Source organism: Mesorhizobium sp. CNPSo 4670 (assembly GCF_057784235.1).
Map to the genome: position 1 here is coordinate 278319 of NZ_JBWJFQ010000005.1, position 53386 is coordinate 331704.

The window sequence follows — 53386 nt, forward strand, 5'->3', positions numbered from 1 at the left end:
CCGATCGACAGCATCTGCTGCTCGCCGCCCGACAGCGTGCCGCCGCGCTGGGCGATACGCTCCTTGAGTCGCGGGAACAGCGTGAACACCTTCTCGACGTCCTCGTCATAGTGCTTGAGGTTGTCGAGGCTGGCGCCCATCTGCAGGTTTTCCATCACCGTCATGCGCGGGAAGATGCGACGGCCTTCGGGCGATTGGGCGATGCGCATGCGCGCGATCTCATGCGTCGGCATCTGGGTGATGTCGGTGCCGGCAAAGGTGATGGTGCCAGCCCGCGCACGAGGCGCGCCGAAGATGGTCATCATCAGCGTCGACTTGCCGGCGCCGTTGGCGCCGATCAGCGCCACGATCTCACCCTGGTTGACGGTGACATCGACACCGTTCAGCGCCCGGATATTGCCGTAGTAGGTCTGCACGCCCTTGATATCGAGCAGCGTTGTCCCGGCCATCACTTGCCCCCTCCGCGCTTGCCCGCCACAGGCTTGGCAGCGGCAGTCTTGCCGGAAGCCGCACTTGCGGCTTTCCCGGAAGCCGCACTTGCGGTCTTCCCAGCAGAATGGCTGGTCGCCACCTTGCCCGCGTCGACGCGGCGCGAGAATTCCGTGTCCTTGCCCTGGCCGAGCAGCTTGGCCTGCTTGACCCATTCCTCACGCGCGATGCGCCCGTCGAAGGCAAGATAGGCCTCGGCAGCCTCGACGTCGGCCTTCTTCCAGGCGCCGATCTGGTCGAAATGGAAGATGCCGTGCTCGTTGAGTTTCTTCTCGTTGACCGTGCCGATGCCCTTGATGCGGGTCAGATTGTCGGCCTTGCCGCCGCGCGGTGCTGCCAGCCGGTTGGAGATTTCCCCAGCCTTCGCCGCCGGAGCCTTCGCCGCTGGAGCCTTGGCTGCCGGCTTTGCCGGCGCGGTCGACTTCACTGCCGTTCCAGTTGCCGCCTTTGACGCCTCTTTCGGAGCAGGCTTAGCCTTTGCCACTGGAGCGGGCTTCGCCGCCGGTACGGTAGCCAGCGAGGCCGCTTTGTTTGCCGCTGCGAGCGATCTTGCGTCGACCTGCGCCGACTTGGAGGCGCCCTTCGACACGGTGACCCGCTCGCCCTCGCTATGGCCGACCGTGTCGGACACCGGCCCGGCGAGATACGACGACGATGTCCCCGGACCGTGCGCGGCATCAGGCCCCGTATCGAGCTGTTCGATGACGTCTTCGTCGCCGACTTCCGTGAGGACCGCCTCGACTTCCTCGTCGTCGACACCGAGATAGGCGGCGATGACGCGCGGATCGGTACGCACCGATTGCGGACTGCCGTCCGAGATCTTGCGGCCATATTCCAGCACCACGACGTGGTCCGATATCTGCATGACCACCGACATGTCGTGCTCGATCAACAGGATCGAGGTGCCTGATGTGTTCTTGATGTCGATCAGCAGTTCGTTGAGCGACGCCGATTCCTTGGGATTGAGGCCGGCCGCCGGCTCGTCCAGGCACAGAAGCTCCGGACCCGTGCACATGGCGCGGGCGATCTCGAGGCGCCGCTGGGCACCGTATGGCAGGTCGCCGGCCGGATCGTCGGCACGGTCGACGAGATCGGCCTTCTCCAGCCAGTGCCTGGCCAGTTCGACCGATTCGGCCGAGGCCTTGCGATAGCCGCTGAAGCCGAACAGGCCAAGCACCGTATAGCCCGAGGCCTTCATCAGCTTGTTGTGCTGGGCAACCAAAAGGTTCTCCAGCAGCGTCATGCCCGAGAACAGACGGATGTTCTGGAAGGTGCGCGCCACCTTGGCGCGCGCCGGGATCTCGTGGTTGGGCAGACGTTCGAGCAAATAGCTCGAGCCATCGATGCGGTTGAGCGTGATCATGCCCTCCGACGGCTTGTAGAAGCCGGTGATGCAGTTGAACACGGTGGTCTTGCCGGCACCGTTGGGTCCGATCAGCGCGGTGATCTCGCCACGCTTGGCGGTGAAGGACAGGTCGCCGATGGCGACCAGGCCACCGAACTTCATCGACAGGTGCTCGACCTGCAGGATGGCCTCGTTCATGGGTGTGCTCGCATTCATCAGCCGTGGCCCTCCTTGGTGAAGGAACTGGAGACAGCCCTTCGCTCCTTGAGGAAGGCGGTCGGCTCGCGACTGCCGACGAAGCCGCGCGGCTTCCACAGCATGACGATGACCATGGCCATGCCGAAAAGAAGCATGCGGTAGAGTTCGGGGGTGAAGTCCGGCCCGAAGATCTGCTTGAGGAAGTCGAGTTCGCGCAGCGCCTCGGTGCCGCCGATCATCACCATTGCGGCAACCGCTATGCCGACCAGCGAGCCCATGCCGCCGAGCACGACGATGGCCAGGATGATCGCCGATTCCAGGAAAACGAAGGATTCTGGGCTGACGAAGCCTTGCCGCGCGGCGAAGAACGAGCCGGCGAAGCCGCCGAACATGGCGCCAGTGGCAAAGGCCGTAAGCTTGGTCGTCGTCGTGTTGATGCCCAGGGATCGGCAGGCGATCTCGTCCTCGCGCAGCGCTTCCCACGCACGGCCAACCGGTAGGCGGCGCAGCCTGATGGTGACGAAGGCGGTGAGCAGGCACAGGCCCAGGATCAGATAGTAAAGGAAGATCTTATAGTAGGCACCTGACTGAGCGATGTGCAGCACCTTGGCTATATAGTTTGAGTCCGACACGTTGAACGACATCAGGCCGAAGAAGCTGACCTTGGGAATGCCGGAAATGCCGGCCGACCCGTTGGTGACCTCGCGCCAGTTGATCAGCACCAGGCGGATGATCTCGCCGAAGGCCAGCGTCACGATAGCCAGATAGTCGCCACGCAGGCGCAGCACAGGGAAGCCGAGCAGCACGCCCCAGAGGGCGGCCATGGCGCCAGCGGCTGGCAGCAGGATCCAGAACGACAGGCCGTATTCGGTGGCGAGCAGCGCATACGCATAGGCGCCAAGTGCATAAAAGGCGACGTAGCCGAGGTCGAGCAGGCCGGCGAGGCCAACAACAATGTTCAGGCCCCAGGCCAGCATCACATAGATCAGGATCTGGATGCCGAAATTGTCGACCCATTTCAGCGAGCCCTGCAGCCCTCCGACAATCGACCAGGCGTTCAGCGACAAAACCGTGACCACGAGGATGGGGTACAGCACAAGCGCGGCAATGCCGAGCTTGGTGAAGTTGGCGTGGATGAAGGCCCTGAAATAGTAGATCACGCTGGCCAGCACATAGATGATCGCCAGGGCGCGCAGGAATTGCAGATAGCCGGCCGGTTCTGCTCCGACCCATCCGGCGAGCGAGTTGTTAAAAACGAACAGCAACACCGCCGCGATGGCGGCCGCGATGAACCACGGCATCTGGAAGAAGCGCGACGCCACGCTGCCCGGCAACAGGCCAGTGGCGACGTCGGCGATCTTCTGGTTGGCCATGAAGGGCTGGCCATAGGCGACATAGAGGAAGCGTCCGACAGCCGTGGCGACCACCACGCCGGCAAGCAAGCCCCAGCGCGTGGTGACGACCAGTTCATTGGAGATGTTCTGGCCGGTCTTCAGGCCAATGAACAGCACGAACAGGCCGAGCGAAATGGCGCCGGCATAGAAGCCTTCCTTAAGGCCGCGTTGGACAGGGCTGGCGACGACGTCGCTTTCCGGAGATACGGTAACCGCCATGATCTCAGACCTTTTCGACTTCTGGCCGGCCCAGAATGCCGGAAGGCAGGAAGATCAGCACGATCGCCAGGATCGAGAACGCTGCGACGTCCTTGTAGTCGATCGAGAAATACGCCGACCACATGCTTTCGATGAAGCCGATCATCAGCCCGCCGAGCACCGCGCCCGGCAGCGAACCGATGCCGCCCAGCACCGCCGCCGTGAACGCTTTGACACCCGGCGTGAAGCCGTCCGAGAAGGCTATGACGCCGTAATACATCAGGAACAAGGTGCCGGCGACGGCGGCGAGCGCCGCACCCATGATGAAGGTGATCGAGATCGTGCGGTCGACGTCGATGCCGAGCAGTGCGGCCATCTTGCGGTCCTGCTCGCACGCTCTTTGCGCTCGACCCAGCGATGTCCTGTTGACCAGGTACCAGAACAGCGCCAGGAGCGCCGCCGTGACGAGAACGATGATAATCTGCTTCAGCGACACGCTGATGCCGTTGATGTTGTAGACCTGGCTGACCATCGGCGGGATCGGCTTGTTGCGCGGCCCTTGCGTCACCTGGACGAAGTTCGACAGCGCGATCGACATGCCGATCGCGGTGATCAGCGGCGCCAGCCGGAACGAACCGCGCAGCGGCCGGTAGGCCACCTTCTCGATCGTCCAGTTGTAGAGGCTGGTGAGCAGCATCGCCACGATCATCATGACCAGCAGCGCGATGACGACGGGCACCGAATAGAACAGTGCACCGAGGACGAGGAAGACGATCAGCGCCGTGAAGGCGCCCACCATGAAGATGTCGCCATGGGCGAAGTTGATCATGCCGATGATGCCGTAGACCATCGTGTAGCCGATCGCGATCAGCCCATAGATCGATCCCAGCGTCAGCCCGTTGATAAGCTGCTGGACAAAGTACTGCATGTGTACGTGGCTCCCCTGGAATGTCGCCCATGCAGACGCATTCCTTTTCGTATTTCCCCTAGTCGTAAAGTTTCGAGCCCGGATTGCAACGTCATTTTTCAACCGTCATGCGTGTTTTGCCGGCACGCCGTTCGATTGCCCGTTTTTCCCATCCGGCCCCTTGGACTATCGCGGACCCTACCATTGGCATAACGCAATGTCTTTGACGATTCGACCGCATCATGCGCCCCATTTCGAAGAAATCACCGTCAAAACTAGGTGATGAGAAGAATCGTTGCGTTCCTGAGACGATCCGTTTTTCGTTCCTTTGCTTTCCCCTGGGTCAGGATTCCCCTTAGCTGACCACAAAACCCTGCGCGAACGAATCGTGGTCGTCGATGAAGCTGGTGTTCATCGGGTCATCGGCGACCGGCCGCCGATCGAGCCAACGATGGGCGCGTCGGGACTCAGTAGGCGGATCCGCCATTCTCGGTCAGGACATGCCGCTCGGTGCCATCAAGGGGAGGATTGAAGACGCTGACCAGGATCATGTCGCCGGCGGCATCCGCACGCAGATAATGATCGTCATGTTCATCGAGCACATAGATCGTGCCTGGCTCGATACGGTGCACTCCACCGGACATGTCTTCGACCTCCCCGGCGCCGGCGATGCAGTAGCAGGCCTCGAAATGCCGCCGATAGTGGAGGCGCGATTCGCTGCCTGCACGCACAACGGTATGGCAGACTGTGAACCCCATGCCGTCCTTTTGTGTCAGCAGGCGGTGGCTGGTGCCATTGCCCCAGTCTACGAAGAAGTCAGATTTTTCTACATCAGCCAATTGTCTGGTGAACATGGTCGTTTTCCCTGCATATCGTCAAAAGCTCGGAATCTTCGTTGCTGAGCTTGCTCCGAAGTCCGATTGCAGAAATGCCACAAGACATGCGCGCCTTCAAATGATTGCTTCTCACCCGATATGTTAGTAAATTTTACATATGGACTACATCCCGCTGAACGCCGTCCGTGCTTTCGAGGCCGCTGCGCGCCATCTCAGCTTCTCCGCTGCCGGCGAAGAGCTGCGCGTCACTCACCCAGCCATCAGTCACCAGATAAAGCGGCTGGAGGAGTGGTTGGGCGTGCCGCTCTTCCACCGGGATGCGCGCAAGGTACGGCTGACGGATGCCGGGGTTATCCTGCAGGCCTCGGCGAGCGGGGCACTTGCCGAACTCGGCGCCACATGCCGGCGTATCAGGCGCAATGCGGCCGTTGCGACCGTATCCGTAGGCTGCATCCCTTCCATTGCCAGCCGTTGGCTTGTACCCCGCCTGCCGGACTTCACCGCCAGCCATCCCGACATCGGTATGCGGGTGGCTTATGCCCGGGCCGAGGAAAGGCTCGGCGATGGTGAGAACGACGTGCTGATCACGCTTGGGGCTGATCCCACTCCCGGCGTCACCAGCCTCAAGCTGTTTTCACGCCTGAACCGGCCGGTGTGCAGCCCCTATTACTTCGCCGGCAGGGACCATCTGCGAACAGCCGCGGGAATAGCGGGCGCGGACCTGCTGCATGACGAGAACCGCCACGGCTGGCGCGAGTGGTTCTCCGAGGCCGGGCTGCTCAATGTCGACGTCGGCAACGGACCCGTCTTCGCCGACTTCAACATTCTGGCAACGGCGGTTATCGCCGGCCACGGCGTGGCGCTTTGTCCCGTCGACGTTTTTCGGGACGAGCTGAAGCGGGGCGATCTGATTGTTTTGTCACCGATCGCAACCAACCGCGACAAGGGCTATTTCCTGACGATGTCGGTGGACGCCTCGCCCGCCGCGTTTACCTTCGCGGACTGGTTTCGCCGGGAGGTTTCGGTCGATGCCGAGCCGGATCGGCTTTAGGTCCTAGCACTGTCGTTCGCCCAAACCGGGACCCCTTTTGAGCGACATGCAAGGCCTGTCGATATCACTTGACGACGAAGCCATGCGCGAACGGATCTCGGTCGTCGATAAAGATCGTGTTCAAGCCGGTCATCCGCGCCCAGCCGCCGATCGAGGGAATGATGGCCGGTTTGCCCGCCACGATGACGTCCTGTTCGACCTTGCCCTTGAACAGCGAACCGATGATCGATTCATGGACGAAGCTGTCGCCGGCCTTGAGTTTGCCCTTGGCATGAAGCTGCGCCATGCGCGCCGAGGTGCCGGTGCCGCACGGTGAGCGGTCGATCGCCTTGTCGCCGTAGAAGACGGCATTGCGGGCGTCCGCGCCCTCCACGGTCGGCTTGCCGGTCCACAGCATGTGCGACAGCCGGTTGATGCCCGGGTTCTCCGGATGCACGAAGGAATATTTTTCATTGAGCCGCTGCCGCACCACCGGGCTCCAGGCGATGAAGTCGCCGGCCGAATAATCGGCCATGTCGCGATAGTTCTTCTGCGGTTCGACGATGGCGTAGAAATTGCCGCCATAAGCGACATCGACGGTGATTTCGCCGAGCTGCGGACACTCGACCGTCAAACCTTCGGCATGGAGGAAGGACGGCACGTTGGTGATGCGCACCTCCTCGATATAGTCGCCGACCTGTTTGTACTCGGCGATGACCAGGCCGGCCGGCGTGTCGAGCCTCAGCACGCCAGGCGTCTTCGGCTTGATCAGCCCGTGCTCGATCGCCATCGTCACCGTGCCGATGGTGCCATGGCCGCACATCGGCAGGCAGCCCGAGGTTTCGATGAACAGGATGGCGATATCGCAATCCTCGCGCGTCGGCGGATAGAGGATCGAGCCGGACATCACGTCATGCCCGCGCGGCTCGAACATCAGCCCGGTGCGGATCCAGTCATATTCGGCGAGGAAGTGCGCGCGCCGCTCCATCATCGTCGCCCCCTGCAGCAGCGGGCCGCCGCCGGCGACCAGCCGCACCGGATTGCCGCAGGTGTGGCCGTCTATGCAGAAGAAGGATTTCTTGGCCATGATGCTCCTCGAAAAAATCAAAACCCGAAAAATCAGAATCGTTGTGGACTGAAGGGGCCCAGATCGATCGGCGGAGTCTGCCCCAGGACGAGATCGCGGATCAACCGTCCGGTGGCTGCCGCCTGGGTCAGGCCGAGATGGCCGTGGCCGAAGGCATAGACCACCGGCCGGCCTCCCGACACACGACCTATGACGGGCACCGAATCCGGCAGCGAGGGACGGAACCCCATCCATTCGCGCCCGCCGGCCGGATCGAGCCCAGGCAGGAATTTCTGCGCCTTCTGCAGAAGCGCCTTCGATCGCGCATAGTTGGGCGGCCTCTCGATGCCGCCGAGTTCGACCGCGCCGCCGACGCGCAAGCCCGTTTCGAGCGGCGTGATGACGAAGCCGTGGCCGGAGAAAATCAGCTGCCGCTTCACGTCGAAGGCAGCCTTCGGCAGCGTCGTGTTATAGCCGCGCTCGGTCTCCAGCGGAATGCGATCGCCGAATTGCCTTGCCAGCAGATGCGACCAGGCGCCGGCGGCAATGATGAGATGCCTGGCTTGCCTGGTCGTGCCGTCGGCCAGCGTCAATGTCGCGCCATCCTGATCCGCCCCGACGCGCTCGATCCGGGCCATTTCAAAGCGCGCACCCTTGGACTGCGCGTAAGCCCATACCGCCTTGCCGAGCAATTTTGGATCGGCGACCGTCTTCCATCCCGGCACGAACGTGCCCTTGACGAAGCGCGGCGAGAGCCCAGGCTGCAGGGCTGCAAGTTCATTGCCCTCGACATGGCGAAAACCAATGTCGAAGCGCTCCCGCGCGGCCCAGCCGGACAGCGAGGCGCGGAACTCGGCCTCGCTTTCGTAGAGTTCGAGCGAGCCGTCCTCGCGCAGCATGCCACGCGTGCCGGAGCGATCGAGCAGGCCCATCCATTCGGCTTCGGCAAGCTTCATCATGCCCGCCTGGGCGGCGAGGCTCGTTTCATATTTTGCCGGCGCGCCGGCACGCCAGAAGCGGATCAGCCAGGGCAGAAGCTTCGGCAGATAGGCGGGTGGAATGCTGAGCGGACCGAGCGGGTCGGCCAGCCATTTCGGCAGCTGCCGGATCATGCCCTTGTGCGCCATCGGCAGCACGTCGGAAAAGGCAAAGGCGGCGGCGTTGCCGGAACTCGTTTCCTCGCAAATGCCGGTGCGATCGAAGACGGTGACCTTGCGCCCCGCCTCGGCAAGACAGGCGGCGGTGCAGATGCCGATGATGCCGCCACCGATGATGGCTATGTCTTCCCCTTCTCCCTGTTCAAGGGGAGAAAGGGGCCGAAGGGCGGATGAGGGGCGGCGCCCCTCCTCTGTCGACTTGGAATTTGCTTGCACGTAAGCGCTGCCCTCATCCGGCTGCCGGCATCTTCTCCTCTTGAAGGAGAGAAGAAAGTCTCAGAACTGCGGCAGTGTCGGCCGTACCGCCAGCGCGTCCTTGACGATCTTTTCGACTGCCTTGCGGCGTTCACCCGACAGCGGCTGGCGCGGCATGCGCACGCGGTCATTGGTTTGAATGGCGAACACTTCCGCAAGCTTGATGTTCTGCACCAGATAGGTCGAGACGTCGAGATCGAGCAACGGCCGGAACCAGCGGTAGATGGCGAGCGCCTCTTCGCGGCGGCCCTGCTTCATCAGCTGGTAGATGGCGACAGTCTCGCGCGGAAACGCGGTGACCAGTCCGGCGACCCAGCCGATGGCGCCGACCGACAGCGCCTCGAAAGCGAGATTGTCGACGCCGGTGAACAGGTCGTAGCGAGTGCCCAAGCGATTGATGATCTCGGTCGAGCGGCGGATGTCGTCGGAGGATTCCTTGATGGCGACGAAGCGCTTGTCCGATGCCAGCTCCTCCATCTGGTCGACGGTGACGTCGACGCGGTAGGCGAGCCGGTTGGAGTAGATCATGACCGGCAGGTCGCCAGCCTCCGCGACAGCGCGCAGCGCCGCGACCGTTTCCTCCGCGTTGGTGTGATAGATCGGGCTCGGCACCACCATCAGTCCGTTGGCGCCTTCCTTGGCGGCGCGGCGCGCAATGCTGGCTGCCTCGCGGGTGCCGGCCTCGTTGACCGTCAGCAGCACCGGCTTCTTGCCAGCGACCTTCTGAGCGGTCTTCAGCACCTCGATCTTCTCGTCAGGCGACAGCATCGGCCCTTCGCCGAGCGATCCGCAGACGATGATGCCGTCGCAGCCGGCCTCCATCTGCAGGCCAAAGCAACGCTCCATCTCGGCATGGTCGAGGCGGTCGTCGGCAGTGAATTTGGTCGTGACGGCGGGGAAAACTCCGGTCCACATGGTCATGTCTCCATCTGATATATCAGTGGTATATCTGTTAGAAAATCGCCTGTCAATGCGGAATCTCTTATGATATATCCTGGATATATCAGGAGGCCGCCTTTGATATCCATGGACTCAAGCATTGCATTCGAGCCGGCGGCGGCCAAGGCCTACCGCGTGCTCGAGCACATGATCGTCACGCTCGAACTGGCACCCGCGAGCTTCGTCACCGAGGGCGCCTTGATCGAAAGGCTGGCGCTTGGCCGCACGCCGGTGCGCGAGGCAATCCAGCGGCTGGCCTGGGAAGGTCTGCTCGACGTGCGGCCGCGCGCCGGCATCGCGATCGCTCCACTGCATCCCGGCGACTGGCTGCGCGTGCTCGATGCGCGCCGCGGCGTCGAGGTGGTGCTGGCCCGGTCGGCCGCCCGCTTCGTCACCCGCGAAGCCGCCGACATGTTTCACGAAGCAGCCCTGGCCATGCAGAAGGCGGTGATCTCCGGCAACGTGCTTGCCTTCATCCAGGCCGACAAGGCGCTCGATGAAGCGCTGGCGCTGGCCGCGGACAATCCCTTCGCCGCCCGCCTGGCCGCCCCTCTGCAGACCCACAGCCGCCGCTTCTGGTTCCGCTACAAGGCCGACACCGGGCTTGCCGAATCGGCCGAGCATCATGTCGCGCTGATCCGCTCGATCCTCGACGGCGACGAGGAGGCCGCGGCCAAGGATGCCAAGCGGCTGATAACCCTGCTGCGCGGCCACGCCGAGGTGGCCGCTACCCGTCGCTGATCGGGCGGTTCAGATCCCTTGCGCCGTCGCGGTGACGGGGACGGTATTCTCCCATCCATCACCAGTCGCGAAGATGCAGCTTCGGCCCTGCACGTCGGTCACCAGCATGGTCCATGTCCCACTTGCCGAGACATAGATCTCGACAATGGCAGCTTGCCCGACCACACCGTAGCCGATCTGCTTTTGCTGGAAGGCCTGCGCCAGTCCCGCGACAAGGTCGCTGTGGCCGCCGCAGATGAATTGCGCCTGTGCCGACAGCGTCGACAGCGCCAGCGCGTTGCCGATCACGGCCATCCTGATCCATCGAAACGAAAATTTGTGTGCCATTTGGCACCTCCTTCGCCTTCACGATCCGGCAAAGGGAGGCACATGGGCAGCCTCGTTATGCCGGAGCGTTCCAGGCCGGGTCCGACGTCTTCATCACGTCACTCCTTCTGGTTTCCGGTCTGTCGTCAGGGAATTCTTATCGCATTCCCTGGATTCGATATGGTGAGGTCCGGATCCGAAAGCAAGCAGCATCCCAGCCCTGGCGGCGCGCGGCATGGCTTCGATCCGCGTCAGGTTTCCGCGGCGTCGCGAAGCGCCGCCCATTTCAGCAGAGCGTCGAGAGCCGGACATAGCGCCTGCCCCCAGTCGGTCAGGCGGTACTCGACTTTCGGCGGCACCTGATGATGCACGATGCGGCGCACGATCCCGTCGGCTTCCATCTGCCTCAGTTGTTGAATCAGCATCTTCTGCGAGATCGCCGGGATCGCCCGTTCGAGATCGGAAAAGCGCAGCACCTTGCCGCCGAACAGGTGAAACAGGATCACCAGCTTCCAGCGGCCTTCTAGAATGCGCAGCACATTTTCCACGCCGCTCGCTGCCGACACCGGCGTCAGCGGCTCAACCTTGCTTTCGGGTCCAGCCTTACTTTCGGGCTCTGCCGTACTTTCGGGTAAGTACCTTACTTTTTCGTCAGTTCTTGTCATTTTTTCAGCATATCTCATTTTAGGAGCCGGACAAGGCCGCGGACCTTCGCGTCTACGGCAGGATCTGAAACCGGAGACGAAACCATGACCGCAAAACTTCCGCAGCCGCTGACAGACTATTTTGCCGCCAAGAACAGGCACGACATCGACGCGATGCTCGTGCCCTTCTCTTCGGACGCCACGGTCAGGGACGAAGGTGAAACCCATCGGGGTTCGGCCGCCATCCGCGACTGGATGGAAGCAACGACAAGAAAATACCGGGTGACGGTCGAGGTCGCCGACGCGACGGTCAAAGGCGACGCGTGGCGGATCGCCGGCATCGTGTCGGGCAACTTCCCCGGCAGCCCGGCAACGCTGCATTACAATTTCACACTGCATGACGGCCGGATCGCAAGGCTGGAGATCGGCGCATGACCATTCTGCGGAGCCTCAGAAACGAAGAAGGCGGGATAAACCCGCCTTCTCCATAGTCCAAAGTTTTCCGGTCTCAGTTCATCGTCGGGATGACGAACTCGGCGCCGTCCTTGATGCCTGCCCGCGCGCCCGCAGCCGAAGGCGAGGACGCGCAAGCAGGAACCGTCCGGCTAGTTCATCGTCGGGATGACGAACTCGGCGCCGTCCTTGATGCCGGACGGCCAGCGCGAGGTGACCGTCTTGGTCTTGGTGTAGAAGCGGAACGCGTCCGGGCCATGCTGGTTGAGGTCGCCGAAGGAGGACGCCTTCCAGCCGCCGAAGGTGTAATAGGCGATCGGCACCGGGATCGGCACGTTGACACCGACCATGCCGACCTGGACCCGCGAGGCGAAGTCGCGCGCCGCGTCACCGTCACGGGTGAAGATGGCGACGCCATTGCCCATTTCGTGGTCGTTGGCGAGCTTGATCGCGCTCTCATAGGTCGGCGCCCGCACTACCGAGAGCACTGGCCCAAAGATCTCTTCCTTGTAGATGCGCATGTCCGCGGTGACATTGTCGAACAGGCAGCCGCCCATGTAGTAGCCATCCTCGTAGCCCTGCATCGAGAAGCCGCGGCCGTCGACGACCAGCTTGGCGCCTTCCTTGACGCCGGTGTCGACGTAGCCCTTGACGCGCTCCAGCGCCTGCGCCGTCACCAGCGGGCCGAAATCGGCCGAAGAGTCGGTCGAAGGTCCGACCTTCAGGCTTTCGACACGCGGAACGAGCTTTTCCATCAGCCGGTTGGCGGTGTCGTTGCCGACCGGGACAGCCACCGAGATCGCCATACAGCGCTCGCCGGCCGAGCCGTAGCCCGCGCCGATCAGCGCGTCGACGGTCTGGTCCATGTCGGCATCGGGCATGATGATCATGTGGTTTTTGGCGCCACCGAAGCACTGCACGCGCTTGCCGGCGGCGGTGCCGCGCGAATAGATGTAGTGGGCGATCGGCGTCGAGCCGACAAAGCCGATGGCCTTGATGTCGGGATCATCGAGGATGGCATCGACCACATCCTTGTCGCCGTTGACGACATTGAGGATGCCTGCCGGCAGGCCGGCTTCGATGAACAGTTCGGCGATGCGCATCGGCACGCCCGGGTCGCGCTCCGACGGCTTCAGGATGAAGGCGTTGCCGCAGGCGATGGCCGGCGCAATCTTCCACAGTGGGATCATCGCCGGGAAGTTGAAAGGCGTGATGCCGGCGACGACGCCGAGCGGCTGGCGCATCGAATAGACGTCGATGCCGGGGCCGGCGCCGTCGGTGAATTCGCCCTTCATCATATGCGGTGCGCCGATGCAGACCTCGACCACTTCGAGGCCGCGCTGGATGTCGCCCTTGGCGTCGGCGATGGTCTTGCCGTGCTCGCGCGCCAGGATATCGGCCAGTTCGTCATAGTCGCGGGCGACGAGTTCGAGGAACTTCATCAGCACGCGCACGCGGCGCTGCGGGTTGGTTGCCGCCCATTTTGGCTGTGCTGCCTTGGCATTCTCGACCGCCGCGCGCAGTTCCGCCTGCGAAGCCAGCGCCACCGTGCCACGCACGGAACCGTCCATCGGCTGCATGACATCCTGCTTGCGGCCGCTGGTCCCGGCGACATGCTTGCCGCCGATGAAATGACCGTAGTCGATCATGATTTCTCTCCCTGGGTTTGTGATGGCGCATTGTCCGCCTTTGCCCGGCGGATGGCAACGCGAGCCAGAACGCAACCGTTGTGCATGAAATAGACAACGGAGGCCGACTGTGCATTAATTGCCGCAAATATCCGGTACTTCGATCGTTCCAAGGATTGAAAGATTGCATTCCTTCCCACCCCCCTCTGTCCTACCGGACATCTCCCCCGCAAGGGGGGAGATCGGATGTTGCTTTCGTCTTCGGAAACCTTCGACGCCGCAAAGATGCCGCCGGCGGAGCTGCCACTCTCCCTCCTTGCAAGGGAGATGTCCGGCAGGACAGAGGGGGGTGGGCGGGAACGCGGCGTTCACGATTAGATCGGACCATCCCGATGAACTGGGATGACGTCCGCATCTTCCTTGCCGTGGCGCGGGCCGGCCAGATACTCGGCGCCGCCAGGCGGCTGGAGCTCAACCATGCCACCGTCTCGCGCCGCATCGCCGCACTCGAGGATGCGCTGCGGACAAAGCTGTTTCGCCGGCTGACCACCGGCAGCGAACTGACGCCGGCCGGCGAGCGTTTTCTCGACATTGCCGAGCGCATGGAAGGCGACATTATCGCTGCGCGTTCGACCGTCGCCGGCGAGGGCGACGACGTCTCCGGCACGGTGCGCATCGGCGCGCCGGACGGGTTTGGCGTCGCCTTCCTGGCCAAGCGTCTCGGCGCACTGACGGGCCTACACCGCGAACTGACGATCCAGCTTGTGCCGGTGCCGCGCTCCTTCTCGCTATCGCGACGCGAGGCGGACATCGCCATCACCGTCGAGCGGCCGACGGAAGGGCGGCTGGTGGCAGGAAAGCTGGTCGACTATTCGCTCGGCCTGTTTGCCTCGCGCGCCTATGCCGAGGCGCATGGCTTGCCCAACACAGCCGCCGAGCTTGGACAGCACACGCTCATCGGCTATGTGCCGGACCTGATCGTCAGCCCCTCGCTCGACTACGCGGCAGAATTCAGCCCGGATTGGCGCACCAGCTTCGCCATCTCATCGGCACTCGGCCAGGCCGAAGCGGTGCGCTCAGGCGCCGGCATCGGCATCCTGCACACCTTCGTCGCCCGCTCGATGCCGGAACTGCTATCCGTCGACGTGGTCGCACCAATCCGCCGCGCCTATTGGCTGGTCTATCACGAGTCGGTCCGGCCGCTGCGCCGCGTCCAGATCGTCGCCAGCTTCATCACCAAGTCGGTGGAGCGGGAGAGAAGCCTGTTCGTTTAGACACGCCGCCTTTTCCTTGCCACAAAACCGGCCAGTGTGGCATCAGGCGCGCAGTCGCCGCCACGGGCAGACCGCCTGGTGGGAAATCTCTCAGAAAGCTGGCGCGGATAGACATGCGAGCCGTTCTTGCCATCTTGCCGCTGCTCTTCCTTTCCGCATGCGCCAACCCATGGACCAAAGTGCCGGAGGCCGACCTGCCCAAGCCGATCCGCTACGCCATGGCCCGCCCTTCGCCTTTCGTCTTCGGCAATTATTGCGGCCCCGGCACCCGCACCGGCGATCTGTCGGCGCGGCCGGTCGATCGCCTCGACGCAGCCTGCCGGATCCATGATGCCTGCTACATCGCCCGCCACAATCATTGCGATTGCGATGGGGCCCTTGTCGCCTCGGCGAAAACGATACGCGACGACAAGACAGCACCCCGCAAGATGCGCGGCGAGGCGGAGCTGCTGATCGCCACTTTCGCCATCCCCGTCTGCAAGGTGTTCCCGCAGGGCTTCATGCCGCCGCGCGACCCGGCACAACTGAGCGTCCTGAAGGCCGGGGCGACCGGGTGAACTGCCGCGCAGCCATTATCGTGGCCCTGTCCGGGCTGACGCTCGTTGTCCTTGCCGGCTGTGCCGGCTCGCCTGGCCGCAACGCGTGTGACCTGCTGCAGGGCCAAGAGGCCTGCGCTCGCCCCTCGCTATCGGCCAGCACGCCCGGGCCGCAGGTCGCCGCCGCTCAATTTTTGGGCGACGCCGGCAAAAGCGACTATGAAAAGCGGTTCCTGGCACTGCTCGCCGACCACCAGCTCGGCGCCATGGACCGGGCCAACGGCACCGGCCCTTTCGGCCACGACCGCCATGAAATCCGCAACAGCGATTTCCAGGCGACCTACCGGACCCTGCAGCATCTGGCCGAACCGGTTGCCGAAACGCATCTGCCGGCGGCCGGCGGTGGCAGCGGCGACGGTCATTTCGACGGACGCTGGCGGATGTCGCGCCAGACGCTTTACATCGACGCCGCGGCACGGCCTTCGGCGCCAAAGACATTCGATTTTTCCGGCCTGCAGGCGCGCAGCGTCGAAATCGTGCTGCGCCAGGCAGGCAAACAACCGGCCGAGATCGACGGCTCATGCGATGGCGCGTTGGCACTGCGCGACGGCGCCGGTTCGCGAACCATTGCCGCGGGCATGGCATTCCGCTTTCGCCTGTCTGGCGAGGACGACACGGTCAGCCTGTTCCCAAGTGACAGCCTGAACCACTGCACTGCAAGAATTCGCTCAAGCCTTGTGCCGGCCGGCACGCCGCTCACCATCCGGCGCGAGGAAACCGCCGACCCGGCGCTCGCCGCCTTCGACAGCCGCTACCAGCGTTGCCCGACGCCCGATCCCGCCGGCCTCGACACGCTCAGCCGCGCCTTCTACGCCAGCCGCTGGCTGTCGCAGACCTGTGCCTTGCCGCTCGGTGAGCCGCGCCTGCTGCGCAAGTCGCGCGAAGGCTTCAACGCCAAGGTCGAGGCGCTGATGGGAGCGCCGCTGCCCGACAGCGCCATCGACAGGGGCGATCCGGAACTGCCGCTCGATTTCTCGAAGGCGCCAAGGCTGAAGCTGATCTATCTGTCGTCGCTCGAGTTCAAGGCGGATTTTTCCGGCCGCATCATCGAACGGCTGATCCGCCACCATGCCGAGCTCGGCACCAAGGTGCGCATCCTGGTCACCGACGTGCTGGAGCGCGACAAGGACGATGCGCTGCTGCACCGGCTGGCGGCTGAATTCCCCAATGTCGAGCTGCAGGAATACCGCTGGCGGGCCGATCGGGGCGCGCCGATCGACGAGCAGATCTCACAATTGCACAAGACCCACCACATCAAGATGCTGGCAACGCTGGCTGAGGATCCCGGGCGCTCGCGCGTCATCATCGGCGGCCGCAACATCCATGACGGCTTCCTATTCCACCAGCCGATCGATCTGTCGCGCTATCCGGATCTGCAGCAATATGGCAGGACCGACGGCTTTTCGCTGAACTACTATTCGAACTGGAGCGACTTCGACATCGAGTTCACCGACCGGACCACGGTCGAGACACTCGCGGCGCATCTCTCGACAGTGTGGCTGCGCGACGCCGACACCAACATCGCTCGGCCCTTCTCCATTCCGGTCCGGTCCGATGGCCGCCGCCCGTCAGGCACGGCGCGGCACTTCATCTCCGTGCCCTACGCAGATGGCCATGCACTGGAGGATTATTTCGTCGAGCTGATCGACGCCGCCCAGCAACGTATCCAGATCGTCAATCCCTACCTCAATTTGACGCCGAAGCTTAGCCACGCGTTCGATCGGGCGCTCGCTCGCGGCGTCAGGATCGACATTGTCGGCCGTATCGATCTCAAGGGCGATATTGGCGGCAGGTTCCTCACCGCGCTCAACAAGCTGTTCGTCGAGAAATATGGCGACCGCATCGACATTCGCGAGTTCAAGGCGCCCGATGTCGTGCTGCACTCCAAGATCATGATGATCGATGAAAGGCTGGTCGCCATCTCCTCGGTCAATCTCAACAACCGCAGCTTCTTTCATGATTCGGAGAACGGCATGATGGTGCTGGACCCGGCCTTCTACACCAGGATGAAGGCGATCTATGACGACTATCTCGCCCACTCCAACCCGGTTCCCACCAACGTAACGATCCCGTGGGCCTATCGGCTGCTGTTCGACGAAGACTGGGTCAGGCAGGCGTTTTGACGAATTTGGGCGACGTCGCCGCCCCCTATCGCAGATAGCGCTCCTGCGCGAGGTCGCGGACATCGATGTCCGGCACCCGACTCGAGATGATGTCGGACAGCACCTTGGCCGAGCCGCACGCCATGGTCCAGCCGAGCGTGCCGTGGCCGGTGTTGAGATAGAGATTGGAAAGCTCGGTGCGGCCGATCAGCGGCGGACCGTCCGGCGTCATCGGCCGCAGACCGCACCAGAACGTCGCGTCCCGCATGGCGCCGGCGCCCGGAAAGAGATCGCCGACCGAGTGTTCCAGCGTGCGCCGCCGTGATTCGTGCAGCCTCAGGTCGAAGCCGGAAATCTCGGCCGTACCGCCGACCCGGATGCGGTTCCCCAGCCGGGTGATCGCCACCTTGTAGGTCTCGTCCATCACCGTCGACACCGGCGCCACGGCGGCATCCTGGATCGGCACGGTGATCGAATAGCCCTTGACCGGATAGACCGGGATCGGCCGCTTCACCCGACGCATGAAATCCGCCGAATAGCTGCCCATGGCCATGACATAGGCGTCGGCGGTCATCCAGCCCTTGCTGGTGCTGAGATTGGCGATGCGGTTGCGGCTGCGGATGACGCGCCAAACCGTGAAGTCATATTCGAATTTGACGCCGCGGGCCACGCACAGCTCGGCCAGCCGGTCGGTGAACATCTTGCAGTCGCCGGTCTCGTCGCGCGGCAGCCTGAGGCCGCCGACGAACTTTTCGCGCACTCCGGCCAGGCCTGGCTCCGCCGCGATGCAGCCGTCCTGGTCGAGGATCTCATAGGGTACGCCATATTTCTTCAGCACCTCGACATCGCCACCGGTGCCGTCGAGCTGCTTCTGCGTGCGAAATAGCTGCAGCGTGCCCTGGGCACGCTCGTCATAAGCGATGCCGGTCGCCTCGCGCAGCGCCTTCAGCGTGTCGCGGCTGTATTCAGCCAGCGGCACCATGCGCGCCTTGTTGATCGCATAGCGCTCGGCCGTGCAATTGCGCAGCATCTTGACCAGCCATGTCCACATATGCGGGTCGAAGGCCGGCCGCACGACCAGCGGGCCATGCTTCATCAGCAGCCACTTGATCGCCTTCAACGGAATGCCGGGCCCGGCCCAGGGCGAGGCATAGCCGGGCGAAATCTCGCCGGCATTGGCGAAGCTGGTTTCCAGCGCCGGGCCTTTCTGGCGATCGACCACCGTCACCTCGTGGCCGGCCTCGGCGAGATAGTACGCCGTGGTCACCCCGATGACGCCACCGCCCAGCACCATGATTTTCATCGTTCACTCCTTGCCGTGCCGCGTCCTTCCGGACGCCCATAGACGCGGCCGCATTTTCGATTTGCGCATGATCCTTTCCGAAAATCGATTCCGATTTTCGTGACCATGCACTGTTGCCCGTTCACGCCGCCGAGGGACCGGGGTCGTCGTCTTCTGTCTGCCGCATTCCAGCCGTCTCGCCAAGAGGCCGCCTGTCGGCCGCGGCGCTATAGACCAGGGTGAGCCCATGTGGTCGCCTCACCTCGGCTAGGGATTTCTCCTTGACTGCGCGCCGCGCAGCCTCTGGCTGGTAAAGCACGGCCTTGATCAGGATCGACTCGTGCCTGCCGTCGGCCTGTTCGATGATGGCCGACTGGCCTTGCGCCATGCCAAGTATGCAAAGCCCGCGCCTCGTTGCGATCGTCAGGCTGGAGCCGACCGGTCCGCGCACCTCGTTTTGCACCAGGGTTCGTGTCTCGGCAGGGCCGGCATCGATGCAAAACATCACTCTGCTGTTCAGCGTCACGATATCGGGTTCGACCACATCGATCGAGACGAGATCGGCGTTTGCAAGCTTGTGTTCAAGCATATCCACCATCGGGTCTGCGAATGCCCGCCGACGCTCCAGCATGACTTCGAGGACGGCAAAGTCCTTGGTCGTCAAGCAACAGTTCGTGCCTGTCATCATCATCTCCACGATCAGGGCCGCTGCGGGCCGGAGGCGGGCGTGTCGACGGCTTCGACGGTCACCGACAGTTCCCTGCCCCCACGGCTGCTCCAGCACACCGGCTGCCCGACGGTTGCGCCGATGAGCGCCGTCCCCATCGGTGTCAGCACCGAGATTCTGTTTTCAGTGATATCGGCATCGCCCGGGTAGACGAGCGTGATGCGCTGGGTGTCCCCGCTTTCGCCACGGATTGTCACTGTCGAGCCCATTTGCACCACGCCGGCCGGCATCGCCGCCGCTTCCGTGACGACGGCCCGGTCCATTTCCGAAAGCAGCTCTTCGGCCGTCTCAGGCGTGCGGTCGAGCGACGCTCTTGCCAGGCCTATCAGTCTGTCATGGTCGGCATCGCTGACCGTGAGTTGGTTCTGTGGGCGCAGTCCTGCTGCATGTTGCATGGCAAACCTCTTGGATTGGCGCATCGAATAGATGCGCGCTTGCCGCCGTACTGACGGCAGCTTGATGAAAAGCCGGCAGCCGCGAGGGCTGTCAGGCTTGATGGCGGTGTTGGATGTATGGATGCCCCGGTTAGGACGGACGCCAAGAAGGCGGCCGCGCCGGGGCTACGATCCCGCGATCGGGCAGACCCTGAACAAGGTTCTGATATGGGCGAGGTTGCTCATGCACCGACCCTTGCCGACAGGCGCATGCTTGTCAAGCGTGGCCAAACCGCTCAACCGTCGACGTAACGCCGATGAAAGCGGTGGCCGAGGCTGGTCAGGATTTCGTAGCCGATGGTGCCGGCATGGCCGGCCGCGTCGTCGACGCTTTGCGAGGGGCCGAGCAGTTCGACGAGATCGCCCTCGCCCAGCCTGCCGGGTGGCAAAGCGGAAATGTCGAGAATGATCGAATCCATCGACACCCGCCCAAGGAAGGGCAGCCGCACGCCCTCGAACCAGGCCGCGGACGCCGCGCGGCGATGCCAGCCATCGGCATAGCCAAGCGAAATCGTCGCGGCCGTGAGCGGAGCCGTGGTGCGGAAGGTGTGGCCATAGCCGACACCGACGCCGGCCTCCAGCATGCGTGTCTGCACCACTTTGGCCTGCAGCCGCACCACTGGCAGCATCGGGTTTGGTCGGGCCGGTGTCGGATTGATGCCGTAGAGCGCGGCACCAGGCCGGGCGAGATCATAGTGAAAGCGCTGCCCAAGAAAGATGCCGGATGAATTGGTGAACGAGGCCGGCGCCTTCGGCAAGAGTGCGCGCAGCCGCTCGAACGCCAGTCGTTGCCGCTCGTTGGCCGGATGCTCCGGCTCGTCGGCGCAGGCCAGATGGCTCATGACAAAACGGACATCGATGCCATCGAAGGCACGTGGATCGGCGGCAACGCGCTCGACATCCCTGGGCGCCATGCCGAGCCGCGACATGCCGCTGTCGACCTGGATCGCCGCCGGCAGCTTTCGGCCGGCGCGGCCGGCCGCCGCACGGCAGGCCGCCAGTTGTCCGGGGCTGTTGACGACGGCGGAAAGGTTTGTCGCCACGGCGTCGGCCTCGGCACCGGGCGGAATGCCGTTCAGCACGAAAATGGCGGAAGCCGGCCCGAGCGAGCGGCGCAAGGCGATGCCTTCGCCCAGAAGCGCGACGAAGAAGATATCGCAACCTTCGCCGGCGAGTGCCGCCGCCACCTGGCTGGCGCCGAGGCCGTAGCCGTCGGCCTTGACCACGCCTGCGCAACGCACGCTGCCCAGGTGCGCTTTCAGCCGCCGGTAGTTTTCACGGATCGCCCCAAGGTCGATGGTCAGGATGGCGCCAGCGACCGCTTCGGTTGTGGCAGCGATGTCCTCGGGCAGTGACCTCTTGGGGGCGTCGTTCATGGAGACCCTTCTCGTGGCGGATAGTGCATGTCGCCCAAAAGTGGTCCCGGTTTCGGGAGAACGACATGCATAAAACAAAGGCCTAAAGCGCGTCGCTTGAATCCGTTCAAACGCGACGCGCCTTAGACATCAATAGGACCACCGGGCCGGCGCGGCAACTGCGGTCGTTTCGGTCGAGGCTATTGGGCCAGATGCCGGAACGCCGCCACTACTTCCTCGTAGACATGGCGCTTGAACGGCACGATCAGGTCGGGCAGGTCCTGCATCGGCCGCCATGCCCATTTGTCGAATTCGGCGGTGTGTCCGCCCGGCGGCGGATTGATCTGGATCTCGCCGACGTCGCCGTGAAAGCGGAAGGCGAACCATTTCTGCGTCTGACCGCGATATCGCCCCTTGAAGGCGATCCCGACGAGGTGGTCCGGCAAATCGTAATTGATCCAATCCGGCGCCTCGGCGAGTAGCGAGACGCCGCGCATGCCGGTCTCTTCGTAGAGCTCGCGCTCGGCCGCCTGCAACGGCTCCTCGCCCTTGTCGATGCCGCCCTGTGGCATCTGCCAGAGCTGTGTCGTGCCGGCGAATTCGCTGTCCGGTTCGGCAATGCGATGCCCGACCCAGACCAGACCCTCGGCGTTGAGGATCATCAGCCCGACACAGGGACGATACGGCAACGTTTCGCGATCAACAGTCTTCTTAGCCATCTTGCCCTCGTTCCGGCCGTTGCTGGAAATTCGATACTGGGGAGGATCGCTAGCCTTTTTGCGGATCGATGGCCACCGCCGAAATCGGCACGATCTCGATGCCGCGCTTCTTGGCCTCGGTCACCCAGGTCGACACGGTGTCGACCGTCAGGTCGAAGGCCGAGCCGATGCCGACTGCAAAGCCTTTGGCGCGCGCGGTGGCTTCCAGCCCGTCGAGTTTCTTCAGGATGGCGCCGCGATCCTGCACGGCATCGATCGCCGTATCGCCGGAGACGAAGGGCACGCCGTCCTTCAACGCCAGGTCCGGCGCCAGGCTGCGTGCCGACGAGCCATCGTCGATATAGGCTAGGCCCCGCTTGCCGAGTTCGGCCATGAACGGCTCCATCGCCGTAGCGTCGGCGGAAAAGCGCGCGCCCATGTAGTTCATGACGCCGGTGTAGTTTGTCGTCCGCGACAGCGCCCAATGCAGGTTCTTCAAATTCTCATCCGCACTCGCCGCCACCGTCAGCGTGTTGCGGCCGGGGTTGATGTTCGGATAGTCGAACGGTTCGAGCGGCACCTGCATGACGATCTCGTGGCCGCCCTGCCGAGCCGCCTGCATCCAGCGGCCGATGCTGTTGCCTTGCGGCGCGAAGGCCAGCGTCACCTCCGCCGGCAGCTTGGCGATGGCCGCCTGGGTGCCTGTCTGCGAAACCGCAAGCCCGCCGATGACGATCGCCACGCGTGCACCACGCGCACCGGACCACGGCCGCGCATAGACGTCGAACGGCCGCCGGCCATCAGCGGCGCGGACGGGTAAAGGTCCGGTCTCACTGGCTTCGATCAGCGCCTTGTCGGGAATATGGGCGATCTTCAGGTTCTGGCCCATGGTTGACGGGTCGCGAATGACGATCCCCGCCTTGGGCGGGCCGTCGCCCTCCTCCGTCTGCACATGGATGATCTGCGGCCCACCGGTTTTGGCGGGCGCCTCCGGCTTGGCTGCGGCCACCGGAGCCAATGCGGCCGGCGCGGCAGCAGGCTCGGCCGCCGCCGTCACTTTCGGCGTCGAAACGGCGACCTCTTGCGGCTTGCGGAACGGCTTTTCCCTGAGCGCGATCGCACCGGAGACGCCGACCACCGCCAGAACGACCACGGTTGCCGCGATCGCGCCGGCGCTGACCTTGCCGGTCGCGCGCGGCGATCGGACGGTCTGTCCAAGGGGGCGTTCGATGTCCTTGCCTATGTCAGCCAAGCTGCATCCCCGGGCGCATGCTCCGAAGACGAAACCGCTTCGAAAAGACGTGCGCGAATTCATCAATCCTGGCGCACCCCTGGCGCCCGCAACCCAGGGCTTCGCCTTGCCCCGAATCAAACTGCCGGAACCTTTCGGTCCCGGCAGCATCGCATTGCTTCCATCAGGCGGCCAGACCTGTTGTCGGCCCCTGGCATCGGACCCAAAAGTGGAATCCGGTTTTGGGAAAATCCGATGCCAAAACATAAAACTGGAGCGGCGCTTGCGCCGCTCCAGAGCTTTACTGGTTGAGAACGGCCTTTTCCGGATTGGGCGGGAAAGCCGGATCGGTCTTCTGGCCGCGCAGCAGCTGCTCGGCATAGATGAGCTGCAGGTCGTCCTTCGGATCCGGCGGCACATAGGCTGCCGAGCCTGAACCGGTCGAGCTCTCGTCGGCGCCCTTGATATGGCCCTTGAGGTCGGATTCGCCGCGCGTCAGGTCCCTGCCCTGCAGTTCTGGCGGCAGCGGCTGGTCGACCTTGATGTCGGGCGTGATGCCCTTGCCCTGGATCGACTTGCCGGACGGCGTGTAATAGAGCGCCGTCGTCAGCCGCAGCGCACCATTTTCGCCGAGCGGAATGATGGTCTGCACCGAGCCCTTGCCGAAGGACTGCGTACCGACCACTGTGACGCGGCGCAGATCCTGCAACGCGCCGGCGACGATTTCCGACGCACTGGCCGAGCCACCATTGACCAGCACGATCATCGGCTTGCCGTTGATGTCGTCGACCTGCTTGGGCTTGGCGTCGAAACGGGTGACGTCCTTCGGATCGCGACCGCGCGTCGAGACGATCTCGCCGCGGTTGAGGAAGGCATCGGAGACGCTCACCGCCTGGTCGAGCAGACCGCCCGGATTGAGGCGCAGGTCGAGCACATAACCCTTGAGCTTGTCGTTCGGCACCTGCTTCTTGATGGTGTCGATGGCGTTCTCGAGGTCGTCATAGGTCTTTTCGGTGAACGAGGTGATCTTCATGTAGCCGATGTCGTTTTCGACCCGGAACTTGACCGCCTTGACCTTGATGATGTCGCGCACGACCGTCAGTTCGATCGGCTTGTCGGCGCCCTGGCGCAGGATGGTGAGCTTGATCGGCGTGTTGACCAGGCCGCGCATCTTCTCGACTGCGTCGTTGAGGGTCAGGCCGCGAACCTCCTCGCCGTCGATCTTGGCGATATAGTCGCCGGCCAGCACGCCTGCCTTGGCGGCCGGGGTGTCGTCGATCGGCGTGATCACCTTGACCAGGTCGTTTTCCATGGTGACCTCGATGCCGAGGCCACCGAACTCACCCTTGGTCTGCACGCGCATGTCCTGCGCCTGCTCGGCGTTCATGTACGAGGAGTGTGGGTCAAGCGAGGCAAGCATGCCGTTGATGGCGTTCTCGACCAGCGACTTGTCGTCGGGCGGCGTCACATATTGCGCCCGCACCCGCTCGAAGATATCGCCGAAGATAGCCAGTTGCTTGTAGGTCTCCGACCCTGCAGCGTTCGCCGCCGAGCCGGGTGTGCCATAAACAAGGCTCATGGCGGACGCGCCCATCAGCGCACCGGCAAACAGAAGCGACAGTTTCCGCATCATTTCACGTCCTTCCAGAAAAACGGTCCGCCCACCATGGGGCCGGATCGACGGGTTTTCCATCCTTGCGGAACTCGACATAGAGTTCCGGTGTGGCATTTCCATTCTTCGAAACCGAGGTGCTCGCCACCCGGGCCTCTCCCATCGCGCCGACCGGCTCTCCTGCGAGCACTGATTGGCCAGTCGCGACGCTGATTCTGCTCATCCCCGCCAAAACGACATGATAACCGTCGCCTGCGTTCAGGATCAAGAGTTGACCATACGAGCGAAACGGCCCCGCATAAAGCACATTCCCATCCGCCGGCGCGGTCACGATGGCTCCCGATTGTGTCGCAACCATGTCGCCAAGCATCACCGCCCCGTTACCGTCCTCGGCGCCGAATCGCCGTTTGATGCGGCCGGTCACCGGCAATGCGATCTGCCCCTGCAGCGCCGAAAAGGGTGCCGCTGCGGCAAGCCGATTGCCTTCCGGCACCGGCAGGGACGCCAATTCCGCCGGGGTCTCCGCCGGCGCTGATGTCTTGTCGCCGTCCGCCGTCTTCTGCTCGGCGGCCTTGGCCACGTCGGCCGCCTTGCGGCTCTTGTCGGCTTCGAGCGAGGCGATCAAGTCCTTCAGGCTGCCGGCCTTGGCGGCCAGCGCCTCGGACCGCTGCTTTTCAGCGCCCATTTGCGTTTGCGTGTCGGCTTCGAGCTTCTGCTTGGCCTCCAGCAGCATGCCGAGCCGCTTCTTTTCCGCTGTCTGGTCGCCAACCGCCGCCGTCAACCGCGCCCGTTCGGCCTCGATCGAGGCCGTCACCCGCGACTGCTCCTTGAGATCGGCCAGCAGGCTATCGGTCTGCTGGCGCAGTTCCGGCACCACGGCGCCGAGCAGGATGGCACTGCGCACCGACGACAGCGCGTCCTCGGGCTTGACCAGGATCGCCGGCGGCGGGTTGAGCCCCATGCGCTGCAGCGCGCCCAGCACTTCGGCCAGCACGTCGCGACGTGCCGCAAGCGATGTGCGGATCTTCTGTTCCTGGCCCTTCAGTCCTTCCAGCTTGGCGCCGATATCCTCGATGTCCTGGCCGAGTTTCTGCTCGGTCATCGCCGACTGGATCAAGGCGGCGGTGATCGAGGCATGGTCCTTCCTGATCGTCGCGATGTCGGCGGCGAGCTTGGCCAGGCGCTCGGACGACAGCGTGATCTCCTTCGAGACCTGTTCGTATTCGGCGCGGCTCTGGTCCGGATCGGGGGCAAGGTCGAGCGTGTTCTCGGCCCACACCGCATGCAACGACAGCACGAGCACCGCCGCCGCGATGCCGCAGCGCGCGCGCCATGAGGCCGTTCCTGATTTCCAGTCTTCAGACATTGAAGCCCGACTCTATGCGTGGCTTCGTTAACGAACAATCAACCATGTTCGAAAGCCCCCCTAAACGATGTTCGAGAGCCCCAATTGGCACAGTCTGGCGGCGCATTGGGGCGGAAATCCGTGCGGGTCGCGTCCATCCACCGGTTTACGACCGATGATAGGGATGGCCGGACAGGATGGTCGCGGCCCGGTACAGCTGCTCCCCCAGCATCACGCGCACCAGTTGGTGCGGCCACGTCAGCAATCCGAACGACATCACCAATTCTGCTTGATCGCGCAGCGGCTGATCGTGGCCGTCGGCGCCGCCGATGGCGATGACCAGCGCCTTGCAACCGCCATCGCGCAGCTGACCGATGCGTCCCGCAAAGTCTTCGGAGGAGAAATTCTTGCCGCGTTCGTCGAGCAAGATCAGTGCGGTGCCGGGCTGCAACTGCCCCTGCAGCTTCTGGCCTTCGTCGCGCCGGCGCTCGTTGGCGGTCTGCGCGCGCCCCTCGGCGATTTCAGCCACGCCGGCAAATTCGAGCCCCACCGCCGGGCCGCTTTTTGCAAAGCGCTCGAAATAGCGGTCGGCGAGCTGCTTCTCGGGGCCGGCTTTCATCCGGCCCACGGCATGAACTGATACCTTCATCCTCGCCTCTATAAGCCGCTAATGCATGTCACCCAATGGTGGGAACTGGTTTTGGGACATGCATCAAAACAAAGGCGGCTTAGTGGAGGGTCTCTTCCTCGAGGTCCGGCGCCTGCCACATCTTTTCGAGATTGTAGAATTCGCGGACTTCGGGACGGAAGACATGGACGATGATGTCGCCCGAATCGATCAGGACCCAGTCGGCGCCTGCCAGCCCCTCGACGCGCGCCGTGCCGAGACCGGCATCCTTGAGCGCCTTGAGCAGGTGATCGGCGACAGCCGAGACATGACGGTGCGATCGGCCCGACGCGACGACCATGTAGTCGCCGAGGCTCGATTTCCCCTGAATGTCGATTGAGACGATGTTTTCGGCCTTGGAGTCTTCCAGACTGGCAAGGACTGTCTTGATGGCGCGGGACACGGCGTCGTTTACGCTGATCCCGGCCGGCGAAGGCATGATATCGGCCTTCTTCCGCAGTGCTGTTCTCAGTGTATTTCCTTTCGCAGCAAGAACAACCAAATCACCCCCAAAAGCAGGTGACACCACTTAGATAGGCAGAGTTCCGTTGCAGTTTCAAGACGGCGCCCTGTCGCGCACGAACGTATTGTCGGTCCCGCGGTTCCACAGCATGCCGGAAAAGATCGGAACCCATGGCGCCTGCATGGGTTATCGGATCGCCCACCAACCGGATTTTCCCCATGCCCATCAACCCACAGAACACCCTTCTCACCGTGCAGGCCGCCCTTGCGCAACTCAGCACGCTGATCGTTTCCTACGCCTTCTCGGCCATCGGCGCCGTCATCCTCTTGGTTGTCGGCTATATCGTTGCCGGCCTTGCCGAGCGTTCAATCTCCGCTGGTCTCGGCCACATCCATGGCTTCGACGCGACGTTGCGGCATTTCTTCTCCAAGATCGTCCGCTATGCCATCCTGATCCTCGTCACCATCATGGTGCTCGGCCAGTTCGGTGTGCAGACAGCGTCGATCATTGCCGCCATTGGCGCCATCGGTCTTGCCATCGGCCTGGCGCTGCAAGGCACGCTGCAGAATATCGCGGCCGGCATCATGCTCCTGGCGCTGCGACCGTTCCGTATCGGCGAATCCGTCGAGGTCGGTTCGATTGCCGGCGCGATCGAGGAGATCGGCCTCTTCGCGACGAGGCTCAGGACCGCTGACGGCGTCTACATCCTGGCGCCCAATTCGACGCTATGGAACCAGCCGGTGCGCAACTACACGCGCAACGGCGTCCGCCGCGGCGACATCACGCTCTCGATCGGCTCTTGGAACGACATCGACCGCGCCCAGAAGACGCTGCTTGCCATCGCCACCACCGAGCGCCGGGTCAAGCGCGAGCCGGCGCCGATCGCTTTCGTCGCGACATTGGGTGAAAGCACGGTCTCCATCGCCTTGCGCTACTGGACATCGGCCGCGGATTTCTTTGCCACCCAGGCAGATCTCACCAAGCGCGCCAAACAGGAATTCGACGCGGAAGGCATATCGATCCCGCTTCCGCCACCTGAAGCGCCAGCGCCGGAAGCCCGCCGGCAATAAAGCATGATCCCGAAGGCGGCTTTCGGTTTTCGGAAAAGATCATGCTCTAGCTAATCAGTTGCCCCGGTTCCGGGGCTGCTCGTCCGGTCCGAAGGCGAGTTCGACCGGCAACGGCGCCTGCGCTGTCATCGGCGCGAAACTGCCGGTTTCGGCTGCGGGAACAGCCCGCGTCGTCACAACGCGCAAAAGCACGAACAGGCAGAAGGCGCAGGCGATGACGATCGCAACATAGATGAAGGCCTGCGTCCCGAAGACGGCCGACAGCGCGGTCACGATGCCGGGCACGATGAAGCCCGAAAGCGACCAGGCAAACAACAGCGAGCTGGACAGCGCCACCAAGTCGTCCTTGCCGGCGCGGTCGGCGGCATGCGCACTGGCCAGCGAATAGATCGATTCCGAGGCGCCATCCCAGACGATGTAGATCACCACCAGAACCGCCAGCGCGCCGCCATCGAACCCGAGCGCGAGCAGGCCGGCGACCATGGCGAGCGCCGCAGCGGCGATCAGCACATAGCGGCGGTCGGTTCGGTCGGAAATCCAGCCGAGCGGTATCTGCAGGATCAGCGTGCCGACCGGCATCGCCGAAAGCAGCAGGGCGACGTCGGCCTGGCTGTAGCCCTTGGCGGTGGCATGGATCGGCGCGAAGCCGGCGATCGACATCGACAGGCCGCCGACCGCAAGCATGCCGGCGACGCCGACCGGCGAAATCCGCCAGGCCCGGCCGAGCGCCACCGAGGCCGCTTGTGGTGGCGGCGGCTGGGCAAGCCTGGTCAACCCCACGGGCAGGATCGACAGTGCCGTGAAGACGATGCCGATCAGCGGCGCGTCCGCGGTTCTGATGTCGACAAAAGCCAGCGTCGCATAGCCGACGCCGAGACCGGCGACATAGGCGACGTAGAAGAACGCCATCACCCTGCCGCGGATGGCATTGGCAACTGCATCGTTCAACCAGCTCTGCGCGACGATGAACAGGCCGCATATGGCAAAGCCGTAAAGCGCGCGGGCAGCGATCCAGAGCAACGGATGCGGGCCGGCGCCGACCGCGGCATTGGCCAGTGCGATCAGCGCCGACAGCACCATGAAGGCGCGGGCATGGCCGACCCTTCGCACCAGCGGTCCGGTCAGGATGCAGCCGGCGAGGCCGCCGGCCGAAAGTCCGGTGATGATCAGGCCGGCCCAGGTCGGATCGAAGCCCTCGGCGCCAAGCCGGACCGGGATATAGGCAAACATCAGCCCATTGCCGACGGCGATCAGCGCCATCGATAGGATGACGCTGGCAATCGCGATCAGCGGCGTGGGCTCATCGCCTTGCCCGGCTTCGGTGCGGTGTTTCCTGGGAATAGACATGCCTGCTCAGGATTGCCCATGAAACGGGCAAAGGAAGCGATAAAAGCGACATCGCTGGGTGAGCGCCTCAACCCTTGGCCAGTCTGCGGATTGCGCTCGACGACAGCGACGAGCGCGGGCCGTGGATGAAGGTCCAGGCCGGCGCCTTCATGCGGGCGAGCCTTGGCGCATCCCCTTCGTCGACGCGGGCATAGTCGAAGGTCTTGGCGACGACCGATGAGAGGAACGACAGCGTCGCGCCCGGACGGTCGATGACGGCGATCGGGAAGGTCATGACGATCTCGCGCCAACGCTGCCAGCGATGGAAATCGCGCAAGCTATCGGCGCCCATGATCCAGACGAAGTCGACGCCAGGATTGCGCGCCTTGACCAGCGCCAGCGCGTCGGCGGTGAAGCGAACGTGATGCGCAGCCTCGAAGGCGGTGACCTTGATCTTCGGGTTCTTGGCGATCTGCTCCGAGAGCTCGAGCCGCTCGCCGAGCGGCGCCAGTTCGCGCGTACTCTTCAGCGGATTGCCTGGCGTCACCATCCACCACAACTGGTCGAGCGCCAAGCGTCTGAGCGCAATTTCGGCGACCAGGGCATGGCCGGCATGCGGCGGATTGAACGAGCCGCCGAACAGGCCGACGGCCAGCCCCTTTTGCGCATGCGGCATTTTTAGATAGCGGGAGGGTACGAGGTGCTCGGACTGCGAAGGCATGTGTCAGGCAACCCCCTCTGCCCTGCCGGGCATCTCCCCCGCAAGGGGGGAGATCAGCCGTTCCGGCGGAGGTGGCCATTTACACACGCTGGCGATTAGCGAAGGGAATTGCGACAGCCAATCTCCCCCCTTGCGGGGGAGATGTCCGGCAGGACAGAGGGGGGTGACTTGGCGCAAAGCCTCAGGCTCTAATGACGAAAAGCTTCAAGGCCTCACCTGTCCCGACCCGCGCACGCGGTATTTGAAGGAGGTCAGCTGCTCGACGCCGACCGGCCCGCGTGCATGCATCTTGCCGGTGGCGATGCCGATCTCGGCGCCCATGCCGAATTCGCCACCATCGGCGAACTGCGTCGAGGCGTTGTGCAGCAGGATCGCCGAATCGATCTCGTTGAAGAACTTTTCCACCGCCTGCGCGTCCTCGGCGACGATCGCCTCGGTGTGGTGCGAGGAGAACGTCTCAATGTGTTCGATCGCAGCCGCGACGCCATCGACCAGCTTCACCGCGATGATGGCGTCGAGGTACTCGGTCACCCAGTCGAGATCAGTGGCAGGCTTCGCGTCGGAGAATGCCTTCAGCACCTCGGCGTCGGCATGGATCTCGCATCCGGCCGCGCGCAAGGCGTCGAGGATCGGCACCAGATGCGTGGAGGCAACAGCCCGATCGACCAGCAGCGTTTCGGCGGCACCGCAGACGCCGGTGCGCCGCATCTTGGCATTGACGGCGATCTCCACCGCCATGTCGAGCTTGGCCGAACGGTCGATGTAGAGATGGCAGATGCCTTCGAGATGGGCGAAGACCGGCACCCGTGCCTCGGTCTGCACCCGCCCGACGAGGCTTTTTCCGCCGCGCGGGATGATGACGTCGAGCGTGCCGGCAAGCCCCTTCAACATCTCGCCGACGGCGGCGCGATCAGTGGTCGGCACCAGTTGGATGGCGTCTTCCGGCAGGCCGGCGGACTTAAGGCCCTCGACCAGGCAGGCATGGATGGCGGCCGACGAATTGAGCGAATCCGAGCCGCCGCGCAGGATCACCGGATTGCCGGCCTTGAGGCAGAGCGCGCCGGCATCCGCCGTCACGTTCGGCCGGCTCTCATAGATGACGCCGATGACGCCGAGCGGCGTCCGAACGCGCTCGATATGCAGGCCATTCGGCCGGTCCCATGCGGCGATGACGTCGCCGACCGGATCGCTGAGTTCGGCGATTTCCCGGATGCCGTCGGCCATGGCGCGGACGCGCGCCGGATTGAGCTTCAGCCGGTCCATGAAGGAAGCCGAAAGCCTGGATTGCTCGCCGTTCAAGACATCGATGGCGTTGGCGTCGAGAATATCCTGTTCCCGGGCGACGATGGCCTCGGCCATGGCAATAAGGGCGGCGTTCTTGGCGGCGGTCGCGGCGATGGCCAGCGGGCGGGCGGCAGCGTGGGCGCGGCGGCCGATATCGGCCATCAGCGCAACGGTGTCGTCCCCGGATTTTTCATGCAGCTTCAGCATGGCTCACCCTCCGCTCGATACTTCGTCACCAGCCCGTACCTGGTCACCAGCCACTACCTGGTCACCAGCCACTACCTGGTCACCGGCCCGTATTTGGTCACCGGAATGACTCACCACAAGGTCGTCGCGGTGGATCATCGCCGAACGCGCCTCATAACCGAGCACCGTTTCGATCTCGGCCGTCTTCAGGCCAGCGATCCTTACGGCATCGGCGGCATCGTAGGCAACCAGCCCGCGCGCGATCTCGCGGCCCTCGGGCGACAGGATCGCCACGGTGTCGCCGCGCGAGAAATTGCCGCTGACCAGCTTGACGCCGGCCGGCAGCAGCGACTTGCCCGACAGCAGCGCGCCGATGGCGCCGGCATCGACCGTCAGCCGACCGGCCGGTTCGAGCTGGCCGGCGATCCAGGTCTTGTAGCCCTTGACCGGATTGCTGCTCGGCCGAAAGAAGGTGGCGCGCTCGCCGCGTTCGATCGCCATCAATGGCGACAGCCGCGTGCCCGACGTGATGATCATCGCGGTGCCGGCGGCTGTGGCGATCTTGCCGGCATCGAGTTTTGTCCGCATACCGCCGCGCGACAGTTCGGACGCGGCGGCGCCCGCCATCGCCTCGATGTCGGGCGTGATGCGGTCGACCACCGGAATGAACTTTGCGCCGGGCTCCCGCGCCGGCGGCGCCGTGTAGAGCCCGTCGATATCGGAAAGCAGCACCAAAAGGTCAGCGCCCATCATGGTGGCGACGCGCGCGGCCAGCCGGTCATTGTCACCATAGCGGATTTCGGAGGTCGCCACGGTGTCGTTCTCGTTGATGACCGGCACCGCTTTCATCTTGAGCAGCGTCGAGATCGTCGCCCGTGCGTTGAGGTAACGGCGGCGCTCCTCGGTGTCGCCGAGCGTCAGCAGGATCTGCCCAGATTTCAGGCTCCCTCTGCCGAGCGCTTCCGACCAGGCGCCGGCGAGCGCGATCTGCCCGACGGCGGCTGCCGCCTGGCTTTCCTCGAGCTTCAGGGCCCGCTTGCCCAGTCCAAGGATGGTGCGGCCAAGCGCGATGGCGCCGGACGACACGACCAGGATTTCAGCCCCGCCCTGGGCCAGCACGGCAATGTCGTCGGCGAGCGAGGCCAGCCAGTCGCGCTTCAGGCCCGTCGCGCGGTCGACCAGCAGCGCCGAGCCGATCTTCACGGTGATGCGCCGGTATGTCTTCAGCGACTGCATGGCCTTATTTGTCCCAGCGCGTCTCGACCGGGGCCGAGATTTGCGCCCGCGCCTCGCCCACCACCGCCATCAGCGCCCGCAGCACCGCCTCGACGCCTTCACCGGTGACCGCAGACAACAGCATCGGCGCCCGGCCAGCGGCACGCTTCAGCGAGGCGACCTTCTTCTTGCGCGCATCGGCGTCGAGCGTGTCGACCTGGGAAAGCGCGACGATCTCGACCTTGTCGGTCAGGCCGTTGCCATAAGCATCGAGTTCGGCGCGCACGGTCTTGTAGGCCTTGCCCGGGTTTTCCTCTTGCGCCGAGACCAGATGCAGCAACACGCGTGTGCGTTCGACATGGCCGAGGAAGCGGTCGCCGATGCCGACGCCCTCATGCGCGCCTTCGATCAAGCCCGGAATGTCGGCGATGACGAATTCGCGCGCGTCGATGCGGGCAACGCCAAGACCGGGATGCAGCGTCGTGAACGGATAGTCGGCGATCTTGGGCTTGGCCGCGGTCACTGCAGCGAGGAAAGTCGACTTGCCGGCATTGGGCAGCCCGACCAGCCCGGCATCGGCGATCAGCTTCAGCCGCAACCAGATGTTGAGCTCTTCGCCCGGCAGGCCGGGATTGGCACGGCGCGGCGCCTGGTTGGTCGAGGTCTTGAAATGCTGGTTGCCGAAGCCGCCATTACCGCCCTTGGCCAGCAGAAAGCGCTGGCCGACCACGGTCAGATCACAGATCAGGGTCTCGTTGTCTTCCTCGAACACCTGCGTTCCCGCCGGCACTTTCAGCGTGACATCGGCGCCCTTGGCGCCGGTCATGTTGCGACCCATGCCATGGACGCCGGTCTTGGCCTTGAAGTGCTGCTGATAGCGATAATCGATTAGCGTGTTCAGCCCGTTGACCGCCTCCAGCCAGACATCGCCGCCACGGCCGCCATCGCCGCCGTCCGGTCCGCCGAACTCGATGAATTTTTCGCGCCGGAACGACACCGAACCGGCGCCGCCGTCACCGGAGCGTATGTAGACTTTGGCTTGATCGAGAAATTTCATGGGCTGTGCAGTTTCTGCTAGTGGCTTTGCGGCATTGCTCTAAATCTAGCGCCTTGCTCTAAACCAAGGCGCGGCGAAGGGCGAGGCCGTTTTATGACAATGGCCGCTTGGGACCGGCTGGAGAGATGTCGGAATGAAGCTTGTAACCTACAACGTCCAGTACGGCATCGGCCTCGATGGGCAGTACGATGTCGGTCGCATCACTGACGCCGTGCGCGGCGCCGACGTGATCGCGCTGCAGGAGGTCACCCGCAACAATCCCCGGAATGGCGGCCGCGACATGGTCGCCGAGATCGGCGAGGCACTGCCCGACTATTTCGCCGTCTATGGCAGCAATTTCGAGGCCAATATCGGCTCGCGCATCGACAACGGCCGCGCCATCACCACGACCTTCCAGCTCGGCAATATGGTGCTGTCGAAGACGCCCATTCATCTGTCGCGCAACCTGCTTTTGCCGCGCAGCCGCAGCTTCGAGATGATGAATTTCCAGCGCGGCGCGCTGGAAGCGCTGATCGAGACGCCGTTGGGTTTCATCCGCTTCTATTCCATCCATCTCGATCACCGCAGCCCGGTCGAACGCGCCAGCCAGATTCAATTCCTGCGCCGACGCCTGCTGAACTATGCGCTCGAAGGCGGCGCCTTGTCCGGCGTCGCCGAGATCGGCCTGCCGGAATTGCCGCACCCCGAAGCCTTCGTCGGCATGGGCGATTTCAACATGCTGGCCGGCTCACCCGAATATGTCGAACTCGCCGGCCGGCCCGACCACGAATTCGGCATGCCGTTGACCGCCGACTTTGCCGTCGATGCCGCCTTGCGCCTCAACGTCAACGGCGACGATCTGGTCAGCTGGGTCGACCCCAAACAGCCCGCCAACGCCAGCCGCCACAAGCGCATCGACTATGTCTTCACCAGCGCTTCGCTGGCCAAATCGCTGAAGCGTCTGTGGGTCGACCGGCAAGCCGTCGGTTCGGACCACCTTCCGGTGTGGGTCGAACTAGGCTGACTTTTTCAAACCTGTGATTTCGATGTGACGCGAGGTGCGTCGAGATTCAGGTCAGGCCGACCCGAGAATGGTGGCTTCCGAGAACCGGAGCGGAGCGTACTTAAAGTACGTGAGCACCGGAAGCGCAGGAAACCGCCATTCGCAGGCCGGCCTCACCTGAATATCGATACACCTCAAAAATGCACCCAGTTCCTGAGGCTGGTCCAGGTCTTCCGGTCGAGGCGGTAGCGCTCGACCGGCACCTGGCCGGCGACGATCGAGTTCAACATGCCCTGGCCGGCATACTGGAAGCCGCACTTGTGGATCACCCGGCGCGAGGCCGGATTGATGACTCGCGTCGAGGCATGCAGCACCTGGATCGACGTCTTCTGGAAGGCGAGGTCGACCAGCGCATGGGCAGCTTCGGTCGCATAGCCCTTCTTCCAGTGCGGCTCGCCGATCCAGTAGCCGAGTTCCAGCCCGCGATCGGTGGTGTTGAGACCGGCGCAGCCGACAAAGGTGTCGGTGCCGGCCAGCGTCAAGGCATAGGCGATGCCGGCACGGCGCGACTTGGTCATGGCAAGGAAGGCGCGTCCCTCGGCTTCGCCATAGGGATGCGGCATGCGGGCCAGCATTTCGGCGACATGACGGTTGTCGGCAAGTTCGACCAGTTGCGGGATGTCGTCTTCGCGGGGCGCCCGCATCACCAGCCGCTCGGTGACCAGGACCGGGCAGTCTATCGCGTAACTTTCGTCTTCGGTGTCTTCCGCTTCGGCAACCATGTGAAAGTCCTCCAGGCCAAGAAAAAGGGGAGATGGAAACCCATCTCCCCTGATCCTTTTCCTGGCTTTGCCAGACACCGGTTCCCGAGATGGGCGCCGGTGTTCTAGTGCGGAACCGGCTACTCCGCGGCTTTGGCAATCGGGTTGACCGATACGTAGGTTCGGCCGTTGGCTTTTTTGTTGAACGTCACGGCGCCGGTCTCGAGCGCGAAAAGGGTATGGTCCGTGCCCATGCCGACATTGACGCCGGGATGCCAGGTCGTGCCGCGTTGACGAATGATGATGTTGCCCGGGATGACGGCTTCGCCGCCGAACTTCTTCACGCCCAGACGCTTGGAATGCGAGTCGCGACCGTTGCGCGACGAGCCGCCAGCTTTCTTGTGTGCCATCTAACTAACTCCGTTGCGCCGCAAGGCGCCTAAAAGGCCTTATGAACGCGTTCGCGTTCCGTTTCAAGTCCGATTCCGGCGACCTTATCGCCAGAAGATTATTTCGCCGCCAATTCCTTGGCCTGCTCGCGCCAGTCCTTGATCTGGTCGGCGCTGAAGGGCATGTGCTCGTCGATCTTGGCGACATCCTTGTCGGTCAGCTTGGCGAGCTGGGCGAAGGTGATGATGCCCTGCTCGGCGAGGTCCTTGGCAGCGACCGGGCCGATGCCCTTGATCACGGTCAGGTCGTCCGGCTCGCCCTTCGGCGCCTTGAACAGCGGCGCTGCCGCGGTCTCGGCGGCCTTGGCCTTGGGTTCCTTCTTCGGCGCGGCTTCCGCCTTCGCTTCGGTGACGGCCTCTGCCTTGGCTTCCTTCTTCGGCGCCTTGACGGCTGCCGTCTTCGTCGGCTTGGCGCCACCCAGCAGGATCTCGGAGATCCGCACGGTGGTCAAAAGCTGGCGATGGCCGATCTTGCGGCGCGAATTCTGCCGGCGGCGCTTCTTGAAAGCGATGACGGTGCGGTTCTTGCCCTGCTCGACGACCTCGGCGGTGACCACCGCGCCATCGACGAACGGCGCGCCGAACGTGACATTCTCGCCCTCGCCATGCGCGAGAACGTGCCCGATCTCGACCATATCGCCGACGTTGGCTTCGACTTTTTCGATCTTCAGGAGATCGTTGGCGGCAACGCGATACTGCTTGCCACCCGTTTTAATGACTGCGAACATTTTTTGCCTTTCGCTGTTCGGTCGGCCTTGATGAACCGCCTCTGGCGGTTCGGCCGTCTTTTTGTCAGTCTGCGGGTTCAAAAAACAAGCGGCGCGGAAGAAACCTCCACGCCGATTGCGCGCTGTCCCTAACCGAAGGTTGGGTGCAAGTCAAGGCGAAGCCGTTGCCGAGGCGGTTATTAGCTCGGCAAGCATCTCGCCATGTCGACATGATCGCACGGCGTTGCCGTCGTCGGGAGGCAAGCTGCGTCGGGTGCACGGACATCCGTTCGGGCTCGACCGCAGACACCAGTGCAAATCCACCGCTTGTCCAGGAAGCCAAATAACTCGCGGATTGGCCTTGTAACCTGCCCATTCAGCCGTTATCTAGTGCGCCGCGCCGGCAACGGCCGACCATGACCGCGGAGAGGTGGCAGAGTGGTCGAATGCACCGCACTCGAAATGCGGCATGGGTGCAAGCCCATCGGGGGTTCGAATCCCTCCCTCTCCGCCAGATTTCTCGCCTAACGGATTGATTTTATAGAATAGTTGTCGGCGCCGTTTGCCTCCTTCCCAATGCGTTTCCCAAGGAAACCGCAACCGAAGGAGACTGGATAATGCACCGATTTTCTGACCAGACTGAAGGCCCGATCGTTGGGAGGTTCTCTCGTCGCGGCCTATTTGTTAGCGCGATCGCGTCTGTTCCCGGCATAGTCGCTACTACCGCTTTGGGAGCGGCTTCGACGCTTCCCGCTACCCAACCGCAGGAACACATAGCGGAGCGCGTGAGGCGCCTCGCCAGAGAACTGGCAGACGCGATGAACGAATGGAATGCTGACATCGGCGGCGCATGGAAAGCGCACGTCACGCCGCCGGCTCCAGAGCGCACCCGATCGAATTCGAGAATTTGGACGAGCGGCCTACTCCTGCAGAGGCGGTGCAAAAGCAGGCCAATGTGCTGGCGCATTCAATGACGAAAATCCACGGCAGTTGGCGGGTTACCGTCGACCATGAGCACGGGTTTGCCCTGATCGTTCAGGATAGGAGTCGGGCATCATGAACGCCCATACGTCCATTCTGAAGCCCCTTGGCATGCCAAGGGCATGGACCCGCGCGAATGGCGCCAGTCGGTCGAGAAGCGCCTGAACGACCTCCTGGACCGTGCCATGTCGCTGATCACAGCCCTTGACCTGATGGAAGTCGATTGCGACCTTGAAGATACGGCCGACGACGAGCCGTCGCTTGGCTGGGGACATCGCGGCGGGCAGTAATTCCTGTCTGGCACCGCGCCAAACCTCTCGCACGGCAACACGACCGACCTGGAGCTCGACAACTGCGACGACGAGTGCGGTGGTCACTTGGAGGGGTACTGTCCAGGAGACCATGGCGAAACAATTATGTGGCCCGATGATCTGGAATCTCAGGAAGTTCTCGTGAGGTCGGGGCTATGATCGCGCTCAACCCGAAATATCCCGGTTCCGAAGCGGTCGACGAACTCGACCATGCTCTAGACCTTATGCGGGTGGCCCGGCTGGCTATCTGCGCCATGAAGCGGACCCGTCCAACGTCGACGAGAAAGATATGGCCTCGATCGGCTACGTCCTGATCTACGCCATGGATATCCTAAAGCCGGTGCGGGAGTTGTTGGACCGCGGCGTGGCGGATGAGACCAAAGCCGCCGTCAACCACGCGCCCGGCCGAGCCTGATCCATTTCGCACGCGAAACGATGGCCCGCTGCCTCACGGATAGCGCAGAGCTTGGAATTGGGAGTCGCATCAACAACTTAGGGGGTCGGAAGCCGGGAGCCAGCCATGGAAATGAAGAAAATAGATGATTCGGCGCAGCGTGCGCAGGAGAAGCCGGGGTTGCGCCCGATCCCGCCTCTGAACACGAAGATTTCTCCGGAAACGCGAGAAGTTCTCAAAAAAATCGATGCGAATATGCGAACGGCCGAGCAGAAGAGCGGGCACCTTTTGGTTGGGTGAATAGCATATGGTCGGTGCGGCTAGGGGAGGGCCAACCCGCGAATGGCGATATCAGCAATTTTGCTGGACGCAACCGGCTGGACGCAGATAACGGAAATTCTCCAGGCTGGACAGGCAAACCCGAACATCACGGGCAACATCGTGCGCCATCTTCGCGCTCTCGGTGCGGAGAGTGTCTTGGTCGAGGACGAATACCTCGACCGCGATTTCACCGAGGCGTTCGCTGCCTATTATGCGCGCCTTTTCAAACGACACACAAAGCTGTGTAAGAGAGCCCATTTCTTTCGTGGAGATCTGTCCCCGGTCATAAGCCTGGCTTCGGCTACGCAATTGGCGATCCAACTGCACGAACGCCAACCTGACTACCTCGGATACGTTGTGCTTCGACCATCCATGAGGCACCTCTGGCGCAAGCAGTGTTGCAAACGCCAGATCCGCCAGCAGGCTACGAACATCACACGTTGGTACGAGCAACGTACGAAGCTCACATTCTCGGTGCAGAGTTTTCAGTAAATGCTCTTCCGATGACGCAGCAAGATCAACGGATAGGTGCCTGCGCCCAAGCGGCGATTTGGACGGCAAGCCGTCATTTTCACGCCCGGCATAAGGGCCCATGGATTTCCACTGTAGGGATCACTGAAGCGGCTACCTGATATCAAAAAGCAATACTCAAAGAACCTCGGCCAATCTGAAGCGCTTGGCGACCAATTCACTGGCGGAATTGCGGCAAATACGGTTATCGCTAGGACATACCTCACGTACGGGTGGAAGTACAAACACCGCATCCTGAGAAATAACCTTACGGAATCTACGAAGCTAATCGCTCGCTCAACCGAGTTGCCGAAATATGTATGGGTCACTGAATTTGGAACGCTCGCTTCATTCTCTCCAGTAGATAAGTACCACAGACGAATTTTTGCGCATTGCGTCGTGGACGCAACGGCTAAGAATATGGGCGATGACAGCCGCCTGTTTTTCCACGCGCCGGGGATGGGCAATCAGCCGTTCGCATGATCCCGCCGATCCCAATGGGACATACAAGCAGGATACTGCAGTTATCCAGGACGATAGAGCGTACTATCCAAAGCTCCGCGGAAATCTCGACTTCCAAGGATACTAGGAGCGCGCCCTTACGGGGGCGAAGCTCGCGCGATGCTGGTCGTGAGAGTGGGGGCAATTGTAGTCGGGCACGCGCCTCAGATGTTCCTCTCGATATGAGCCTCGATCGGATTTGGGCGCCGTAGCTCAAATCTTTTAGCTGCCATAAAGGTCAGCACGATAGCTGCCGCTATCGATGCAATGACGGTGGTAGTAAGGGCTAGACTTCTCACAATCTTCACTACCGCCGTTTCACCTTCGGCGTGATCTCTTCGACCCTCACCTTGTCGCCAATCTCCTTTGCTAGGGCGAACGCCTTTTCCTTGTCTTTCGTCGTCGGCACTGTCCGCCAATGCGGCTTCTCGAACACGCTGACGATGTAGGTTGTGGCTGGCTTGTCGTTCATCTCGTCCCCCAAGCCGTAGAGTAATGGCCGGTGCAGCTGGGGCTCTTTGGGGCTCTACGGACACACCGGCCACTGCGGGTTTGGATCGGACGTCCCCTCCCGCTCTGCCTAAACTATAGGCACATTAGCGGTAGCTCAACTAAACTAAAGTCCCCCTAACCGTCCCTCTCGAACGTCGGCTTCCAGTCGCGGTTGCGTCTCGCGTTGATGCCTTCGTAATCAGGAATGACTGTGAAAAACACCGGGCGCCGATCGCGGCCAGCGGCCCTGCACGACGAGCAGCCAAACAGCGCGACCAGGTCCCAATGCATGGACCCGTGATCGGGGCCGAGCTTGTCTATCAGCGCCTGGATGTCGAGCTTTGTCATTTTGCAGCACGCCGGATGCTCGCAATTGACGTACATCGTTTCGCGGGCGGCCAGGGTGTCGGCAATGGTCTTGCAGTACGATTTCTGGACGGGCTTCTAGCGCGCCCCCTTCACCCTCATCCTGAGACCGTAAACACTGCCGGTGGCGGTGATAAAGAGCAGATCGTTATCTTTGCCACCAAAGGTCACGTTTGTCGTCGTCTCGGGTACGTCGATTTGTTCGATCCTCTTTCCCGTTTGATCGAATACAGCCACACCAATCTGGGTGAGATAGACGTTGCCCTTAGAATCGATGGTCATGCCGTCAGAACCGAGTTTGCAGAAGACGCGTTTGTTCGTGAGCTCGCCATCTGGCTGGATATCGTAGGCATAGGTCCTACTCGCGCCGTAGTCCCCCACGTAAAGCAACTTGCCGTCGGGCGTGCCAATGATGCCGTTGGGTTTCATCAGGTCGGTCGTGACACGCGTGACGGTCTTGTGGTCGGGCGTGACGAAGTAGACGTTTTGGCCCTCCACCCGCGTGCTGCGGTCGTGATATGAATCGAAATCAGGGTCGGTAAAATAGATGCCGCCGTCCGGACGAATCCACAAGTCATTCGGGCCGTTGAACACCTTGCCGTCGAAGTTCGTCACCAGCACCGTAACCTTCTTGTCGGGCGCAATGGACCATAGTTCGCCCTTATCGGGGGCGACGGCGATGAGATTGCCGACCTTGTCGAAGTAAGTTCCATTCGCGCGTCCCGCTGGCTTGAGCCAGTCGGAGAATTTCCCGTCTACCGCGCTCCACTTAACGATACGATCGTTCGGGTCGTCGGTGAAGAATACGTTGCCATCAACATCCGCTGCCGGACCTTCGGTGTATCCATAACCTTCGCCCAATTTTTCCAACTTTGCACCAGGCGCGACGACGGAGGAATCGGCCGCGAAGGTGGAACCCGTTGTGAGCAACAGAACGCCGAGAAGTGCGCAGACGCAACCGAATGCTCTCATGAGCGGAAGGTTCGGCCAAAATTGGAAATTTTCTGCGGCGTCAGCAACCAGAAATCTTGTCATGTGACGATTTCCTCTCAGCATTCGCAAGTCTGGCGGCGCCAGCGACAATTCAATGACATACACGAGTTAACTGGTCTTCTGAATAGGGCGAATCGGAGTCGCGGAATTTTCAAAACGTCCGTTGTCGGCTTGAACTTCCGCACGATGAATTTGACCAGGATATCCGAGATCCACATGGCGGAGACGCCGATCAGGGAGGCGGTGGCGGTCCGGTATCGGGGGAAGCCGACCGAAGAGTCTGGCGTGCGTCCTGGCGCTTCCCTGTGGCCCCGATGAAGGGATCGTTTGACCTTTGCCCCGAGAAAGCGTGAGGCTCAGTAAACCCAGAGACGACGAGTGAAGCGATGCGAATTAGAGCCATGACCGAACAGGACGTCCCTGCCGTATCGAAGCTGCTTGGCGAGTCCTGGCACCGCACATATGGGCCTATCGCAGGTCTGGCGGAAACGGCCAAGATTTCGGACGTCCATCATGCCCCGCAGCGGCTCCTGGAGGAACTGGCGGACACCAACAAGATGGCGTTCGTTGCGGAAAGGCCGGATGGGTCTCTCGCCGGCTATGCGATGGCTGAGATGGATGCGGAAGGCGACGTCATGCTCGACCGCCTGCACATAGAAAAAAGTGAGTTCGGATCCGGGTTGGCGGCCGACATCCTTCACGCCGTTCTTGCGGCCCATGTCGGCATCCCGAGCATCGCGCTAGAAGTGCTTGAGGGCAACGATCGGGCGCTCGCCTTCTACCGCAAGCACGGTTTTGAGATTGTCGATCGCAAGCCTGCGTCCTATGGCGCGGAAGGACGCATGTCGATCATAATGCGCAAGCTGTTGCCTCGCTCGTGACACGCTTGCCAAGCGAAGCAAAAAGGGGGCTCGCATGGAAAATGAGCAGGTCAGCACTTTCAAAGACGGCGTCAACTACATCAACTGGGACGTCCTGCGTAAGAAGCGCTTCGCCCAAAATGTTGTGCCGCCGCGGCCGCCAGACTGGCCCGACAAGGTAACCCCCGTCAGTATCTCCGGATAGGGGCTTATCGGGATCGACGAGAAGACGAACGAAATGTTCTGGGACGGCAAGCGGCTCATTACCGAGAAGCGATTCACGGATTTTGAGCGCCGCCTGGCAATTGTCGGTCTTATTATTGCTGGCATCGGCGTCGCGGCAACTGTGGTTCAGGCATGGGCCGCCGTTGCTTCTTTGCCCTTAGTCTCGACCCAGAGGGGGCCCGCGCCACGGAGGGGACCAGATGACGCGGGCCCTGCTGATGTTTGCCCACCAGCCTTGCGACGGAGCCAAGCAGCGGCATCCGAAGCGCTAAATCAACTATTCGAAACCGCTAATGTTCCATCAAGCCGGCGGCTTCCGCTAACGCCGGCGTCATGGTGGACAATTGCATCCAGGATCGCTTCATAAACGCTGCCCGTGTCTTCCTCGATCTCGTTGCTGCTGATGCCTACGGCCTTGGCATCGGCGAAAAGCTTCTGGGTCAGTTCGGCAACCGAGATGACATCTGCACCAGCCGTTTTGGGGACGTTGTTTGAAATCCACTTGTCGAGGAAGTCGGTTGCCGCGTGTGCTCATCCAAACCATCCGAACGTGAGGCTAACCATCGCCACCGCGATCAGAATTGAAAGCGGCACGGCAGCGATCAGCCCCGCTTCTAAAAAACGTGTTTCTTTGTCACTGAACATTAGGCGCGCCTTATGCGTGCTTCGGGAATGCTAAGAAGCTGCGAACCCCGATTCGGTTCCAAGGAAGCTCACGGCGGGCTTGATTAAGAGGCGAGATAAGGCGGATTAGTTGTTCGTGCGGCTCTAGTGCCTCGGATTCAACAGTTTGGCCTCACGCATCAGCGATGACCGTTGGGACTCCCCTACTTCCCGGCGTCGGACAAGAAAAGCGATAAACGCTACCGCTGGTTCATTCGCAACCACGCGCATCATTGCTTCGAACTTGATGCCATGGATCCGCGCGTTCTTCGCGAGTGTGTGGAGCAGGAGATCAAAGGGCTGATAGAGCCGGAAGCCTGGGCGCGCTGTGAAACAGTGAACGCGGCCGAGCTCGAATCCCTTCAGACAATCCTTTCGGGCTGGAGGGCGGCATGACCGATGTTGCATCGATGAAAGTCTATATCGGCACCGAGACGGCTCTCACCGGCCACCTTACGGCCGAGGAGTTCGGCGCCTATGAGCGGTTGCGCCGCCACTACTGGCAGCATGGCAGCCTGCCTCGTGACGAAGCTCGTCTAATGCGTGTCAGTGGCATCGATCCCGAGAGGTGGCAGGCAGTCGCCAAGACCATCGGTCCATTGATGTCGGATGGCCTTCGTCGCCTTGACGAAGAGCGATCTGAGGCCGCTTCCAAGCGCGAAAGGAAGGTGACTGCCGGCAAGAAAGGCGCCGAAGCGAGATGACAAATCGATAGCAGGACCAATGCGCTTGCCAATGGCACAAACATGGCAACCGCATCGGATACGATGGCAGACGTATCGTTTTGCCAATGGCCATCAGCATTAGCATCAGCATCAGAAAGTTCTGCTCCGGATAGAAAGGAAGAAGAGTTAGCGCTTACGCGCGCGAGAGAGCCGAACGTCATGACCATGTCGATGGCAGAAGCGGCTGGCATCTGCAGAAGACCGGCGCGCCAAAGCTAAGGCGGGCATGTGATGAGAGCCTATCGCACCGACCAATGGCCGGACTCAGCGGGTGTCGGGGTCGATCTTCACCAAGCGGTCTGCCGCCTCCACCGCAGTTCGTATCCTAGTCCGCAACGCGAGATTTTCGGCAAGCATTTTTTCTGTGCGTTCGAGAGCGACCTCGGTGCGGTGGATGCGCTCCTCATCATCCGCTTTCACGTCAAAGTTCGGGTTCGGGATCACGGAACAACCTCGCTATGCTGGTTTGAGCTACAGGCAAGGGAAACCATCTCCCGGCTGTGTAGGTTCCGTCACAGTTGGCTACAGCCTGTCACACGTCGTCGCCGGGTGGTTGCCATGAGCAAATGGCTCGCCGTCGCGGGGACGGAATCACATGCCGAGCGTCTCAATGCTTCCGGCGGGCCGAACAGTCTCGGCGAGTGTTTCCGCTGCTGCCTGGACCTTGTCGGCCGCTTCGCCGACCTTATCGAAGCGCTTCAGCATTCGTTCGTGGATCATCGTCAACCGAGCGGCATGGTAAATCACGCTGCGCTTGTGTCCGTCAGAGTTGAGCGGTTCGAACAACATCATGGCGCCAAATCCTCAATGCGCGCTTGTTGGAACGATCTTCGTCATGCGCGATCTTGCTTCGGTCACACGCCGTTGCCCGGCTCGTATCCGGCCGCAAAGCGCGAGATTGACGGCAACGCCACAGTCCTCGTCCAGCATTTCTTCGGCGCTTTCGAGGGCGAGTTTCGCTCGGGAAACGCGCTGCCTGGCCCTAGCCATTTCCAAGGTCAGAAGGTCGGCCGCTATCCCGTGACCGTGGGGTTCCAAGGTGTACATCATGAAGTGCTAACACATGGCGAGGCGGTTGGTTCCCTGCCGTCGAGCTACGGTTGCTCGCCGCAGCGTCGGCCGATGACCATGAGGGGGGCGAGGTCCAAAATCGCAGCACCGTCGCCAGCGCCGACCGTACAAAACGCAAATTGTTACGGCTTAGCGAAGGAACGGAGCCGACCGGTCGGCGCCTTGCTTGTAATCGAATTCTTGACGTCCTCCCCGTCAGATCGCTGTCAGGCCTTAGGCAAGTGAGCGGCGCCGAATGCATGCGGCGTCATAGGCAGCGGCAGCGCCAAGGCACCATGCCGCTCGTGCTCGACATCGACCAGGTGAACCTCTCGGCCTTCCTGGTGCTCGCCGGCTACTTTGGCCGTAACCAGTCAGAAGACCGCGCAGCGATCCGAGAGGCGGCCGAGAAATGGGTTGCCGCGGCGACGTCTCCGCAGGTCTTCGAAAGTGTGACGCTGTCACGCCGCGCAATTTCCGAAACAGGTATGATTCCCAAAATCGCCTGAACGGACCGACATGGCCAAACGCAAGCCGAAACCGCCCGCTTCCGAAGTGCTCCCGGCGCAAGTAATCCAGCCGATAGTCGTCGACGCGAAGGCGATCGAACTCGGGAAGATCAAGGGCCGACTTACTGAGTTGGACAAGGCTCGGGCGAAAGCCCAAGCCAAGCTTCCGCGTTTCAACAGCGACACCAGCGACGAAACCCTGACGACGGTATTGAAGCAGGCGCTGAAGGTCGTCGAGAACGAGCGCCTGCACCTCATGGCGCGGCAATTCCAGATCGAAAACAACGTCGATCTATACACGAACAAGTCGGACGAACCGGCACCGAAGGCGATGGCAGAATGGTCAATAAAGGGCCTCGCGCAACCTGAGTATCCGAAGGGTGCTCGCTTGGCGGGCAACGATGAACTCCTCGACGAGCGACGGCAGGCGTTCGACCACTACTGCGTCGACATGCTCGCCAAAAATGCTTCCGAAGATGGCTTTTCGCCTGATAGCGAAGTCGACCTCGAGAGCCTCCTGATCGTGAGAGCTGAAGCCCTGGCAGCGCTCTTTTGGGAACCTCACAGGTTCATGGAACTAGAAGACCGCGTCCAGATCATTGAGAGCGTGGCCGAAACGCGGTTCAACTATTCTGAGCGGCGCCTTACCGACATTGCTGCAATCGGGGCGAGCAAATCAGAGCAGTTGGAATCGCGTGTTTCCGAACTCGAGGCTCATCCCCTCGGGCCACAGGTCGCCGATCTTGAGCAGCGGGTGTCGGATGTGGCTGCGCTAAGGGCGAACGCCCGCGCGGCCATTGAGCAGCGCGTCGCCAGCCTGGAGTCAGATCAACGCGTCCGCGACCTTGAGCAGCGACTGGTCGACGTCGCCGCCCTTCAGGGCAGCACCTCAGCCGGGCTGCAACAGCGTCTGGCAGACGTGGAAACGAAAGCCTTAGAGGTCGAAAATTCGGCGAGGTCGAGCATCGCATCGTGGACCTTGAGCTCAAATCCCGTGTCGTGAAGAGCGTGACGAACGTCGTCGGATGGGACGGCGCCGGTCGCATCACCAGAACCGAAAAACTGGAGGGCTAAGGCGAATTCATAGACGCCGTCACCAAGCTCGCAGAACTCGAGTCGCGGCTAGTCGACGTGTTGGAGGGGAGCTCGAAGACGACGGTCGGTTCGTCGTCAGGCGCTGGGCGAGGGAAGGCCGCATACTCCTCGAAACACGCAGCCAGACGAGGGTGCCGATCTACCGCGGGGTCCACGACCATACGCGGACTTATCTGCCAGGCGACATGGTCAGCCGCGGCGGTTCGCTGTGGCACTGCGATGTCGAGTGCAGCGGTTCCTTCAACGGCGATAGATTCACGTTGGCTGTCAAAAAAGGACGGGATGGCGCGCAATGACTGAAGCAGAGCGACAGGAATTCAAGGCGCGGAAGGCGGCCTTTATCGAGGCGCTCTTCCGCAAGCTTTTCAGCGAACGCAAGGCCGAAGCGCATCTCGCAGAGATAGCCCGCCGTGCCGAACGCGAACGGGAACTCTGGGAACGCGCTCACGCGCCTGCCGAAGCCAGCCAGGAGGTGCCTACGGATGGATGAGATGTGGATCCCCGCCGAGGCCGCCGCCGAGGTTGACGAGTTGGTGGCGCTGAATCTGAAGCACTTCGAGCCGAAGCTCCGGCAGGTACTCGGCCGCGATCTGAACAAGGTGGAACGGCGCAAGCTCTACGTCACGCTGCTCCACCATTTCTCCGCGAAGGTTCAGGTCGCGCCTCCCGATACACGGTTGCAGTGAATGCCGATGCGTTCCGCCCCGCACGCATCGACTATGGCGACGGCTGTCGAACCCAGGACGGCGGCGGCCGTCGCCGACCATTGCACCAGACCAGGGGGGTGGTCGAGAATCGAAAAGCGAAACGGGTGCCCAGACAGCTCCGGAGTCACGGAGACTCCAGGTGCGCGCGCCGATGAATGTCTAGAAAATCAGGAAGGTTGAATTTCAATGGCAAAACGGGGCCGGCCAACCCGATCCACGGCATCGGCAAAGGCGCTCAAAGGCGTGGATATCGACGCTGTCGACCCGCTCACCGTGCTTCGTCAGATTGCGAGTGACACCTCAGCGCCGGCTTCGGCCCGACTCGCTGCGGCTAAGGCGCTGCTGCACAGGGAGGCCGCAAGAAGGATGCCGGCGACGGGGCCGAGAATGATCGGATTTCGGCGCGCGCGTTGACGCTTTTGAATGGCGGCAAGCGATGAAAGGGCGGCAAGCGATGAAAAGCGAGGATGACCGAATCCCGACGATCGGCGAGCACCGCGGCGTCGGCCTGCACGATTCCCAAAGCGAGGCGCGGCTTGCCGTCGTGCGGCGCGAACTGGATACCGTGCTCGACCTCAGCGACGTCACCAAGCTGATCGAAATTTGCGGCGCTGTTTCTTGGAGCCCAGAGGCTCGACTGACCGCTGCGGCGATGTTGCAGGCCAGGCATCAACTTGCCGCCGAGGATCGCAAGTCCAGGCCCATGTTCGACCTGGCCTATGTCGGCGCCTGCGTCGCTGGGCTCAACAGCCAGAATTGGCGGTCGCCCTGGGTCTATGGCTCGCTGCTCGACCCTAGCCGCACGCCTGGCGGGGAATGTCCGGTCGCTCGCGACCAGCCGCTGGACGACGAGGAGAGGGTCCGCCGATGAGCCTCCCCGAAGTCGGATTCATACCCCGCATCGACGCCGCATCGGTTGGCAGTCGACGATTTGATCTGGCGGCATGGGATGACTTTCTGGCTTGGCTCTCGGGATACTCGATCGAGACCTTCGATATTCATCAGGACGATATCGCGGCGCTTGAAACCGCCCTGAGGGAGGAAAGCGCTAATGCCGTTTAGGGTCAATCAACTGATCGGCTTTGGCGCGAAAGCATCCGCCGCAGCGCCGCCGGTGCTGGCTTTCTACCTCGGCACTGTTTCCGATACCGTTGACGCCTCGACGTTCACCTTCTCCAGCGTCGCGATCGGCGCGGCGGACGCGAGCCGGAAGATCTTCGCCAACGTTGGCGCTGCCAGTGCCGGCGGTGGCGCCCTGACGATCACATCCGTCGTAATCGGGGGCGTTACGGCCAAACTGGCTCAGGAAGCAAACGGATCGACCGATAGGCGTGCTTCGATCTATGTCGCCGATGTCCCAACCGGCACGACAGCCACGATTGTCGTGACATTGAACGTGACGGCGAGCGAATGCGTCGTTTCCCTCTATAGGTCGACCATTCCGAGTTTGCTGTTGATCGATCGCGACCAGGCGCATGTGGGTAGCGGCTCGGTTGCCACGCTGACGCTCAACAATTTGGCGGTCGTAAACGGTGGCTTTTTTCTTGCCACCCTGGTCGACACTGCTGCCGGCGTGACGACAACCTACAACGGCACGGATACTATTGTCGAAGATGACGAGCGGGCTGGCGTTCGTAACTACATCTCTGCGTCCTGCCTGACGACGGAGGACAACGATACCCGCGACATCACCTTCACCACCGGCATCAACTCCAGTTTCGACATCGCTGGGGTATCCTTTGCAGGAGCGGTGGGCTTCACGCCCTACGCTCCTGTGCTGGCTGATACCTTCTCGGACGGAACCGACAGCGCCGGCCCGTTCAGTTTCGCCGGCAAATCGCTCGGTACAGCCAATGCCTCGCGGCAACTCGTCATCGCCTTCGGATGGGAGTCAGGCAGCCAGCGCACGCCGTCAAGCGTCTTGGTCGACGGCAATGCCGCGACACTGGTGCACCTCAGAAACAGTGGCAGCCAGGGCGGCTGCGCCATCTACCGGCTGCCATGGCCGACCGGCACGACCGCACGGTTGCGATCACGATGAACGGCGTAACAACGCGCATAGCGGGCGGGATCTATGACATGCGGCCTTTCCGGCAGGCCGAGGTCGACGCAGCCAGCAATACTGCAACGGCAGCGGGAGCAATCGTAGCGCCGGATGTGGAGATCAGGGACAAGGGCTTCATCATCGAGGTCGGTTGCTCCAACTCGAGCTCCGAGGACAACACGGTTTCCTACAATGGAACAGACACGGTCACACGCGATGCGCAGATCACCATCGAGACGGCAAGGATTGCGCTAGCATCCGGGCTGACGACCGAATTTAGCGCCTTCACCAACGACATCGGTTTTTCATCAACAGGCAGCACCACGAAACGCGTCGCAGCAGCGAGTTGGATATGAAAAAGGGCCGGCGCTACGAACGCCGACCCTTCTCTAGGCCGATAGTCTGGAGGGGCAAAACCTCCAAAGAGTAAGTCCCCAACCCATCTATCGCAAGCGCGCCGGGTTCAGGGCGCGCTGTTACGGAGTGCAATCGCCGCCGGTGCCGCCACCAGCCGTGACACCCTTGGTGTTAAGGTTGTGGCAGAGACCAGTGAACTGATCACCGACCCAGCCGCCGATCGCCAGGATTGCGAGCAGCGAAACGGCGGCGATGATGCCGACGAGAATGGAGTATTCGACCATCGCGGCGCCGGATTCGTCGTCGCGAAACTGCTTGATGAACTTCTTCATGTGATTACCCCTGTTACACCCTTACCCTGGACAGAGGTGCCCCTGTAGGTGCTCATCCCCCAGTCCCGGCATTAAATCTGTTCCTGCTAATATACGGAGTCAAAGGGATTTTAACGGATCGTTAACCACGAAAACTTCGGCGCCTAGTCGCACAGGGGTAACTACCTGATTTGTCACGGAATTTCGGCGGCTTAACCATAGCCTCATCCAATCGACGGACGCTATCCGGAGGATATATCCCGTTATTTCAACCCGCCCGCGAGGGCATGAATGCCTGCCATTCTACCGGTCTACGCTGATCAATTGCGGGCAGCCGGTCTCCGCATAGCTGGTTGTCGTGAACGTCCCGGTACCGGTGAATTAGCGGCAAAAATATCCGTTTCCAGCCTTCTCCTGATAGTAGAGAATGCCGCTCAATGTGGCGAGCAGCGAGCCAAGCGCCGCCACCAGGATCAGCACACCCAGAGCGATGATGACCGCTTTCGGCATATCGTCTCGCCTTTCGCCAACTGGCCGCTTGCGGGCGACAGAGTGCGGCCAATCAGGGAGCGAGTCTATGCATGCGGGACAGCGCGCTAACCGAACGGCCTGGCCGCGGCTGGACGCCATGGAAAGAGGGCCCGGTCGACCTCGAGATCGATCGGGTCTGGTGGGCGGCGCGTGTCTTGCACTTCGCCAAATTGAACCTGAGTCGCTGGTTCGACGGCTCGGATCTCGTTGCGATCGAGCACTGGGGACATCGCCGGCCTAAATGGTGCATGAAGCTGAAGCCAAAACACTGGCAACCGCTGCCCGAGGTGTATCGGAAGGCACGTGAGGACGAACAGGCGGCCGCGCTGGAGCGCTTCCGTGCTGCGCAGGCACTGACCCAAGGGCAAGGCTCATCAAACTCTCAGAACAGCGCCCTACGCCAGCGCCGGCCGAATAGCTGCCGAAAGGAGCAAACCAGCATACCGCAATTGCGTCACCCTCGCAGGATCGGGAACTTGGGTCCTGCACCGCTGGCCACCGGCGCGAGCCAGGACGCACGGGCACTTCGGCGATGCAGGAGAGCGGCCAGCGGAAACGCGCTTTGGCTTGGGCTAGCACTTCGAGAACTGCTACGCCCTACGCCATGTCCGATAATCGGCGGGCTTCGGCAAGTTCGGTTGTGAAGTGGTGGCGTCCTCGATGACGATAGATTCCGCTTTTGGCTGGAGCCACAATCGTACCTCGACCGCGGTGGTGGTAGCGATTGCACCGGCTACAGCCGCCAGAAGAAACAGTCCCCAATAACGGTCCCGCAGACTTCTTCGCGGGGCTGTCAGAATATGCTCAAGGTCGTCTAGCAGATTGTCCATGCCCCACTTTACATCGAAAACATTTAGACACTGCTAATGAACAGCGATCTAAGCGAACGCCAAGGCCAACCTAACTGGCGATGGCTCTCATCGATACAGCTGGGCTTCGTTGCGGAATGCTTTGTCGAGAAGGGTGTTGTTGGCAAACCCTCCATCTACGTCGACGATCTCCAGGCTGATAGGCTTCTCGTTGGCCGTGGAGTCCTCATCGTCCTTGCTGTTGTCCTGCTTCTGGACTGGGCTGTTTATGAAGACCCTGGCATAGCCATCAGGCTTGAGCTGGGTATGGCCATTGATCTTGGCCTGGTTGGCGACGCAGTTGACGATCGCCATGTTGAGCAACCGGCGATCGGGATCCGGTGTCGGCGTCGTTCCCTTGAAGCAGGCTGGAACGCCCGATTCCTTCGATGGGTTCGGCGACTTATCACCCACGATGTTATGGGAAATCTCGTACTTATAGACGTCGTACCGTGATGCAGGGGCTGTCATGCTTCCGGTCGGGTTGGTAGTGCTCGGGACGTTGGGGTATGCAGCACCATTGTGATTTATGCTCCAGTAACTGCTCCAAAAACTCTGGGCCCCAATTTTGTCGGTCATCCCCTTCGAGCTGTCATAATTGGCGCCGGGCGGGAGACCCATGGCCGTCGGCGGCGGACCATCTGTAGCGGCGGTGAATTTGTTGCAATTGCTGGTTTTGCTGGCTCCTTTGCGCACATTGCTCGCAGGTCGGTATTGCCAGTCCTTGTCATTCTTCTTCAGCGAGGAACTGTAGATGTCGAAGCGGACGTTGAGCCCAGCATTGACCTGGCCCAAGGTGACGCCGGTTTTCGTGGTGAGCTTATCGCGGTGATAGCAAGTGCCGGCGGTACCGGTAGCCAGGGCGTCGCGCAGCGAGGTCAGACTGTTGTCGATCAGCCCGAAATTGCCAGGGCCTGGGTTCGAGTCCACCTTGAGAATACGAAACTCACGGCTGTAGGTGTCCCCTGAAGCAAACGCCTGTTGGATCGTCTTGCTGGTCGCGGGAACTGTCGTCTCGAACGGGTTGCACATGAAAATCGGCACGGTTTCGCAGATCGACTGGACGAACCCGGCCACGGCCTGTGGCTGGATGTCCATGGTGTTGGCGCTGCCAATCATGCTTGCCGGAAAGATCGTCGCAAATGCGCCGGCACCATCCGCCAAGCCAGAGGCTTTTACGGTGACCTCTACGAACGAAACAGCCTTGGGATCGGTGCTTGCCCAGTTGACACCGTTGGCGTCGACACCAGCAGCGGTCAAAGTGATGTCGTCGCTGGCGGGTAGTCCGGTCAGATAGGTAATGGTCACGTCAGACAGGGCGAGTGTGTGATCGTCTGCGGTAGAAAACTTGGTTGTGTTGTTTAGCAGAGTTACAGCGGCCAGATTGCCTCTGGTGATCGAATCCGCCCTGCCGTCCAGTTCACCGGCAATCGCAATTGCAAGCGCATCGATGCCCTTCTGT

General features: G+C 62.3%; 62 protein-coding genes and 1 tRNA gene (2 of these 63 only partly in view). 27 read left to right on the forward strand and 36 right to left on the reverse strand.

Annotated elements, in window-relative coordinates:
- The 5 genes from AC0ZT5_RS12230 to AC0ZT5_RS12250 all read right to left on the reverse strand — a co-directional run.
- Nucleotides 1-449, reverse strand: the 5' portion of a protein-coding gene (locus AC0ZT5_RS12230; protein ID WP_184872396.1) for an ABC transporter ATP-binding protein. Its footprint begins 280 nt before the window's first position; the window shows 449 of its 729 coding nt (coding positions 1-449); the start codon lies at nt 447-449; its stop codon lies beyond the left edge, outside the window.
- Nucleotides 449-2050 (reverse strand): ATP-binding cassette domain-containing protein, encoded by a 1602-nt coding sequence (locus tag AC0ZT5_RS12235; RefSeq protein WP_488496632.1) that lies wholly within the window; start codon nt 2048-2050, stop codon nt 449-451. Before AC0ZT5_RS12235 ends, AC0ZT5_RS12230 begins: the two co-directional genes overlap by 1 nt.
- The gene (livM, locus tag AC0ZT5_RS12240) at nt 2050-3645 is read right to left on the reverse strand and encodes a high-affinity branched-chain amino acid ABC transporter permease LivM (RefSeq protein ID WP_488496633.1); all 1596 of its coding nucleotides are present in this window, start codon (nt 3643-3645) and stop codon (nt 2050-2052) included. The genes AC0ZT5_RS12235 and livM overlap by 1 nt, the downstream gene beginning before the upstream one ends.
- A 4-nt stretch (nt 3646-3649) precedes the next feature.
- Complete coding sequence (locus tag AC0ZT5_RS12245; RefSeq protein WP_095084211.1) at nt 3650-4552, reverse strand: branched-chain amino acid ABC transporter permease; 903 nt, start codon at nt 4550-4552, stop codon at nt 3650-3652.
- A 446-nt stretch (nt 4553-4998) separates the two neighbouring features.
- Entirely contained in the window at nt 4999-5385 is a 387-nt protein-coding gene (locus AC0ZT5_RS12250; RefSeq protein WP_488496634.1) for an ectoine synthase, read from the reverse strand.
- A 139-nt stretch (nt 5386-5524) separates the two neighbouring features.
- On the opposite strand from AC0ZT5_RS12250, the gene AC0ZT5_RS12255 reads away from it, so the two are divergent.
- Nucleotides 5525-6418: a LysR substrate-binding domain-containing protein gene (locus AC0ZT5_RS12255; protein ID WP_488496635.1), complete on the forward strand. Its 894-nt coding sequence runs from the start codon at nt 5525-5527 to the stop codon at nt 6416-6418.
- 64 nt (nt 6419-6482) lie between these two features.
- Here the strand turns inward: AC0ZT5_RS12255 and AC0ZT5_RS12260 are convergent, their stop codons facing one another.
- The 3 genes from AC0ZT5_RS12260 to AC0ZT5_RS12270 are packed head-to-tail and all read right to left on the reverse strand — an operon-like array spanning nt 6483 to nt 9790.
- Nucleotides 6483-7484 (reverse strand): 4-hydroxyproline epimerase, encoded by a 1002-nt coding sequence (locus AC0ZT5_RS12260; protein WP_488496636.1) that lies wholly within the window; start codon nt 7482-7484, stop codon nt 6483-6485.
- 32 nt (nt 7485-7516) lie between these two features.
- Nucleotides 7517-8836, reverse strand: a complete 1320-nt coding sequence (locus AC0ZT5_RS12265; protein ID WP_488496637.1) for an NAD(P)/FAD-dependent oxidoreductase — start codon at nt 8834-8836, stop codon at nt 7517-7519.
- Between the two features lie 60 nt (nt 8837-8896).
- Entirely contained in the window at nt 8897-9790 is an 894-nt protein-coding gene (locus tag AC0ZT5_RS12270) for a dihydrodipicolinate synthase family protein (RefSeq protein WP_488496638.1), read from the reverse strand.
- A 111-nt stretch (nt 9791-9901) separates the two neighbouring features.
- On the opposite strand from AC0ZT5_RS12270, the gene AC0ZT5_RS12275 reads away from it, so the two are divergent.
- Nucleotides 9902-10555: a GntR family transcriptional regulator gene (locus AC0ZT5_RS12275; protein ID WP_477285441.1), complete on the forward strand. Its 654-nt coding sequence runs from the start codon at nt 9902-9904 to the stop codon at nt 10553-10555.
- Nucleotides 10556-10564: 9 nt separating this feature from the next.
- Here the strand turns inward: AC0ZT5_RS12275 and AC0ZT5_RS12280 are convergent, their stop codons facing one another.
- On the reverse strand, nt 10565-10882 hold the full coding sequence (locus AC0ZT5_RS12280; RefSeq protein ID WP_488496639.1) for a hypothetical protein: 318 nt from the start codon (nt 10880-10882) through the stop codon (nt 10565-10567).
- Between the two features lie 230 nt (nt 10883-11112).
- Nucleotides 11113-11526 carry a winged helix-turn-helix transcriptional regulator gene (locus AC0ZT5_RS12285; RefSeq protein ID WP_488496640.1) on the reverse strand — a complete coding sequence of 138 codons (414 nt, stop codon included), beginning with the start codon at nt 11524-11526 and terminating at the stop codon, nt 11113-11115.
- A gap of 84 nt (nt 11527-11610) precedes the next feature.
- Between AC0ZT5_RS12285 and AC0ZT5_RS12290 the strand changes: the two genes are divergently transcribed.
- On the forward strand, nt 11611-11940 hold the full coding sequence (locus tag AC0ZT5_RS12290) for a nuclear transport factor 2 family protein (RefSeq protein ID WP_488496641.1): 330 nt from the start codon (nt 11611-11613) through the stop codon (nt 11938-11940).
- Between the two features lie 170 nt (nt 11941-12110).
- Here the strand turns inward: AC0ZT5_RS12290 and AC0ZT5_RS12295 are convergent, their stop codons facing one another.
- Nucleotides 12111-13607, reverse strand: a complete 1497-nt coding sequence (locus tag AC0ZT5_RS12295) for a CoA-acylating methylmalonate-semialdehyde dehydrogenase (RefSeq protein ID WP_457153499.1) — start codon at nt 13605-13607, stop codon at nt 12111-12113.
- A 371-nt stretch (nt 13608-13978) separates the two neighbouring features.
- Between AC0ZT5_RS12295 and AC0ZT5_RS12300 the strand changes: the two genes are divergently transcribed.
- The 3 genes from AC0ZT5_RS12300 (at nt 13979) to AC0ZT5_RS12310 (ending at nt 17579) form a co-directional block, all read left to right on the forward strand.
- Nucleotides 13979-14860 (forward strand): LysR family transcriptional regulator, encoded by an 882-nt coding sequence (locus tag AC0ZT5_RS12300; RefSeq protein WP_488496642.1) that lies wholly within the window; start codon nt 13979-13981, stop codon nt 14858-14860.
- Between the two features lie 113 nt (nt 14861-14973).
- The gene (locus tag AC0ZT5_RS12305) at nt 14974-15417 is read left to right on the forward strand and encodes a phospholipase A2 family protein (RefSeq protein WP_488496643.1); all 444 of its coding nucleotides are present in this window, start codon (nt 14974-14976) and stop codon (nt 15415-15417) included.
- Nucleotides 15414-17579, forward strand: coding sequence for a phospholipase D-like domain-containing protein (locus tag AC0ZT5_RS12310; protein ID WP_488496644.1), 2166 nt, complete (start codon nt 15414-15416; stop codon nt 17577-17579). The genes AC0ZT5_RS12305 and AC0ZT5_RS12310 overlap by 4 nt, the downstream gene beginning before the upstream one ends.
- 25 nt (nt 17580-17604) lie before the next feature.
- On the opposite strand, the gene AC0ZT5_RS12315 is transcribed toward AC0ZT5_RS12310, so the two are convergent.
- The 10 genes from AC0ZT5_RS12315 to rsfS all read right to left on the reverse strand — a co-directional run bounded on the left by AC0ZT5_RS12315 (nt 17605) and on the right by rsfS (nt 27348).
- Nucleotides 17605-18861, reverse strand: coding sequence for a D-amino acid dehydrogenase (locus tag AC0ZT5_RS12315; RefSeq protein WP_488496645.1), 1257 nt, complete (start codon nt 18859-18861; stop codon nt 17605-17607).
- A gap of 121 nt (nt 18862-18982) precedes the next feature.
- Complete coding sequence (locus AC0ZT5_RS12320; RefSeq protein ID WP_488496646.1) at nt 18983-19525, reverse strand: GreA/GreB family elongation factor; 543 nt, start codon at nt 19523-19525, stop codon at nt 18983-18985.
- Between the two features lie 14 nt (nt 19526-19539).
- A complete protein-coding gene (gene rnk, locus AC0ZT5_RS12325) occupies nt 19540-19962 on the reverse strand; it encodes a nucleoside diphosphate kinase regulator (RefSeq protein ID WP_488496647.1) in 423 nt (140 codons plus the stop codon).
- Between the two features lie 275 nt (nt 19963-20237).
- Nucleotides 20238-21377 carry an alanine racemase gene (gene alr / locus AC0ZT5_RS12330; RefSeq protein ID WP_488496648.1) on the reverse strand — a complete coding sequence of 380 codons (1140 nt, stop codon included), beginning with the start codon at nt 21375-21377 and terminating at the stop codon, nt 20238-20240.
- Nucleotides 21378-21556: 179 nt separating this feature from the next.
- A complete protein-coding gene (locus AC0ZT5_RS12335) occupies nt 21557-22075 on the reverse strand; it encodes an RNA pyrophosphohydrolase (RefSeq protein WP_488496649.1) in 519 nt (172 codons plus the stop codon).
- A gap of 49 nt (nt 22076-22124) precedes the next feature.
- Entirely contained in the window at nt 22125-23306 is a 1182-nt protein-coding gene (locus tag AC0ZT5_RS12340; protein WP_488496650.1) for a divergent polysaccharide deacetylase family protein, read from the reverse strand.
- Between the two features lie 280 nt (nt 23307-23586).
- On the reverse strand, nt 23587-24918 hold the full coding sequence (locus tag AC0ZT5_RS12345; RefSeq protein WP_167365099.1) for a S41 family peptidase: 1332 nt from the start codon (nt 24916-24918) through the stop codon (nt 23587-23589).
- 1 nt (nt 24919) lies between these two features.
- Nucleotides 24920-26263 (reverse strand): murein hydrolase activator EnvC family protein, encoded by a 1344-nt coding sequence (locus AC0ZT5_RS12350; protein WP_488496651.1) that lies wholly within the window; start codon nt 26261-26263, stop codon nt 24920-24922.
- 145 nt (nt 26264-26408) lie between these two features.
- Complete coding sequence (gene rlmH, locus AC0ZT5_RS12355; protein ID WP_488496652.1) at nt 26409-26891, reverse strand: 23S rRNA (pseudouridine(1915)-N(3))-methyltransferase RlmH; 483 nt, start codon at nt 26889-26891, stop codon at nt 26409-26411.
- Nucleotides 26892-26970: 79 nt separating this feature from the next.
- On the reverse strand, nt 26971-27348 hold the full coding sequence (rsfS, locus tag AC0ZT5_RS12360; protein WP_091578959.1) for a ribosome silencing factor: 378 nt from the start codon (nt 27346-27348) through the stop codon (nt 26971-26973).
- 242 nt (nt 27349-27590) lie between these two features.
- Between rsfS and AC0ZT5_RS12365 the strand changes: the two genes are divergently transcribed.
- Nucleotides 27591-28442 (forward strand): mechanosensitive ion channel family protein, encoded by an 852-nt coding sequence (locus AC0ZT5_RS12365; RefSeq protein WP_488496653.1) that lies wholly within the window; start codon nt 27591-27593, stop codon nt 28440-28442.
- Nucleotides 28443-28496: 54 nt separating this feature from the next.
- Here AC0ZT5_RS12365 and AC0ZT5_RS12370 read toward each other — a convergent pair whose 3' ends face one another.
- The 5 genes from AC0ZT5_RS12370 to obgE all read right to left on the reverse strand — a co-directional run bounded on the left by AC0ZT5_RS12370 (nt 28497) and on the right by obgE (nt 34231).
- Entirely contained in the window at nt 28497-29789 is a 1293-nt protein-coding gene (locus AC0ZT5_RS12370; RefSeq protein ID WP_488496654.1) for an MFS transporter, read from the reverse strand.
- 67 nt (nt 29790-29856) lie between these two features.
- Entirely contained in the window at nt 29857-30444 is a 588-nt protein-coding gene (locus tag AC0ZT5_RS12375) for a nicotinate-nucleotide adenylyltransferase (RefSeq protein ID WP_488496691.1), read from the reverse strand.
- Between the two features lie 249 nt (nt 30445-30693).
- Nucleotides 30694-31980, reverse strand: coding sequence for a glutamate-5-semialdehyde dehydrogenase (locus AC0ZT5_RS12380; RefSeq protein WP_488496655.1), 1287 nt, complete (start codon nt 31978-31980; stop codon nt 30694-30696).
- Nucleotides 31981-31983: 3 nt separating this feature from the next.
- Nucleotides 31984-33195 (reverse strand): glutamate 5-kinase, encoded by a 1212-nt coding sequence (gene proB, locus AC0ZT5_RS12385; protein ID WP_488496656.1) that lies wholly within the window; start codon nt 33193-33195, stop codon nt 31984-31986.
- 4 nt (nt 33196-33199) lie between these two features.
- Nucleotides 33200-34231, reverse strand: a complete 1032-nt coding sequence (obgE, locus tag AC0ZT5_RS12390; protein WP_488496657.1) for a GTPase ObgE — start codon at nt 34229-34231, stop codon at nt 33200-33202.
- Between the two features lie 133 nt (nt 34232-34364).
- Between obgE and AC0ZT5_RS12395 the strand changes: the two genes are divergently transcribed.
- Nucleotides 34365-35234 carry an endonuclease/exonuclease/phosphatase family protein gene (locus tag AC0ZT5_RS12395; protein WP_488496658.1) on the forward strand — a complete coding sequence of 290 codons (870 nt, stop codon included), beginning with the start codon at nt 34365-34367 and terminating at the stop codon, nt 35232-35234.
- A gap of 173 nt (nt 35235-35407) precedes the next feature.
- Here AC0ZT5_RS12395 and AC0ZT5_RS12400 read toward each other — a convergent pair whose 3' ends face one another.
- The 3 genes from AC0ZT5_RS12400 to AC0ZT5_RS12410 all read right to left on the reverse strand — a co-directional run bounded on the left by AC0ZT5_RS12400 (nt 35408) and on the right by AC0ZT5_RS12410 (nt 37151).
- A complete protein-coding gene (locus AC0ZT5_RS12400) occupies nt 35408-35995 on the reverse strand; it encodes a GNAT family N-acetyltransferase (RefSeq protein WP_477284755.1) in 588 nt (195 codons plus the stop codon).
- Between the two features lie 119 nt (nt 35996-36114).
- Nucleotides 36115-36384, reverse strand: coding sequence for a 50S ribosomal protein L27 (gene rpmA, locus AC0ZT5_RS12405; RefSeq protein ID WP_013529063.1), 270 nt, complete (start codon nt 36382-36384; stop codon nt 36115-36117).
- A gap of 98 nt (nt 36385-36482) precedes the next feature.
- The gene (locus AC0ZT5_RS12410; protein ID WP_481828107.1) at nt 36483-37151 is read right to left on the reverse strand and encodes a 50S ribosomal protein L21; all 669 of its coding nucleotides are present in this window, start codon (nt 37149-37151) and stop codon (nt 36483-36485) included.
- A gap of 403 nt (nt 37152-37554) precedes the next feature.
- Between AC0ZT5_RS12410 and AC0ZT5_RS12415 the strand changes: the two genes are divergently transcribed.
- The 5 genes from AC0ZT5_RS12415 (at nt 37555) to AC0ZT5_RS12435 (ending at nt 39629) form a co-directional block, all read left to right on the forward strand.
- Nucleotides 37555-37644: transfer RNA gene (locus AC0ZT5_RS12415), tRNA-Ser, on the forward strand.
- Nucleotides 37645-38233: 589 nt separating this feature from the next.
- Complete coding sequence (locus AC0ZT5_RS12420) at nt 38234-38401, forward strand: hypothetical protein (RefSeq protein ID WP_488496659.1); 168 nt, start codon at nt 38234-38236, stop codon at nt 38399-38401.
- 310 nt (nt 38402-38711) lie between these two features.
- Entirely contained in the window at nt 38712-38837 is a 126-nt protein-coding gene (locus AC0ZT5_RS12425; RefSeq protein WP_488496660.1) for a hypothetical protein, read from the forward strand.
- Between the two features lie 105 nt (nt 38838-38942).
- A complete protein-coding gene (locus AC0ZT5_RS12430) occupies nt 38943-39116 on the forward strand; it encodes a hypothetical protein (RefSeq protein WP_488496661.1) in 174 nt (57 codons plus the stop codon).
- A gap of 42 nt (nt 39117-39158) precedes the next feature.
- Nucleotides 39159-39629: a hypothetical protein gene (locus tag AC0ZT5_RS12435; protein ID WP_488496662.1), complete on the forward strand. Its 471-nt coding sequence runs from the start codon at nt 39159-39161 to the stop codon at nt 39627-39629.
- Nucleotides 39630-40455: 826 nt separating this feature from the next.
- Here AC0ZT5_RS12435 and AC0ZT5_RS12440 read toward each other — a convergent pair.
- The 3 genes from AC0ZT5_RS12440 to AC0ZT5_RS12450 all read right to left on the reverse strand — a co-directional run bounded on the left by AC0ZT5_RS12440 (nt 40456) and on the right by AC0ZT5_RS12450 (nt 42041).
- Entirely contained in the window at nt 40456-40620 is a 165-nt protein-coding gene (locus AC0ZT5_RS12440; RefSeq protein WP_488496663.1) for a hypothetical protein, read from the reverse strand.
- A gap of 155 nt (nt 40621-40775) precedes the next feature.
- Complete coding sequence (locus AC0ZT5_RS12445) at nt 40776-40988, reverse strand: hypothetical protein (protein ID WP_488496664.1); 213 nt, start codon at nt 40986-40988, stop codon at nt 40776-40778.
- A 96-nt stretch (nt 40989-41084) separates the two neighbouring features.
- The gene (locus tag AC0ZT5_RS12450; RefSeq protein WP_488496665.1) at nt 41085-42041 is read right to left on the reverse strand and encodes an SMP-30/gluconolactonase/LRE family protein; all 957 of its coding nucleotides are present in this window, start codon (nt 42039-42041) and stop codon (nt 41085-41087) included.
- 359 nt (nt 42042-42400) lie between these two features.
- Here AC0ZT5_RS12450 and AC0ZT5_RS12455 point away from each other — a divergent pair, with 359 nt between their 5' ends.
- The 5 genes from AC0ZT5_RS12455 (at nt 42401) to AC0ZT5_RS12475 (ending at nt 44451) form a co-directional block, all read left to right on the forward strand.
- Nucleotides 42401-42880: a GNAT family N-acetyltransferase gene (locus AC0ZT5_RS12455; RefSeq protein WP_488496666.1), complete on the forward strand. Its 480-nt coding sequence runs from the start codon at nt 42401-42403 to the stop codon at nt 42878-42880.
- Between the two features lie 34 nt (nt 42881-42914).
- On the forward strand, nt 42915-43064 hold the full coding sequence (locus AC0ZT5_RS12460; RefSeq protein ID WP_488496667.1) for a hypothetical protein: 150 nt from the start codon (nt 42915-42917) through the stop codon (nt 43062-43064).
- Between the two features lie 353 nt (nt 43065-43417).
- A complete protein-coding gene (locus AC0ZT5_RS12465; protein WP_488496668.1) occupies nt 43418-43579 on the forward strand; it encodes a hypothetical protein in 162 nt (53 codons plus the stop codon).
- A gap of 321 nt (nt 43580-43900) precedes the next feature.
- Nucleotides 43901-44143, forward strand: a complete 243-nt coding sequence (locus AC0ZT5_RS12470) for a hypothetical protein (protein ID WP_488496669.1) — start codon at nt 43901-43903, stop codon at nt 44141-44143.
- Entirely contained in the window at nt 44140-44451 is a 312-nt protein-coding gene (locus tag AC0ZT5_RS12475) for a DUF1376 domain-containing protein (protein ID WP_488496670.1), read from the forward strand. Before AC0ZT5_RS12470 ends, AC0ZT5_RS12475 begins: the two co-directional genes overlap by 4 nt.
- 285 nt (nt 44452-44736) lie before the next feature.
- On the opposite strand, the gene AC0ZT5_RS12480 is transcribed toward AC0ZT5_RS12475, so the two are convergent.
- Nucleotides 44737-44916, reverse strand: a complete 180-nt coding sequence (locus tag AC0ZT5_RS12480; protein WP_488496671.1) for a hypothetical protein — start codon at nt 44914-44916, stop codon at nt 44737-44739.
- A 114-nt stretch (nt 44917-45030) separates the two neighbouring features.
- On the opposite strand from AC0ZT5_RS12480, the gene AC0ZT5_RS12485 reads away from it, so the two are divergent.
- The 9 genes from AC0ZT5_RS12485 (at nt 45031) to AC0ZT5_RS12525 (ending at nt 50233) form a co-directional block, all read left to right on the forward strand.
- Complete coding sequence (locus AC0ZT5_RS12485) at nt 45031-45768, forward strand: hypothetical protein (RefSeq protein ID WP_488496672.1); 738 nt, start codon at nt 45031-45033, stop codon at nt 45766-45768.
- A gap of 50 nt (nt 45769-45818) precedes the next feature.
- Nucleotides 45819-46031 carry a hypothetical protein gene (locus AC0ZT5_RS12490; protein WP_488496673.1) on the forward strand — a complete coding sequence of 71 codons (213 nt, stop codon included), beginning with the start codon at nt 45819-45821 and terminating at the stop codon, nt 46029-46031.
- 10 nt (nt 46032-46041) lie between these two features.
- Complete coding sequence (locus AC0ZT5_RS12495) at nt 46042-47034, forward strand: hypothetical protein (protein ID WP_488496674.1); 993 nt, start codon at nt 46042-46044, stop codon at nt 47032-47034.
- 384 nt (nt 47035-47418) lie between these two features.
- Nucleotides 47419-47616 carry a hypothetical protein gene (locus AC0ZT5_RS12500; protein WP_488496675.1) on the forward strand — a complete coding sequence of 66 codons (198 nt, stop codon included), beginning with the start codon at nt 47419-47421 and terminating at the stop codon, nt 47614-47616.
- The gene (locus AC0ZT5_RS12505; RefSeq protein ID WP_488496676.1) at nt 47609-47812 is read left to right on the forward strand and encodes a hypothetical protein; all 204 of its coding nucleotides are present in this window, start codon (nt 47609-47611) and stop codon (nt 47810-47812) included. Before AC0ZT5_RS12500 ends, AC0ZT5_RS12505 begins: the two co-directional genes overlap by 8 nt.
- Before the next feature lie 475 nt (nt 47813-48287).
- Entirely contained in the window at nt 48288-48704 is a 417-nt protein-coding gene (locus AC0ZT5_RS12510) for a hypothetical protein (protein ID WP_488496677.1), read from the forward strand.
- Nucleotides 48701-48895, forward strand: a complete 195-nt coding sequence (locus AC0ZT5_RS12515) for a hypothetical protein (protein ID WP_488496678.1) — start codon at nt 48701-48703, stop codon at nt 48893-48895. Before AC0ZT5_RS12510 ends, AC0ZT5_RS12515 begins: the two co-directional genes overlap by 4 nt.
- Nucleotides 48885-49874, forward strand: a complete 990-nt coding sequence (locus tag AC0ZT5_RS12520) for a hypothetical protein (protein ID WP_488496679.1) — start codon at nt 48885-48887, stop codon at nt 49872-49874. Before AC0ZT5_RS12515 ends, AC0ZT5_RS12520 begins: the two co-directional genes overlap by 11 nt.
- Nucleotides 49871-50233, forward strand: a complete 363-nt coding sequence (locus AC0ZT5_RS12525) for a hypothetical protein (protein ID WP_488496680.1) — start codon at nt 49871-49873, stop codon at nt 50231-50233. Before AC0ZT5_RS12520 ends, AC0ZT5_RS12525 begins: the two co-directional genes overlap by 4 nt.
- A 120-nt stretch (nt 50234-50353) precedes the next feature.
- On the opposite strand, the gene AC0ZT5_RS12530 is transcribed toward AC0ZT5_RS12525, so the two are convergent.
- The 3 genes from AC0ZT5_RS12530 to AC0ZT5_RS12540 all read right to left on the reverse strand — a co-directional run.
- Nucleotides 50354-50566 carry a Flp family type IVb pilin gene (locus AC0ZT5_RS12530; RefSeq protein WP_488496681.1) on the reverse strand — a complete coding sequence of 71 codons (213 nt, stop codon included), beginning with the start codon at nt 50564-50566 and terminating at the stop codon, nt 50354-50356.
- A 360-nt stretch (nt 50567-50926) separates the two neighbouring features.
- Nucleotides 50927-51055 (reverse strand): hypothetical protein, encoded by a 129-nt coding sequence (locus AC0ZT5_RS12535; protein WP_488496682.1) that lies wholly within the window; start codon nt 51053-51055, stop codon nt 50927-50929.
- A gap of 938 nt (nt 51056-51993) precedes the next feature.
- Nucleotides 51994-53386 carry the 3' portion of a TadE/TadG family type IV pilus assembly protein gene (locus AC0ZT5_RS12540; protein ID WP_488496683.1) on the reverse strand. It continues 140 nt past the right edge of the window, so 1393 of the gene's 1533 nt are visible here — the last part of the coding sequence; the start codon falls outside the window, past its right edge — the gene reads right to left on this strand; the stop codon is at nt 51994-51996.

What these genes read in the sequence shown, in the direction of transcription:
- AC0ZT5_RS12260 (WP_488496636.1), bottom strand. Translation starts at nt 7,484, where the DNA reads ATGGCCAAGAAATCCTTCTTCTGCATAGACGGCCACACCTGCGGCAAT.
- AC0ZT5_RS12350 (WP_488496651.1), bottom strand. Translation starts at nt 26,263, where the DNA reads ATGTCTGAAGACTGGAAATCAGGAACGGCCTCATGGCGCGCGCGCTGC.
- AC0ZT5_RS12465 (WP_488496668.1), top strand. Translation starts at nt 43,418, where the DNA reads ATGGTGGACAATTGCATCCAGGATCGCTTCATAAACGCTGCCCGTGTC.
- AC0ZT5_RS12420 (WP_488496659.1), top strand. Translation starts at nt 38,234, where the DNA reads ATGGACCCGCGCGAATGGCGCCAGTCGGTCGAGAAGCGCCTGAACGAC.
- rsfS (WP_091578959.1), bottom strand. Translation starts at nt 27,348, where the DNA reads ATGCCTTCGCCGGCCGGGATCAGCGTAAACGACGCCGTGTCCCGCGCC.
- AC0ZT5_RS12370 (WP_488496654.1), bottom strand. Translation starts at nt 29,789, where the DNA reads ATGTCTATTCCCAGGAAACACCGCACCGAAGCCGGGCAAGGCGATGAG.
- AC0ZT5_RS12365 (WP_488496653.1), top strand. Translation starts at nt 27,591, where the DNA reads ATGCCCATCAACCCACAGAACACCCTTCTCACCGTGCAGGCCGCCCTT.
- AC0ZT5_RS12440 (WP_488496663.1), bottom strand. Translation starts at nt 40,620, where the DNA reads ATGAACGACAAGCCAGCCACAACCTACATCGTCAGCGTGTTCGAGAAG.
- AC0ZT5_RS12320 (WP_488496646.1), bottom strand. Translation starts at nt 19,525, where the DNA reads ATGACAGGCACGAACTGTTGCTTGACGACCAAGGACTTTGCCGTCCTC.
- AC0ZT5_RS12380 (WP_488496655.1), bottom strand. Translation starts at nt 31,980, where the DNA reads ATGCTGAAGCTGCATGAAAAATCCGGGGACGACACCGTTGCGCTGATG.
- AC0ZT5_RS12510 (WP_488496677.1), top strand. Translation starts at nt 48,288, where the DNA reads ATGAAAAGCGAGGATGACCGAATCCCGACGATCGGCGAGCACCGCGGC.
- AC0ZT5_RS12375 (WP_488496691.1), bottom strand. Translation starts at nt 30,444, where the DNA reads ATGCCGCATGCGCAAAAGGGGCTGGCCGTCGGCCTGTTCGGCGGCTCG.
- AC0ZT5_RS12505 (WP_488496676.1), top strand. Translation starts at nt 47,609, where the DNA reads ATGGATGAGATGTGGATCCCCGCCGAGGCCGCCGCCGAGGTTGACGAG.
- AC0ZT5_RS12500 (WP_488496675.1), top strand. Translation starts at nt 47,419, where the DNA reads ATGACTGAAGCAGAGCGACAGGAATTCAAGGCGCGGAAGGCGGCCTTT.
- AC0ZT5_RS12430 (WP_488496661.1), top strand. Translation starts at nt 38,943, where the DNA reads ATGGAAATGAAGAAAATAGATGATTCGGCGCAGCGTGCGCAGGAGAAG.
- AC0ZT5_RS12515 (WP_488496678.1), top strand. Translation starts at nt 48,701, where the DNA reads ATGAGCCTCCCCGAAGTCGGATTCATACCCCGCATCGACGCCGCATCG.
- rnk (WP_488496647.1), bottom strand. Translation starts at nt 19,962, where the DNA reads ATGCAACATGCAGCAGGACTGCGCCCACAGAACCAACTCACGGTCAGC.
- AC0ZT5_RS12345 (WP_167365099.1), bottom strand. Translation starts at nt 24,918, where the DNA reads ATGATGCGGAAACTGTCGCTTCTGTTTGCCGGTGCGCTGATGGGCGCG.
- AC0ZT5_RS12530 (WP_488496681.1), bottom strand. Translation starts at nt 50,566, where the DNA reads ATGAAGAAGTTCATCAAGCAGTTTCGCGACGACGAATCCGGCGCCGCG.
- AC0ZT5_RS12395 (WP_488496658.1), top strand. Translation starts at nt 34,365, where the DNA reads ATGAAGCTTGTAACCTACAACGTCCAGTACGGCATCGGCCTCGATGGG.
- AC0ZT5_RS12305 (WP_488496643.1), top strand. Translation starts at nt 14,974, where the DNA reads ATGCGAGCCGTTCTTGCCATCTTGCCGCTGCTCTTCCTTTCCGCATGC.
- proB (WP_488496656.1), bottom strand. Translation starts at nt 33,195, where the DNA reads ATGCAGTCGCTGAAGACATACCGGCGCATCACCGTGAAGATCGGCTCG.
- AC0ZT5_RS12460 (WP_488496667.1), top strand. Translation starts at nt 42,915, where the DNA reads ATGGAAAATGAGCAGGTCAGCACTTTCAAAGACGGCGTCAACTACATC.
- AC0ZT5_RS12245 (WP_095084211.1), bottom strand. Translation starts at nt 4,552, where the DNA reads ATGCAGTACTTTGTCCAGCAGCTTATCAACGGGCTGACGCTGGGATCG.
- AC0ZT5_RS12535 (WP_488496682.1), bottom strand. Translation starts at nt 51,055, where the DNA reads ATGCCGAAAGCGGTCATCATCGCTCTGGGTGTGCTGATCCTGGTGGCG.
- AC0ZT5_RS12410 (WP_481828107.1), bottom strand. Translation starts at nt 37,151, where the DNA reads ATGTTCGCAGTCATTAAAACGGGTGGCAAGCAGTATCGCGTTGCCGCC.
- AC0ZT5_RS12490 (WP_488496673.1), top strand. Translation starts at nt 45,819, where the DNA reads ATGCCGCTCGTGCTCGACATCGACCAGGTGAACCTCTCGGCCTTCCTG.
- AC0ZT5_RS12285 (WP_488496640.1), bottom strand. Translation starts at nt 11,526, where the DNA reads ATGACAAGAACTGACGAAAAAGTAAGGTACTTACCCGAAAGTACGGCA.
- AC0ZT5_RS12290 (WP_488496641.1), top strand. Translation starts at nt 11,611, where the DNA reads ATGACCGCAAAACTTCCGCAGCCGCTGACAGACTATTTTGCCGCCAAG.
- AC0ZT5_RS12435 (WP_488496662.1), top strand. Translation starts at nt 39,159, where the DNA reads ATGGCGATATCAGCAATTTTGCTGGACGCAACCGGCTGGACGCAGATA.
- AC0ZT5_RS12425 (WP_488496660.1), top strand. Translation starts at nt 38,712, where the DNA reads ATGGCCTCGATCGGCTACGTCCTGATCTACGCCATGGATATCCTAAAG.
- rlmH (WP_488496652.1), bottom strand. Translation starts at nt 26,891, where the DNA reads ATGAAGGTATCAGTTCATGCCGTGGGCCGGATGAAAGCCGGCCCCGAG.
- alr (WP_488496648.1), bottom strand. Translation starts at nt 21,377, where the DNA reads ATGAACGACGCCCCCAAGAGGTCACTGCCCGAGGACATCGCTGCCACA.
- AC0ZT5_RS12255 (WP_488496635.1), top strand. Translation starts at nt 5,525, where the DNA reads ATGGACTACATCCCGCTGAACGCCGTCCGTGCTTTCGAGGCCGCTGCG.
- AC0ZT5_RS12495 (WP_488496674.1), top strand. Translation starts at nt 46,042, where the DNA reads ATGGCCAAACGCAAGCCGAAACCGCCCGCTTCCGAAGTGCTCCCGGCG.
- AC0ZT5_RS12250 (WP_488496634.1), bottom strand. Translation starts at nt 5,385, where the DNA reads ATGTTCACCAGACAATTGGCTGATGTAGAAAAATCTGACTTCTTCGTA.
- AC0ZT5_RS12235 (WP_488496632.1), bottom strand. Translation starts at nt 2,050, where the DNA reads ATGAATGCGAGCACACCCATGAACGAGGCCATCCTGCAGGTCGAGCAC.
- AC0ZT5_RS12400 (WP_477284755.1), bottom strand. Translation starts at nt 35,995, where the DNA reads ATGGTTGCCGAAGCGGAAGACACCGAAGACGAAAGTTACGCGATAGAC.
- AC0ZT5_RS12280 (WP_488496639.1), bottom strand. Translation starts at nt 10,882, where the DNA reads ATGGCACACAAATTTTCGTTTCGATGGATCAGGATGGCCGTGATCGGC.
- AC0ZT5_RS12270 (WP_488496638.1), bottom strand. Translation starts at nt 9,790, where the DNA reads ATGTGGACCGGAGTTTTCCCCGCCGTCACGACCAAATTCACTGCCGAC.
- livM (WP_488496633.1), bottom strand. Translation starts at nt 3,645, where the DNA reads ATGGCGGTTACCGTATCTCCGGAAAGCGACGTCGTCGCCAGCCCTGTC.
- rpmA (WP_013529063.1), bottom strand. Translation starts at nt 36,384, where the DNA reads ATGGCACACAAGAAAGCTGGCGGCTCGTCGCGCAACGGTCGCGACTCG.
- AC0ZT5_RS12525 (WP_488496680.1), top strand. Translation starts at nt 49,871, where the DNA reads ATGAACGGCGTAACAACGCGCATAGCGGGCGGGATCTATGACATGCGG.
- AC0ZT5_RS12455 (WP_488496666.1), top strand. Translation starts at nt 42,401, where the DNA reads ATGACCGAACAGGACGTCCCTGCCGTATCGAAGCTGCTTGGCGAGTCC.
- AC0ZT5_RS12475 (WP_488496670.1), top strand. Translation starts at nt 44,140, where the DNA reads ATGACCGATGTTGCATCGATGAAAGTCTATATCGGCACCGAGACGGCT.
- AC0ZT5_RS12315 (WP_488496645.1), bottom strand. Translation starts at nt 18,861, where the DNA reads ATGAAAATCATGGTGCTGGGCGGTGGCGTCATCGGGGTGACCACGGCG.
- AC0ZT5_RS12295 (WP_457153499.1), bottom strand. Translation starts at nt 13,607, where the DNA reads ATGATCGACTACGGTCATTTCATCGGCGGCAAGCATGTCGCCGGGACC.
- AC0ZT5_RS12275 (WP_477285441.1), top strand. Translation starts at nt 9,902, where the DNA reads ATGGACTCAAGCATTGCATTCGAGCCGGCGGCGGCCAAGGCCTACCGC.
- AC0ZT5_RS12485 (WP_488496672.1), top strand. Translation starts at nt 45,031, where the DNA reads ATGAGCAAATGGCTCGCCGTCGCGGGGACGGAATCACATGCCGAGCGT.
- AC0ZT5_RS12450 (WP_488496665.1), bottom strand. Translation starts at nt 42,041, where the DNA reads ATGACAAGATTTCTGGTTGCTGACGCCGCAGAAAATTTCCAATTTTGG.
- AC0ZT5_RS12300 (WP_488496642.1), top strand. Translation starts at nt 13,979, where the DNA reads ATGAACTGGGATGACGTCCGCATCTTCCTTGCCGTGGCGCGGGCCGGC.
- AC0ZT5_RS12520 (WP_488496679.1), top strand. Translation starts at nt 48,885, where the DNA reads ATGCCGTTTAGGGTCAATCAACTGATCGGCTTTGGCGCGAAAGCATCC.
- obgE (WP_488496657.1), bottom strand. Translation starts at nt 34,231, where the DNA reads ATGAAATTTCTCGATCAAGCCAAAGTCTACATACGCTCCGGTGACGGC.
- AC0ZT5_RS12335 (WP_488496649.1), bottom strand. Translation starts at nt 22,075, where the DNA reads ATGGCTAAGAAGACTGTTGATCGCGAAACGTTGCCGTATCGTCCCTGT.
- AC0ZT5_RS12445 (WP_488496664.1), bottom strand. Translation starts at nt 40,988, where the DNA reads ATGACAAAGCTCGACATCCAGGCGCTGATAGACAAGCTCGGCCCCGAT.